Annotated in this window: 47 protein-coding genes and 1 pseudogene (2 of these 48 cut by a window edge); 16 read left to right on the top strand and 32 right to left on the bottom strand. The window is 73.3% G+C overall.

Annotated elements, in window-relative coordinates; all coding sequences use genetic code 11:
• A protein-coding gene (gene metG / locus LZG04_RS09765) for a methionine--tRNA ligase (protein ID WP_233815477.1) crosses the window boundary here: on the top strand, positions 1-719 show its 3' end. It extends 775 nt beyond the left edge of the window; the window shows 719 of its 1,494 coding nt (coding positions 776-1,494); its start codon lies beyond the left edge, outside the window; its stop codon occupies positions 717-719.
• A gap of 3 nt (positions 720-722) precedes the next feature.
• Here metG and LZG04_RS09770 read toward each other — a convergent pair whose 3' ends face one another.
• Both LZG04_RS09770 and LZG04_RS09775 read right to left on the bottom strand, forming a co-directional pair.
• Positions 723-1,523: a hypothetical protein gene (locus LZG04_RS09770; protein ID WP_233815479.1), complete on the bottom strand. Its 801-nt coding sequence runs from the start codon at positions 1,521-1,523 to the stop codon at positions 723-725.
• Positions 1,524-1,615: 92 nt separating this feature from the next.
• Positions 1,616-3,097: a chitinase gene (locus tag LZG04_RS09775; protein WP_233815481.1), complete on the bottom strand. Its 1,482-nt coding sequence runs from the start codon at positions 3,095-3,097 to the stop codon at positions 1,616-1,618.
• Between the two features lie 140 nt (positions 3,098-3,237).
• Here LZG04_RS09775 and LZG04_RS09780 point away from each other — a divergent pair, with 140 nt between their 5' ends.
• The 6 genes from LZG04_RS09780 to LZG04_RS09805 all read left to right on the top strand — a co-directional run bounded on the left by LZG04_RS09780 (position 3,238) and on the right by LZG04_RS09805 (position 9,251).
• Entirely contained in the window at positions 3,238-3,426 is a 189-nt protein-coding gene (locus tag LZG04_RS09780) for a DUF3072 domain-containing protein (protein WP_308199025.1), read from the top strand.
• Between the two features lie 198 nt (positions 3,427-3,624).
• Positions 3,625-6,093, top strand: coding sequence for an ABC transporter permease (locus tag LZG04_RS09785; RefSeq protein ID WP_233815483.1), 2,469 nt, complete (start codon positions 3,625-3,627; stop codon positions 6,091-6,093).
• Complete coding sequence (locus tag LZG04_RS09790; RefSeq protein ID WP_233815485.1) at positions 6,086-6,751, top strand: ABC transporter ATP-binding protein; 666 nt, start codon at positions 6,086-6,088, stop codon at positions 6,749-6,751. The genes LZG04_RS09785 and LZG04_RS09790 overlap by 8 nt, the downstream gene beginning before the upstream one ends.
• Positions 6,748-7,392: an ABC transporter ATP-binding protein gene (locus LZG04_RS09795; protein ID WP_233815487.1), complete on the top strand. Its 645-nt coding sequence runs from the start codon at positions 6,748-6,750 to the stop codon at positions 7,390-7,392. Before LZG04_RS09790 ends, LZG04_RS09795 begins: the two co-directional genes overlap by 4 nt.
• A gap of 6 nt (positions 7,393-7,398) precedes the next feature.
• A complete protein-coding gene (locus LZG04_RS09800; protein WP_233815490.1) occupies positions 7,399-8,442 on the top strand; it encodes a GDSL-type esterase/lipase family protein in 1,044 nt (347 codons plus the stop codon).
• Positions 8,442-9,251 (top strand): GNAT family N-acetyltransferase, encoded by an 810-nt coding sequence (locus tag LZG04_RS09805; RefSeq protein ID WP_233815493.1) that lies wholly within the window; start codon positions 8,442-8,444, stop codon positions 9,249-9,251. Before LZG04_RS09800 ends, LZG04_RS09805 begins: the two co-directional genes overlap by 1 nt.
• On the opposite strand, the gene LZG04_RS09810 is transcribed toward LZG04_RS09805, so the two are convergent.
• Genes LZG04_RS09810 through LZG04_RS09840 form a run of 7 tightly spaced genes read right to left on the bottom strand, consistent with a single transcriptional unit; the run spans position 9,217 to position 14,920 of the window.
• Complete coding sequence (locus LZG04_RS09810) at positions 9,217-9,852, bottom strand: histone deacetylase (RefSeq protein ID WP_233815495.1); 636 nt, start codon at positions 9,850-9,852, stop codon at positions 9,217-9,219. The genes LZG04_RS09805 and LZG04_RS09810 overlap by 35 nt on opposite strands.
• Before the next feature lie 7 nt (positions 9,853-9,859).
• Positions 9,860-10,111, bottom strand: a complete 252-nt coding sequence (locus tag LZG04_RS09815; protein ID WP_233815497.1) for a hypothetical protein — start codon at positions 10,109-10,111, stop codon at positions 9,860-9,862.
• Between the two features lie 7 nt (positions 10,112-10,118).
• Positions 10,119-10,700 (bottom strand): GNAT family N-acetyltransferase, encoded by a 582-nt coding sequence (locus LZG04_RS09820; protein ID WP_233815498.1) that lies wholly within the window; start codon positions 10,698-10,700, stop codon positions 10,119-10,121.
• Positions 10,701-10,710: 10 nt separating this feature from the next.
• A complete protein-coding gene (locus LZG04_RS09825) occupies positions 10,711-11,481 on the bottom strand; it encodes a bifunctional 2-polyprenyl-6-hydroxyphenol methylase/3-demethylubiquinol 3-O-methyltransferase UbiG (protein WP_233815499.1) in 771 nt (256 codons plus the stop codon).
• A gap of 10 nt (positions 11,482-11,491) precedes the next feature.
• A complete protein-coding gene (locus LZG04_RS09830) occupies positions 11,492-12,850 on the bottom strand; it encodes a dihydrolipoamide acetyltransferase family protein (RefSeq protein WP_233815500.1) in 1,359 nt (452 codons plus the stop codon).
• Positions 12,843-13,850, bottom strand: a complete 1,008-nt coding sequence (locus LZG04_RS09835) for an alpha-ketoacid dehydrogenase subunit beta (protein WP_233815501.1) — start codon at positions 13,848-13,850, stop codon at positions 12,843-12,845. The genes LZG04_RS09830 and LZG04_RS09835 overlap by 8 nt, the downstream gene beginning before the upstream one ends.
• Complete coding sequence (locus tag LZG04_RS09840) at positions 13,847-14,920, bottom strand: thiamine pyrophosphate-dependent dehydrogenase E1 component subunit alpha (protein ID WP_233815502.1); 1,074 nt, start codon at positions 14,918-14,920, stop codon at positions 13,847-13,849. Before LZG04_RS09840 ends, LZG04_RS09835 begins: the two co-directional genes overlap by 4 nt.
• A 123-nt stretch (positions 14,921-15,043) precedes the next feature.
• Between LZG04_RS09840 and LZG04_RS09845 the strand changes: the two genes are divergently transcribed.
• On the top strand, positions 15,044-15,535 hold the full coding sequence (locus LZG04_RS09845; RefSeq protein ID WP_233815503.1) for an Lrp/AsnC family transcriptional regulator: 492 nt from the start codon (positions 15,044-15,046) through the stop codon (positions 15,533-15,535).
• Here LZG04_RS09845 and LZG04_RS09850 read toward each other — a convergent pair.
• The 4 genes from LZG04_RS09850 to LZG04_RS09865 form a co-directional block, all read right to left on the bottom strand.
• Complete coding sequence (locus LZG04_RS09850) at positions 15,517-16,230, bottom strand: CAP domain-containing protein (protein ID WP_233815504.1); 714 nt, start codon at positions 16,228-16,230, stop codon at positions 15,517-15,519. The genes LZG04_RS09845 and LZG04_RS09850 overlap by 19 nt on opposite strands.
• Positions 16,231-16,474: 244 nt before the next feature.
• Complete coding sequence (locus LZG04_RS09855) at positions 16,475-17,755, bottom strand: HAMP domain-containing sensor histidine kinase (protein ID WP_233815505.1); 1,281 nt, start codon at positions 17,753-17,755, stop codon at positions 16,475-16,477.
• Positions 17,752-18,432, bottom strand: a complete 681-nt coding sequence (locus LZG04_RS09860; RefSeq protein WP_233815506.1) for a response regulator transcription factor — start codon at positions 18,430-18,432, stop codon at positions 17,752-17,754. Before LZG04_RS09860 ends, LZG04_RS09855 begins: the two co-directional genes overlap by 4 nt.
• Positions 18,433-18,482: 50 nt before the next feature.
• Entirely contained in the window at positions 18,483-19,034 is a 552-nt protein-coding gene (locus tag LZG04_RS09865) for a TetR/AcrR family transcriptional regulator (protein ID WP_233815507.1), read from the bottom strand.
• A 138-nt stretch (positions 19,035-19,172) separates the two neighbouring features.
• On the opposite strand from LZG04_RS09865, the gene LZG04_RS09870 reads away from it, so the two are divergent.
• A complete protein-coding gene (locus LZG04_RS09870) occupies positions 19,173-19,946 on the top strand; it encodes an SGNH/GDSL hydrolase family protein (RefSeq protein ID WP_233815508.1) in 774 nt (257 codons plus the stop codon).
• A gap of 176 nt (positions 19,947-20,122) precedes the next feature.
• On the opposite strand, the gene LZG04_RS09875 is transcribed toward LZG04_RS09870, so the two are convergent.
• Positions 20,123-20,854, bottom strand: coding sequence for an SDR family NAD(P)-dependent oxidoreductase (locus tag LZG04_RS09875; RefSeq protein WP_233815509.1), 732 nt, complete (start codon positions 20,852-20,854; stop codon positions 20,123-20,125).
• A gap of 92 nt (positions 20,855-20,946) precedes the next feature.
• Between LZG04_RS09875 and LZG04_RS09880 the strand changes: the two genes are divergently transcribed.
• From LZG04_RS09880 to LZG04_RS09910, 7 genes are all read left to right on the top strand, one after another.
• Positions 20,947-21,306: a helix-turn-helix transcriptional regulator gene (locus tag LZG04_RS09880; protein ID WP_233815510.1), complete on the top strand. Its 360-nt coding sequence runs from the start codon at positions 20,947-20,949 to the stop codon at positions 21,304-21,306.
• Between the two features lie 37 nt (positions 21,307-21,343).
• A complete protein-coding gene (locus LZG04_RS09885) occupies positions 21,344-21,889 on the top strand; it encodes a hypothetical protein (protein WP_233815511.1) in 546 nt (181 codons plus the stop codon).
• Positions 21,890-22,149: 260 nt separating this feature from the next.
• Entirely contained in the window at positions 22,150-22,854 is a 705-nt protein-coding gene (locus LZG04_RS09890; RefSeq protein WP_233815512.1) for a VIT family protein, read from the top strand.
• A 139-nt stretch (positions 22,855-22,993) separates the two neighbouring features.
• Entirely contained in the window at positions 22,994-23,206 is a 213-nt protein-coding gene (locus LZG04_RS09895) for a hypothetical protein (RefSeq protein WP_233815513.1), read from the top strand.
• A gap of 384 nt (positions 23,207-23,590) precedes the next feature.
• A complete protein-coding gene (gene gltB / locus LZG04_RS09900) occupies positions 23,591-28,084 on the top strand; it encodes a glutamate synthase large subunit (RefSeq protein WP_233815514.1) in 4,494 nt (1,497 codons plus the stop codon).
• Positions 28,077-29,528, top strand: coding sequence for a glutamate synthase subunit beta (locus LZG04_RS09905; RefSeq protein ID WP_233815515.1), 1,452 nt, complete (start codon positions 28,077-28,079; stop codon positions 29,526-29,528). The genes gltB and LZG04_RS09905 overlap by 8 nt, the downstream gene beginning before the upstream one ends.
• A gap of 203 nt (positions 29,529-29,731) precedes the next feature.
• Positions 29,732-30,733 (top strand): hypothetical protein, encoded by a 1,002-nt coding sequence (locus LZG04_RS09910; RefSeq protein ID WP_233815516.1) that lies wholly within the window; start codon positions 29,732-29,734, stop codon positions 30,731-30,733.
• 331 nt (positions 30,734-31,064) lie between these two features.
• Here the strand turns inward: LZG04_RS09910 and LZG04_RS09915 are convergent, their stop codons facing one another.
• The 18 genes and pseudogenes from LZG04_RS09915 to LZG04_RS10000 all read right to left on the bottom strand — a co-directional run.
• Positions 31,065-31,598, bottom strand: coding sequence for a DUF3995 domain-containing protein (locus tag LZG04_RS09915; RefSeq protein WP_233815517.1), 534 nt, complete (start codon positions 31,596-31,598; stop codon positions 31,065-31,067).
• Positions 31,599-31,693: 95 nt separating this feature from the next.
• Positions 31,694-32,248, bottom strand: a complete 555-nt coding sequence (locus LZG04_RS09920) for a hypothetical protein (RefSeq protein ID WP_233815518.1) — start codon at positions 32,246-32,248, stop codon at positions 31,694-31,696.
• Entirely contained in the window at positions 32,245-33,501 is a 1,257-nt protein-coding gene (locus tag LZG04_RS09925) for a methylaspartate mutase (protein ID WP_233815519.1), read from the bottom strand. Before LZG04_RS09925 ends, LZG04_RS09920 begins: the two co-directional genes overlap by 4 nt.
• On the bottom strand, positions 33,498-33,953 hold the full coding sequence (locus tag LZG04_RS09930) for a cobalamin B12-binding domain-containing protein (protein ID WP_233815520.1): 456 nt from the start codon (positions 33,951-33,953) through the stop codon (positions 33,498-33,500). The genes LZG04_RS09925 and LZG04_RS09930 overlap by 4 nt, the downstream gene beginning before the upstream one ends.
• An 85-nt stretch (positions 33,954-34,038) precedes the next feature.
• Positions 34,039-34,335: pseudogene (locus tag LZG04_RS09935) on the bottom strand (carboxyl transferase domain-containing protein); the annotation flags it as partial.
• A 145-nt stretch (positions 34,336-34,480) separates the two neighbouring features.
• Complete coding sequence (locus tag LZG04_RS09940) at positions 34,481-35,203, bottom strand: 2-hydroxychromene-2-carboxylate isomerase (protein WP_233815521.1); 723 nt, start codon at positions 35,201-35,203, stop codon at positions 34,481-34,483.
• Positions 35,200-36,144, bottom strand: coding sequence for a thioesterase family protein (locus LZG04_RS09945; RefSeq protein ID WP_233815522.1), 945 nt, complete (start codon positions 36,142-36,144; stop codon positions 35,200-35,202). The genes LZG04_RS09940 and LZG04_RS09945 overlap by 4 nt, the downstream gene beginning before the upstream one ends.
• 75 nt (positions 36,145-36,219) lie before the next feature.
• The gene (locus LZG04_RS09950; protein ID WP_233815523.1) at positions 36,220-37,059 is read right to left on the bottom strand and encodes an alpha/beta fold hydrolase; all 840 of its coding nucleotides are present in this window, start codon (positions 37,057-37,059) and stop codon (positions 36,220-36,222) included.
• A gap of 2 nt (positions 37,060-37,061) precedes the next feature.
• Positions 37,062-37,907, bottom strand: coding sequence for a beta-ketoacyl synthase N-terminal-like domain-containing protein (locus LZG04_RS09955; protein ID WP_233815524.1), 846 nt, complete (start codon positions 37,905-37,907; stop codon positions 37,062-37,064).
• On the bottom strand, positions 37,904-39,019 hold the full coding sequence (locus LZG04_RS09960) for a beta-ketoacyl synthase N-terminal-like domain-containing protein (protein WP_233815525.1): 1,116 nt from the start codon (positions 39,017-39,019) through the stop codon (positions 37,904-37,906). The genes LZG04_RS09955 and LZG04_RS09960 overlap by 4 nt, the downstream gene beginning before the upstream one ends.
• Entirely contained in the window at positions 39,012-40,121 is a 1,110-nt protein-coding gene (locus LZG04_RS09965; RefSeq protein ID WP_233815526.1) for a beta-ketoacyl synthase N-terminal-like domain-containing protein, read from the bottom strand. The genes LZG04_RS09960 and LZG04_RS09965 overlap by 8 nt, the downstream gene beginning before the upstream one ends.
• Positions 40,118-41,326: a beta-ketoacyl synthase gene (locus LZG04_RS09970; protein WP_233815527.1), complete on the bottom strand. Its 1,209-nt coding sequence runs from the start codon at positions 41,324-41,326 to the stop codon at positions 40,118-40,120. The genes LZG04_RS09965 and LZG04_RS09970 overlap by 4 nt, the downstream gene beginning before the upstream one ends.
• Positions 41,327-41,328: 2 nt before the next feature.
• Positions 41,329-41,595: an acyl carrier protein gene (locus LZG04_RS09975; protein ID WP_233815528.1), complete on the bottom strand. Its 267-nt coding sequence runs from the start codon at positions 41,593-41,595 to the stop codon at positions 41,329-41,331.
• A gap of 69 nt (positions 41,596-41,664) precedes the next feature.
• Entirely contained in the window at positions 41,665-42,159 is a 495-nt protein-coding gene (locus LZG04_RS09980) for a 3-hydroxyacyl-ACP dehydratase FabZ family protein (RefSeq protein ID WP_233815529.1), read from the bottom strand.
• Positions 42,156-42,569: a 3-hydroxyacyl-ACP dehydratase FabZ family protein gene (locus LZG04_RS09985; protein ID WP_233815530.1), complete on the bottom strand. Its 414-nt coding sequence runs from the start codon at positions 42,567-42,569 to the stop codon at positions 42,156-42,158. The genes LZG04_RS09980 and LZG04_RS09985 overlap by 4 nt, the downstream gene beginning before the upstream one ends.
• 30 nt (positions 42,570-42,599) lie before the next feature.
• Positions 42,600-43,340 carry a 3-oxoacyl-[acyl-carrier-protein] reductase gene (gene fabG, locus LZG04_RS09990; RefSeq protein WP_233815531.1) on the bottom strand — a complete coding sequence of 247 codons (741 nt, stop codon included), beginning with the start codon at positions 43,338-43,340 and terminating at the stop codon, positions 42,600-42,602.
• A 185-nt stretch (positions 43,341-43,525) separates the two neighbouring features.
• The gene (locus LZG04_RS09995; protein WP_233815532.1) at positions 43,526-43,744 is read right to left on the bottom strand and encodes an MbtH family protein; all 219 of its coding nucleotides are present in this window, start codon (positions 43,742-43,744) and stop codon (positions 43,526-43,528) included.
• Positions 43,741-57,671: the 3' portion of a non-ribosomal peptide synthetase gene (locus LZG04_RS10000; RefSeq protein ID WP_233815533.1), read on the bottom strand. Its footprint extends 844 nt past the window's final position; 13,931 of the gene's 14,775 nt are visible here — the last part of the coding sequence; the start codon falls outside the window, past its right edge — the gene reads right to left on this strand; the stop codon is at positions 43,741-43,743. Before LZG04_RS10000 ends, LZG04_RS09995 begins: the two co-directional genes overlap by 4 nt.

The following is a 57,671-nucleotide window of genomic DNA, read 5'->3' on the forward strand; positions in this document are numbered from 1 at the left end:
TGATCGGCAAGGGCGTGGTCCGCTTCCACGCCGTGTACTGGCTGGCGATGCTGCTGTCCGCGGGCGAGCCGCTGCCCACCGACATCCTGGTGCACGACTACCTGACCACCGACGGCCGCAAGATCAGCAAGTCGGCCGGGGCCGTGGTCGACCCGGTGGCGTTGAGCGACCGGTACGGCTCGGACGCGGTGCGGTGGTGGCTGCTGCGGGACGTGCCGCGCGTCGGTGACGCGGACTTCACCGAGGCCCGCCTGGTCGCCCGCGCGAACGAGGACCTCGCCAACGGCCTGGGCAACCTGGTCAACCGCGTCACGACCATCGCGCACCGCTACCGCGAGGGCAAGCCGCGGCCGGCCGCGCCGGACGCCGACGCCGAACCGCTGACGGTGGCGTGCCGCGAAGCGCCGGACCTGGTGCACGCCGCCGTGACCGACTTCGACTTCCGGCGCGCGACGGCGGCCGTGTGGCGGATCGTGGAGGAGGCCAACCGGTACGTGGACCGGGTGCGGCCGTGGGAGCTGGCCCGTGCCGAGCGCGACGGGGACACCGCGGCTGCCGCACGCCTGGACGCGGCCATCGGCGCGCTGCTGGCCGCGTGCCGGGTGCTGGCCCGCGAGCTGACGCCGTTCGTGCCGGCGCTGGCCGCGCGGGTGTCCGAGCAGTGCGTCACGCTGTCGGGCGAACTCCCCCGGCCGCGGCCGCTGTTCCCCCGGTTGTGAGGATCAGTCGGGCAGGCCGGCGGCGAGCCCCAGCCACAGCAGGTGGACGACGCCGAGCACCGCGGTGGCGAGGACCGCGACGGCGGCCTGCCCGAGCCGTTCGCGCGGGCGGCCGCCCGCCGGTCCCGCGGCCACGTGCTGCCAGAACGCCATCAGCCCGGCGGGCACCAGCAGGGCGACCGCGACGACGAGCGTGGTGGCCTCGACCCGGGCCGACACCAGCACGGTGCTCACGATCGCGAGGGCCCAGGAGGACACACCGGTGATCACGGTCCGCCGCAACCGGTCGCCGTCCTCCAGCCTCGGTCCTCGGTACAGGGCGAACGCGGCCGACCCGGCGACCAGGGCGAGCACCAGGCCGCCGAGGAGCAGCGCCCGTTCCCACCACAGGTCGAGCGCGTCACGCCACCACGGCGTGCTCGGCGCTTCGCTCGCCGGGACGTCGAGCGAGCTCACCCGGACCCACGGGGACGCGGGGCCGTACTGGGTGACGCGGTCGCAGCGCAGCCGTCGGCCGTCGTAGGTCGCCGAGCAGGAGCCGGAGGTGGGCCCGGCCGCGAGGTCGGCCTCCACGGTCAGCGGCCGGCCGGCGACGGGCACGGTGCAGGTGACCAGGAGGTCGGTCGAGGCGCAGTCGAAACCTTCCACGACCGAGAACAGCGGTGTGTCGACCCGGTGGAGCGTGCCGGTCACCCCGGCCGGCGCGACCGGCGCGAGCACGACGGCGAACAGGAGCAGGACGACCGGCACGGACTGCGGGAGCAGGCGCAGCGGGCCGACGCCGAGCCGGGTGCTGGTGGTCAAGGTCCACCTCCCTCACCCCGCGGATCGGCCGCGCGCCGCCGGCCGTTAGCCGCCGGACCCGTCGGGCGCGCGCCCGACGGGTCCGGCCGCGCTCACCTGGGCAGGTAGGCGCGGTGGGAACGGGAGAACTCGAAGTTGTTGTAACGGTCCCAGTTCACCGACCACGTCATCAGCCCGCGCAGGTTCGGGTACACGCCCCTGGGCTGGTAGCTCCCGCAGTTCGCGCCCTTCATCAGGCAGTCCAGCGCCTTCTGCACCTCGGCGACGGAGGTGAAGCCGTTGCCCGCGTTGACGCTGGCCGGCAGGCCGATGGCCACCTGGTCCGGCCGCAGGCCCGGGAACACCTTCGTCGCGTCACCGCGCACCGGGAACCCGGCCAGCACCATGTCGGCCATGGAGACGTGGAAATCACTGCCGCCCATGAAGTGGTACTGGTTGTCCAGCCCCATGATCGGGCCGGAGTTGTAGTGCTGGACGTGCAGCAGGGTCAGGTCGTCGCGCAACGCGTGGATCACCGGCAGGTACGCGCCCGCGCGCGGGTCCGCGCCGCTGCCGCCGCCGTAGTGCTGGTAGCCCACCTGGACGAAGAACGTCTCCGGGGCCATGGTGAGCACGAACTTCGCGCCGTAACGCGCCTTCAGCGTCTTCAACGCCTGGATCAGGTTGACGATCACCGGCGTGGTCGGCGCGCGGAAGTCGGTGTCGCCCGCGTTGAGCGACAGCGAGTGGCCCTCGAAGTCGACGTCGAGGCCGTCGAGCCCGTACTTGTCGATGATCGCCGAGGCGGAGCGGACGAACGCGTCGCGCGCGGCCGCGGTGGACAGCTGCACCTGGCCGTTCGCGCCGCCGATCGAGATGAGCACCTTCTTGCCCTTGGACTGCTTGTCCCGGATGCCCGCGATGAACTCGGCCTCGGACTCGACGTTCGGGCACTCGGCGACGGGGCACTGGGCGAAGCGGAGGTCGCCGGAGGTGGCGGAGGTGGGTTCGGCGAAGGACAGGTTGATGATGTCCCAGTCGTCGGAGACGTCCTTCATCCGGATGTAGCCCGAGCCGTTGGCGAAGCTCGCGTGCAGGTAGCCGACCAGCACCCGCTTGGGCAACCCGGTGACCGGCGGTGTCGTGGTGGTGGTGGTCGTCGTCGTAGTGGTGGTCGTCGTGGTGGTGGTGATGGGTGAGCCCGCGCACGACGCGCCGTTGATCTTGCAGTTGGCCGGGCTCGCGGTGCCCGAGGCGTTGAAGCCGAACGTCACGGTCGCACCGGGCGCGACGGTGCCGTTGTACTCGCGGTGGGTGAACGAGTGGTGACCTGACGAGTTGGTCTGCAACGCGTCCCAGTAGGCCCCGACGGTCGTCCCGGCGGGCAGGTCGAACTCGACCTTCCACCCCGAGATGGCCGCGCTGGTCTCGTTCTTGATCGAGAACTGCGCCGTGTAGCCGGTGTCCCAGCTCGACGTCTTGGTGAACGTGGCGGTGACCGACGCGGCGTAGGCCGGCGTGAAGCCGACCACCGCCGCTGCCACCACCAGCGCCGCGACCGCCGCCACCCGGGCGAACAGGACTCTTCGCGACATGCGTCTCCTCCCAGCGGTGGCGGCCTCCAGGTGGGAGAATTGGACTAGACCACCACGGGGATGTCAAGACCTCGTCGAAGGTGGTTGACCGAACGGCCCAGCGGGTACCTCGAACGGGCGTTCGAGGGAAGGAGAGGCACGTGGACCGCAATCCGGAGAAGGACCCGCGGGACTGGACGACCGGCGACGAGCCGATGACCGGGCCCCAGGAGTCCTACCTGCGCACGTTGGCGCAGGAGGCGGGTGAAGAGGTGCCGGACGGGCTGACCAAGGTGGAGGCGTCACAGCTGATCGACCGCTTGCAGGAGAAGACCGGGCGCGGCCGGTGACCCCGGCGCGGCACGCCGTCGCGGGCGTGCCGCGCCCGGCCGGGGCCCGAACGGCTCCCCCGACCGGAGCAGGGCCCGGTGTCCGGTTTCGACGGGCGACATCGGACAACGGGACGCGTTGTCCGGACGTTGTCCGGAGGATGAACGGCGTTCACGAAAAGTCTCCTGTGTGGAGTGATCGCCGGTTACCGTTCGCTGGTGCAGATCCCGTGGCGAGCCGCCCCGCGCGCGGCCCTGTCGAGCCCGCTGACGTTGCTGGTCAGCGTGGTCACCGCGTTGTTGCTGAGCTTCGTGGTGGCCGCCGCCGTCCTGCACTCGGCCGCGTCGGGCAGCGCGGCCATCGCCTACCAGCAGGACCAGCTGTGCACGGAGGCGCTGCACCCGTCGCTGGAGTCCACCGTCGGCGTCCCGCACGAGTACGTCGCCCAGGGCGTCCGGGAGCTCACCGACGCGATGCCGGGCGAGCGGATGCTGATCGGCATGTACACCCGGGAGAAGCGGGCGGACTTCGGCGGTGCGCAGACCTACGCGAAGTTCGGCTACCGACCCGGCGCGATGGACCACCTGACCGTGCTCCAAGGCGGCGGCAAGGACGGCCTGTGGGTGCCGCAGAGCATCGCCGTCACCACGGACCTGCGCCTGGGCGAGCGAGGCATGGGCGGTCGGCTGCCACCGGTCACGGCCGTCTACGCCGACGTGATCGACCCGCTGCCCGAGTGGTGGTGCTCGGAACGCCACTTCGTGGTGCCCAACGTGCTCGACCGGGACGAGCTGGCCAGCGCGGTGGTGTGGATGCCCAGCGCCGAGTCGTTCTACGACCTGCCGCCCGAGGTCGCCGGCCCCACCGATGTGACCGTGCGCTTCCCCGCCGACGTGCCGCGCACGGTCGACGAGGCCCAGGCCCTGCTCACCGAGGGCACCGCGCGCATCGCGCCGATCGCGGACGGCTTCAACCGCACGATCTCGCCGCTGGTCCTGCCGGTGGAGAACGCCCGGCAGACCGTGGTCAACGTGCGGTCGGCGGTGCTGCCGCTGACGCTGATCAGCCTGCTCATCGGCCTGGCGGGCGTGGCCACGGTGACCGCGCAGTGGGCCCAGCGCCGCCGGCCGGAGCTGCGGCTGCTGTGGGTGCGCGGCGCGGGACCGCTCGCCCTGGGCGGGCGTGGCGTGCTGGAGCTGGGCCTGCCGCTGGTGGTCGGCGGCGCGCTCGGGCTGGGCGCGGCCCGGCTGCTGCTGCCCGCGTACGCGCCGTCGGAGCTGCTGCCGCCGGGCACCGTGACGACCGCGGCACTGGCGGTGGTCGTGGTGGTGGTGGCGCTGAGCCTCGTGGTCACGTTCGCCACCGCGGCGCTGCGCACGCACCGCGAGTTCCAGGTCGCGGGCCGCGGCAACCGGCTGCGCGCCGTGCTGACCGCGCTGCCGTGGGAGCTGGCCACCGCCGCAATCGCGGTGTGGGCGTGGAACCGGGTGGAGCACAGCGGCCTGGCCACCATGACGAAGATCGGCGGCCTGCCGCGCATCGACGCCGCCGCGCTGGCGTTCCCCCTGCTGGTCGTGCTCACCGCGGCGCTGCTGACGGCCAGGCTCACGAAGTGGGCGCTGGCCGCCTCGCACCGGGTGAGCCTGTGGTCCAAGCCCGCCGCCCAACTGGCGATCCGGCGGCTCGCGGCGGGCGCCGGCCCGGTGACCGGCGTGCTGCTGGTGGGCGTGCTGGCGGTCGGCACGATGGCGGTCGGCACGGCCGTCGCGGGGTCGCAGAAGACCGCGCTGGAGGTGAAGTCCGGCATGTACACGGGCGCGAACACCTACGCCCAGATCGGGCCGGACGTCACCGAGCTGCCGGAGCCGTTGCGCGGCAACTCCACCATCGTGGGCTTCGTCAAGCAGTACGACCGCACGGCGCTGGTGGTGGACCCGAAGACGTTCCGCGACGGCGCGTTCCCGGTCGACATCGACCCGGCGCTGCTGGACGAGCCGCTGCGGGTGGGCTCCGCGCCACGGCGCCAGGTCCAGCTGCCGGGGCTGCCGCCGCTGGAGCCGACCGCGTGGGTGCCGTCGTTCCCGAAGCTGGGCACGTCCGGCTGGGTGGTGCCGGTCGACCGGATCTCCGACCGCGACGACGTCGGCTCCTGGTACGTGTGGTCGAGCAAGCCGTTGCGCGAGGTGACCGAGGCCCTGTCGGCGGCCGGCGTGAAGATGTCGCGCAACGCCGACGAGAAGGAGAAGGCGGTGCAGGGCCTGCCGTTCCTGACGATCCAGTGGACGTTCGGGTTCGTCACGGCGCTGGGCGCGGTGCTCGCGGTGGTGGCGTCGATCGCGCTGCTGCTGGCGGTGGAGGTGCGGCGGCGGCAGAACGCGCTGTCCGGCGCGTTCAGCGCCCGGATGGGCCTGGGGCCAGCCGCGATGCTGCGCAGCCACCTGCTCGAACTGGGCGCCGTGGCGGCCGGTGCGGTGCTCGTCGGCCTGGCCGCGAGCGCGGTGAGCAGCGGCGTCACCGTCCCGAAGCTGGACCCCGCGCCACGCCTGACCCCGACTCCGGAGGTGCCCGACCTGCTGCCGCTGCTGCTGACGACGGCGGTGGGCGGCGTGCTGGTGGTGCTGGGGGCGGCGTGGATCGCGGTGCGCTCGGTGCGCTCGGCGAAGATCGGAGAGCTGATCCGTGGGTGAGCACGTGTTGCGGCTGCGCGAGGTGGGCGTGGACTACCGCACGCCCGCCGGCGTGGTGACCGCGGTGTCGGACGTGAGTTTGGACGTGCCCGCGACGGGCCTGACCGTCCTGGCCGGACCGTCCGGGTCGGGCAAGTCCACGTTGCTGCGGGTGTCGAGCCTGGTGGAACGCCCCACGCGCGGCGGGGTGGAGCTGCGCGGGATGGGCACGGCCCGGTTGTCGTCCGCGGCCCGGCGCGGGCTGCGGCGGCGCGACGTCGCGCTGGTGTTCCAGAACCCGGCGGACAACCTCATCGGTCACCTGGACGTGGGCGACAACCTTCGTGCGGCGGCGCAGGCGGCGGGCCGTGCCGTCGAGGTGGACGAGCTGTTGACGCGGCTCGGGCTGCCCGGCACGGCCTCGTGGAAGGTGTCGGCCATGTCGGGCGGGCAGCAGCAGCGGCTGGCGTTCGGCTGCGCGTTGGCCCGGCAGGCGTCGGTCGTGCTGGCCGACGAGCCGACGTCCCAGTTGGACACCTCGTCGGCGGACCTGGTGCTGGAGACGCTGTCCGAGCTGGCCCGGGCCGGCGTGCCGGTCGTGGTGGCCTCGCACGACCCGAGGCTGATCGCGTTGGCGGACACGAGGTTCGACCTGCGGAACGGGGCGCTGGTGGCATGACGGGGTTGCGGGCGAAGGGCATCGAGCGGACGTTCCGGCACGCGAGCGGGCCCGTGCACGTGCTGCGCGGGGTGGACCTGGAGGTGGCGCCGGGCGAGCTGGTGACGCTGTCCGGGCCGTCCGGGTCGGGCAAGAGCGCGTTGCTGGCCGTGCTGGCGGGGTTCGACCGGGCGGACGCGGGCGCGGTGGAGATGGCGGGCGAGGTGCTGACGTCACCGCCGTCGTGGCAGGTGTGCGCGTTGCTGCCGCAGGCGCTGGGCCTGGCCGGCGAGCTGACGCTGGCGGAGAACGTGGCGCTGCCGCTGCGGCTCGGCCGCACCGGCGGTTCGCTCGACCGGGCGACCGAGCTGCTGGAGGAGCTGGGCATCGGCGAGCTGGCGGGCCGGTACCCGGCCGAGGTGTCGTACGGGCAGCAGCAGCGCGCCGCGCTGGCACGGGCCGTGGTCGGCCGACCGGAGGTGCTGCTGGCCGACGAGCCGACCGCGCACCTGGACCAGCGCAGCGCGCCGGCGGCGGTGCGGGTGCTGCGGCGGGCGGCCGACGCGGGCTGCGCGGTGCTGGTCGCCACCCACCACGACGAGGTGCACCGGGCGGCGGACCGCACGCTGGTGCTCGGCGGTGGGCGGATCTCCGTAGGATAGGTGCCGATGTCGCGCCGATCCGTCTCCGTCGTCCTGGTGTTCCCGCTGCTCGCCCTGTTGCTGCTGGTCAGCGACTCGCCGTACCCGGCGTTGCCGGGCCCGAAGCGCGACGCGCCCCGCGCGATCGTGGCGTTGGGCGACAGCACGATGTCCGGCGAGGGCGCGGGGTCCTACGAGCCGGGCACCAACGGCGAGAACGACAACTGGTGCCACCGGTCGACCAAGGCGTCGGTGCACCACACCCGCGTGCCGGGCGTGGACAAGGTGTTCAACCTGGCGTGCTCGGGCGCGAACTCCGAGCAGGTCGGCATCACCGACCAGGTGCGCAACACCGAGGGGTCGCAGGCCAGGCAGTTGGCCGCGATCGCGCGCGAGTACCGGGTGTCGGTGGTCGTGGTGGCGGTGGGCGCGAACGACGACCCCCGGTTCGCCGACGTGCTGGGCGCGTGCCTGCGGGCGTGGATCGAGCGCCGCACCGACTGCGCCAAGGCCATGGCCGACGAGTGGAAGGCCCGCGTCGAGCGGATGACGCCGAAGGTGGAGCGCGCGCTGCGCGACGTCCGCCGGGTGTTGCAGGACGAGGGCTACACGCCCCGGTCGTACACGCTGGTGCTCCAGTCCTACGCCGCGCCGGTCGCGCCGGGGCTGCCGTTCGACCTGCAGAACCTGGCCGGGTGCCCGTTGCGCACGGGTGACCTGGAGTGGGTGCGGGACCAGGCGGTCGAGCAGCTGTCGGAGGGCCTGCGGACGGCGGCGAAGGCGGTGGAGGCGCGGTTCCTGGACCTGGCGAAGGCCGGTGAGAAGCGCGAGGCGTGCACGGGCGGGGACAAGATGGACCAGGAGTGGTTCACCCGGCTCACGGTCGACTTCGACGGCCTGCGGGACGAGGCGCGGGCCCGGCACGCGTTGCAGGAGTCGTTCCACCCCAACGACCGCGGCTACGAGCAGTTCGGCCGGTGCATGACGGAGTTCCTCGCCACGACGGCGCGTGAGGCGTCGTGCGTGGCCGGCGCGGACGGCAACCTCGACGCCGTGGTGGCGAAGGACTGATGGGCGGGATCGTCCGGGACGCCGACCCGTCGACCGCGACGGCGGCGCTGGCCGCGAGCAAGGCCGCGTTCGCCGAGCTGCTGGGCTCGCTGCCCGGGGCGTCGGCGCACGAGCGGCCGGGCGTGCGCTGGGTGGACACGGGGCTGCCCGACAGCGTGTTCAACGGCGTGCACGACGTGGCCGCCGAGGGGTTCGCCGACTCGGTGGCCCTGGTGCGGGCGCACTTCGCGGCGCGCGGGGTGCCGTTCCACTGGGAGACGGGCCTGCGCCCGGAGCCGCCCGACAGCGACGCGATCCTGACCGGTCACGGTCTGCGGCACGTCGAGGACGAGCCCGGCATGTGGCTGGACCTGACCCGGCCGCGCCCCGCGGCGCCGGCGGTCGCGGGGCTGTCGATCCGGCCGGTGGCGGACGACGAGGCGCTGCGCGACTGGGTGTGGACGTGGGGCTGCGGAGCACCGGACGAGGTGACCGAGCCCTGGTACCGCGCGTACTCGGCGCTGCCGCACGGACCGGGTACGGCGCTGCGCATGTTCGTCGGCTACCTGGGCGGACGTCCCGCCGTCACCGCGTACCTGTTCCTGGCGGCCGGGGTCGCCGCCGTGCACTACGTGGTGACCCGACCGGAGCACCGCCGCCTGGGCCTGGGCACGGCCATGACCGCCACCGTGCTGGACGAGGCCGTCGACGCGGGTCGCCGGGTCGCGGTGCTGACCGCCTCGCCGTCCGGCACCGGGATCTACCGACGCCTGGGCTTCCGCGAGTGCTGCCTGGTCAGGACCTACGAGTGGGGTCCACCGGCGGGCTGATCAGCGCCGCGATCCCGGCGGCGGTCCAGAACGGCGTGCCGCGGGCGAGGTAGTCGGCGATGCGCCCGACCGCCCAGCCGTGCGCCTCGGCGAGGCCCGTGGCGAGCATGGTCAGGTAGGCGGCCGAGGGCTTGGTGTGCTCGACGTCGGCGGCGCTCCACGGCGCGGTGAACGTCAGCGCCGGGTGGCCGTCGTGCTCGCCGAGGCGCAGCAGGGTCTCGTACCGGCCGGGCCCGAGGACGTGCCTGCCGTCGGCCAGGACGGCGGTCAGGTCGAGGTCGGCGCCGGGCTCGCGGTACATCTCCTGCGCGGCCACGTCGGCGAACTGCGCGGCGGTGACGAGGTAGGCGCGGGCGGCCGTCGTGCCGGGCAGGTCGGGGTCGTAGAACGCGCGGCCGCCCAGCCAGACCGGCGACTCGGTCGCGAAGTAGATCCCGCCGGGCACCTCGACCGCCCGTGCGGCCAGGGGCGGGCTGGTGTCGCGGCAGCCCGGGTAGCCCCTGGTCGCGCCGACGGGCGTGCCACCGGCGAGGTAGCAGGCGAACCGGTCGGCGCGCAGGTTCGACCCGTAGCCCACGTACCAGACCAACCGGCTCGTCACGGTCGGCTCACAGGCACAGGCGGCACGGGCGCGCGGTCGGGTGCTCGGCCTGCAACTCGGCGCGGGTGCCGACGAGCTTGACGTAGCTGCCGACCCAGGTGGCACCGCGGGCCGGCGTGCCGTTGATCGTGTGGCAGGAGGCGCGGTGGAGCATGAGGTTGTGCGGGTTCAGGCTGCGTTCGGCGTTGATGACGTACTGGTGCTGGTTGTCCGCCAGCCAGTGCTCGTAAGCGCCGCTGTCCTCCGTGAACCTCTGCATCGGGCCATCATGCGCCGCCGGGCCGCCACCGGCTGTCCGCCATCCGGTGCCACTCGTCCTCCAGGATCGCGTAGATCAACTCCTCGCCCCACGCGCCCTTGAAGACCTCGTTGTGCCGGAAGTGGGCTTCGCGGCGCATCCCGAGCCGTTCCATCACCCGCCACGACGGCTCGTTGAACGCGTCGCAGGACGCGACGATGCGGTGCAGGCCGAGGTGGGTGAAGCCGAGGTCGAGCATGGCGGCGGCGGCCTCGGTGGCGTAGCCGTGCCCGTGGTGGTCGGGGTGGAAGATGTAGCCGACCTCGCCCTGCCGGTGCGCCTCGCTCAGCCACTTGAGCACGGCTTCGCCGATGACCTGCCCGTCCTTCTCGACGGCGAGCGCGAGGTGGTCGCCTTCCTTCTCCGGCCAGGTCACCGACGCCTTGCGGGCGAGGCTCTCGGCGGTCTCCTCGGGGGTGCGGGCCTCGCCGTAGAGGTGGCGCACGACGTCCGGGCGCGACATCCACGAGTGCAGCACGGCGTGGTCGGCCGACGTGAACGGGCGCAGGGTCAGGCGTCGGGTCCGAACGGGGTAGTCGGGCTTGGTCACACCGGTCAATCTACGAAAGTCCCGGCCCGCCGTCGCCCGGGTTTCCGCGCCGGAAGACCAGGTGGAAGAAGCGGGCCGGCATCGGGTGGGGCATCCGGTCGGCCAGGGCGAGCTCCAACCGTTCCAGGTCGGCGAAGAACGCCGGGTCGTGCTTGCGGTCGTTGTCGGCGACGTACCCGGTGACCGCGTTGATGCCGTAGTGGCCCAGGAGCACGCAGCCGTCCAGCCACTCGACCACCTGGTCGGCCGTGTGCAGGGTGAGGGTGGTGTCGAAGGTCCGGGTCCGGGCCTGGTCGGTGTCCAACGCGGCCAGCGCGGCGGCCGGGTCGAGGTCCATGGTCGCCCGTCGCAGCGGCTCGGAGTGCCGGTTGAGCGCGATCACCGACAGCAGACCGCCCGGCGCGACCAGGGTGAGGGCCGTGCGCAGGGCCGACGCCGGGTCGGGCAGGTACTGGATGACGTTGTGCGCCAGCACCACGTCGAACGGGCCGCGCACCGGCAGGTCGGCCAGGTCCGCGTGCACCAGCCGGACCGGCAGGCCGGCCTCGGCGAACGCGTGCTCGGCGTCGGCGAGCATCTCGGCGGACCGGTCGACCACGGTCACCCGGTGGCCGGCGCGGACCGGCCGCAGCGCGTCCGCGCCGTCACCGCCCGCGAGGTCCAGCACGGTGGCCGGCGCGGGCGGCAGGTGGCGGGCCAGGTTGGCGTTCGCCTGGGTGTAGTGCAGCCGTCCCCACGGGGTCCGCTGCCACTCCCGCCACTGCCGCGTCGCGTCGTTCATCGGGCCGACCCTAGAGGTCGGCGAGGGCCTTGATCGGGGACTCGACGCAGTCGGCGACGAACCGCAGGAACCCGCCCGCCGTGCCGCCGTCGCACACCCGGTGGTCGAAGGCCAAGGTCAGCTGGGCCACCTTGCGCACGGCCAGTTGACCGTCCACCGCCCACGGCCGGTCGATGATGCGGCCGATGCCGAGGATCGCGGCCTCCGGGTGGTTGATGATGGCGGCCGAGCCGTCGACGCCGAACACGCCGTAGTTGTTCACCGTGAACGTGCCGCCGGTCATCGCGGCGGGCGTGAGCCTGCCCTCCCGTGCCGACGCGGTGTGCCCGGCGATGGCGGCGGCGAGTTCGGCCGTGGTGAGGTCCTGCGCGTCCCGCACCACCGGCACCACCAGGCCGCGGTCGGTCTGGGCGGCGAAGCCGAGGTGCACCTGGTCGAGGACCACGATCTCGTCGCCCTCGACGCGGGAGTTCAGCTCGGGGAACTTCTTCAGGCCCAGCACGGTGAAGCGGGCCAGCAGCGCGAGCAGGGACACCGACGGCAGCGCGGCGCGCGCGGCGAGGAAGTCGGTGGCGTCGACGTCCACCCAGACGGTCGCTTCGGGGATCTCGCGGCGTGAGGTGGCGAGCTTCTCCGCGACCGCGCCGCGCAGTCCGCGCAGGGGGATGCGACGGCCGGCGGGTGCGGTGGTGGTGGTGGCGCGGGCGGCGAGTTCGCGTTCCACGTCGGCGCGCCGGATGACGCCACCGGGCCCGGTGCCGGTGACCTGGTCGAGCGCCAGGCCGTGCTCCCGCGCGAGTCGCCGCACGAGCGGCGAGATGACGGCGGGTGCCGTGGCGGGACTGGTCGCCGTGGCGGCCGAGCCGTTCACCCCCGAGCCGTTCACCCCCGAGCCGTTCACCCCCGAGCCGTTCACCGCCGAGCCGTTCACCGCCGTCGGAGCCGCCGACCCGGCCGTCCGCGCGGACGGGACCGTGGCCGCTTCCGGTGTTCCGAGCGTTGAACTCAGGTGTTCTGAACGTAGGACACTCGCGTTCTGAGCGTTGGACTCGCGGGTGCGGCGGCGTCGGCGCGGGGTCTGCGAGGTGCCGTAGCCGATGAGGACGTTGCCCGAGTACTCGGAGGACTCCGGCTCCGGCTCGCCCACGGTGAGCAGCACCGAGCCGACGGCCAGCTTCTCCCCCGGCTCACCGAACCGCGCGCTCACCACGCCCTCGTACGGGCACGGCACCTCGACCACGGCCTTGGCCGTCTCCACCTCCACCACGGGCTGGTCCACGGACACCTCGTCGCCCACCGACACCAGCCAGGTGACGATCTCGCCCTCGGTCAGCCCCTCGCCCAGGTCGGGCAGCCGGAAGTCAGGCACGGTAGCTCCCCACGACCTCGTCGTCCCACTGCAACCGCGCGATCGCGTCCAGAATGCGGTCGACGTGGGGCAGGTGGTGCGCCTCCAGCTTCGGCGGCGGGTAGGGGATGTCGAACCCGGTCACCCGCAGCACCGGCGCGTGCAGGTGGTGGAAGCACCGCTCGGTCACCCGCGCCACCACCTCCGCGCCGTACCCGCCGAACCCGGACGCCTCGTGCACGACCACCGCGCGCCCGGTCTTCACCACCGAAGCGCACACCGTCTCGTCGTCGAACGGCGACAACGACCGCAGGTCCACGACCTCGACGTCCCAGCCCTCCTCGGCCGCCGCCTCGGCCGTCTCCAGCGCCGTCGCGACCATCGGCCCGTACGCGATCAGCGTGACGTCACGGCCGGTGCGCCGGACCATCGCCCGGTCGAACGGGATCGGCTCGCCGGCGAGCGCGCCCTTCGCCCAGTACCGCCGCTTCGGCTCCAGGAAGATCACCGGGTCGGGCGAGTCGATCGAGTCGCGCAGCAACCGGTAGGCGTCGTCGGGCGTGCCCGGCGTGACGACCCGCAGGCCCGGCGTGTGCGTGTAGTACGCCTCCGAGGAGTCGCAGTGGTGCTCGACCCCGCCGATGCCGCCGCCGTACGGCACGCGGATCACCACCGGCAACGACACCCGGCCGCGCGTGCGGTTGCGCAGCTTGGCCAGGTGGCTGGTGATCTGCTCGAACGCCGGGTAGGCGAACGCGTCGAACTGCATCTCCACCACGGGCCGCAGGCCGTTCATCGCCATGCCGATCGCGGTGCCGACGATGCCCGACTCGGCCAGCGGCGTGTCGAACACCCGCTCCTCGCCGAACCGGGCGGCCAGCCCGTCGGTCACCCGGAACACGCCGCCGAGCGCGCCGACGTCCTCGCCGAACACCAGCACGGTCGGGTCGGCGGCCAGCGCGTCGCCCAACGCCCGGTTGAGCGCGCCGGCCATCGACACCTGGGACTCGACCGTCGTCATGCCAGCTCCTCCCGCAGCGCTGCGGCCTGGTCGCGCAGGTGGCGGGGCGTGGTGGCGTAGACGTGCTCGAACAGCTCGTCCGGCGAGGGCACGACGTCGACGTTCAGCTTCGCCCGCACGGATGCCGCGAACTCCTCGGCCTCGGCCGCCACCGCCGCGCGGCGCGCGTGGTCCAGCAGGCCCCGCGCGCTCAGGTACGCCTCCAGCCGGTCCACCGGGTCGCGGTCCAGCCACGCCGCGACCTCGTCGGACGTGCGGTACCGGGTGGCGTCGTCGGCGTTGGTGTGCGCCTCGATGCGGTAGGTGATCGCCTCGATCAACGTCGGCCCGCCCGACTCCAGCGCCTCGCGCACGACCGCGTACACGGCGGCCACGTCGTTGCCGTCCACCAGCACGGACGGCACGCCGTACCCGATGCCCTTGTGCGCCAGCGAGGGGGCGGCGTTCTGCTTGGACATCGGCACGCTGATCGCGTAACCGTTGTTCTGCACGAGGAACACCACCGGGGCCTTCCACACGCCGGCGAAGTTGAGCGCCTCGTGCGTGTCGCCCTCGGAGGTCGCGCCGTCACCGAGCAGCACGAGCGCCGCGGTGTCCTCGCCCTTGAGCCGGGCCGCGTGCGCGAAGCCGACGGCGTGCAGCGTGTTGGTGGCCAGCGGGGTGCACTGGGGGCCGACGCGGTGCTCGTAGGGGTCGTAGCCGAGGTGCCAGCCGCCTTGCAGCAGGGTCAGCGTCTCGGCCGGGTCGACGCCCCGGGTGACCAGCGCGACCGAGTCGCGGTAGGTGGGGAACAGCCAGTCGGTGGGGCGCAGCGCGAGCACCGAGCCGACCTCGCACGCCTCCTGGCCGCGTGAGGACGGGTAGACCGCGAGCCTGCCCTGCTTGGTCAGGGCCGTGGCCTGGGTGTCGAAGCGGCGGCCGACGACCATCCGGCGGTGCAGCTCGACGAGCACGTCGTCGTCGGGCATGGACAGCGGCGAGTCGTCCACCGGCGTGCCGTCCTTGCGCAGCAGCGACAGCGGTTCGTCGCTGGGCAGCAACGTCCGCTCGGGCGCGCGGGTGCGGGCCATGGGCTCCTCCGGGTGTCTCAAGGGGCGAGATGGAGGGCATGGTCCAGCTCACACCGGCCAATCTTCCAGATCCGGGCCCGGAATCCGGACGAATGGCCGCGCGGGCGGGTTATGGTCGGCCACATGACGGCACGGGCTGGACATTCGGCACCGCTCGACGCGCTCGACCGGCGCATCGTGGAGGAGTTGCGCGCCGACGGGCGGATGTCGATGCGGTCGCTGGCGGAGAAGCTGCACATCTCGCGGGCCAGTGCGTACTCGCGGGTGGAGCGGCTGCACCGCGACGGCGTCATCACCGGGTACTCGGCGGTGGTCGACCCGGAGCGCTACGGCTTCGGCATCTCCGCCTACGTCTACCTCAAGATCAGCCAGCACTCGTGGAAGGCCGTGCGGCAGCGGGTCATGGAGATCCCCGAGGTGTGGCACGGCGCGCTGGTGTCGGGCGACTACGACCTGGTGCTGCTGGTGCGCGCGCCGGACGCGCACAGCCTGCGCGACCTCGTGCTGTCCCGGTTGCAGACGATGCCGGACGTGACGTCCAGCCACACCGTGCTGGTCCTGGACGAGCTGCCGGCGGGCGGGTCCGACCGCGACGGTCACCAGCCGAAGTTCTGAGTCCAGTAGATGCCGTAGGAACCGCCGCGCGCCATGCCGACGCCCAGCGCCTTGAGCTTGCAGTTGAGGATGTTCGCGCGGTGGCCCGGCGAGTCCATCCAGCCCTTGACCACGGCCTCGGCGGTGCGTTGACCGGCGGCGATGTTCTCCGCGCCGGGCGCGGGGTAGCCGGCGGCCTTGACCCGGTCGACGAAGCTGCGCCCGTCCTGGGAGACGTGGTCGAAGTAGTTGTTGGCGGCCATGTCGGCGCTGTGCGCGCGGGCGGCGGTGGCGAGCCGGTCGTCGGCGGCCAGGGCGGGGCAGCCGTGCGCGGCGCGTTCGCCGTTGGTCAGCTCGACCACCCTGGCCTCGGCCGACTCGACCTCGGTCCTGGTCGGGGTCGTGGACGCCGGTGCGGGTGGCACGGCGCGCGTCTGCGGGGCCTTCGCCGGTTCGGTCCTCGGCGCGGCGGTCGTGGTCGTGGTGGCCGGAGCCGGAGCGGACGTCGTGGCGGCGGGCGTGGCCGGGGTGGTGTCCGGTGTGGTCGTCGCGGTGGTCGGCTCGGCGGTCGGCCCGGCGTCCGGCTGGGGCGTGGTGCGGGCCGCGGCGGTGGCGCTCGCCGCGATCAGGGCCATGCCGTCCGGGTGCTCGCACCCGGCCAGGGCCAGCCCCGCGAGGACGACGGCGACGGGCAGCACACTGCTCTTGCGCGACACGCGGAAAACCTCAATCTGCATTCGGCGGCTTTTCGGGCGCGGCGGCCGCCGTGCGCTTCTTCGCAGGGTAAGCGCACGCGGCCGCCGCACCGGAGGGGGAATCGGGCGGACCGGGCAAGGGGGGAGAGCGCTGCGGTCGACCCCGATTCCGTGGATAACCTTATCCAGGAATGCGAAACTGTCAACGACGAATTATTTAAGGAACATTTAAAGGTCGCATCAGGCGCGGAAAAGGCGGACCCGGTCAGGCCGGCTCCTCCGCGCGGCCCAGCCGGAGCTGGACCCGCGTGCCGCCCAGCGGTCCGCGGTCGACCACGAGCGAGCCGCCGGTGGACTCCGCAGCCCGGCGGGCGATGTCCAGGCCCAGGCCGGTCGAGCCCGCGCCGCTGCTGCCCCGCCGCATCGCCGCCTCCAGGTCGGCGATGCCCGGACCGGCGTCCTCGATCACGATGACCACGCGTTCGGGCTGGTGGAACAGCGCGACGACGAAACCGACGCCCTCGGGGGTGTGCCGGAAGACGTTGCCCAGCACGGCGTCCATCGCCGCGGCGAGGTCGCTGCGGGTGAGCGGGACGAGGGCGCGGCGCTCGGTGCCGCGCAGGTTCCACAGCCGCTGCTGGTCGTCGGCGAGGGCGGACCAGAAGACCAGGCGGTCGTGCACGACCTGGGCGGCGTCGCACCGGCCGCCGTCGGGGTCGTCCAGCTCGCGGCGGGCGGCCCGGATGAGTTCGTTCACCTCGCGTTCGAGCGCGTGCACTGCCTGGCGGACCCGGTTGGCGTTGGGATCCTGGCCGAGCGTTTCGGAATCGAGCCGCAACGCGGTGAGCGGGGTGCGCAGGCGGTGCGAGAGGTCGGCCAGGATTTCGCGTTCGTTCGCCACCAACTGGCCGATGCGATCGGCCATCCGGTTGAACGCGACGCCGGCGTCGAGCAATTCCGGCGGTCCGCTCGGCGCGACCCGCGCGGTGAGATCGCCCTGACCCATTTTGCGCGCGCCGTCGGCGAGCTCGGCGCTGGCCTTGACCACCCGCGCGCCGAGGCGGTCGGCGACCAGCACGGAGCCGAGCACCAGGGCCAGGGCGACACCGCTGAGCGCGAGCCACGCCTCCCGCACGCCGCGCGACAGCTCCGCGCGCGGCACGAACGCCTCCACCACGGCCACCCGGCCCTCGCCCAGCAGCACGGGTTGCAGGTGCACGAGACCGGCCGGGATGAGCTCGGTGAACGCCAGGCCCTGCTCCCGGGCGGTGCGCAGCTGCGCGTCGGTCGCCACGGGCACGCCGACCACCTCGCCGTCGGCCAGGTGCACCGCGACCCGGCCGGCGGTGCTGGTGAGCGCCTGGCCGATCGACGCCGGGTCGGAGGTGATCACCAGGACGGGCGTGAGCGCGCTCGCGAGGCGTTCGGCGTCATTGCGCGCGCTGTCCTCGGCGAGCTGGCGCACCACCAGGGCGAGCGGGATCAGGAACGCGAGCGCGACCATCGAGGTGACGGCCAGCGAGACGAGGGCGAGCGACCTCCTCACTCGGCCGCCGTGAGCTTGAACCCGACACCGCGCACGGTGTGCAGGTAGCGGGGCTGGGCGGCGCGTTCGCCGAGCTTGCGGCGCAGCCACGACAGGTGCACGTCCAGCGTCTGGTCGTCGTGCCTGCCGGGCAGGTTCCACAGGTTGGCCAGCAGCTCGGCGCGCGGCACCACCTTGCCCTCGCGTGCGGCGAGGTAGGCCAGCAGGTCGAACTCCTTGCGGGTCAGGTTGAGCTCGCGGCCGTCCAGGCGGGCCTCGCGGCGGTCGGGGTCGACGGTGAGGCGGCCGATCCGGAACGTCGTCGGCGCGGAGTCCTTGCGCGCGCGGCGCAGCACGGCGGAGAGGCGGGCGGCGAGGTGCTCGCTGGAGAACGGCTTGACCACGTAGTCGTCGGCGCCGGCGTTGAGCAGCCGGACGATCTCGGCCTCGTCGTCGCGGGCGGTGGCGACGATGACCGGTACGTCGCACACGCCGCGCATCATCCGCAACGCGTCCGCGCCGTCCATGTCGGGCAGGCCCAGGTCGAGCACGACGAGGTCGAACCCGCCGCCGGTGATCTCCCGCAACGCCTCCAACGCCGTGCCGACCGGCAGCACCGCGTGCCCCAGACCGGTCAACGCCCGGCTCACCGCCGACCGCACCACCGGGTCGTCCTCGACGAGCAGCACCGACACCATGGCGCGCACCGTAACGCGATCGGGTGAACGGCCGGCCCGCTCCCCCGGCGCTACCGCCGCACCGCGCGCTCCGGTTCCGGGAGGAACAACCCGTCCAGCAGCACGGGGATCGCGCGGTGCGGGTCGGGCGTCAGGTCCACGGCGGCCTGGAGCATGGTCAACACCACGAGCACGTCGTCGAGCACGATGTCGTGGCGCAGGTGGCCCGCCGCCCGCGACCGGTCGAACGGGCCGCGCAACGCGTCCAGCAGCCGGCGCACCTGCCCGCGCCGGTCGGGTTCGGGGAACCGGCGCAGCTCCTCGACCAGGGGCCGCATCCGCACCTGGTAGGCCATCACCGCCCGCAGCAGCGCGCGGAACGCGGCGGGGTCGTCGGCGGTGCGCTCGGCCGCCTCCACCAGCAGCCCCAGGTGCCCGCGCGCCACCGTGAGCAGCAACGCGCGGCGATCGGGGAAGTGCCGGTACACCGTCGCCTGGCCGAGGCCGGTGAGGCGGGCGATCCCGGCCGGTGACGGCGTCGTGCCGCGAACCACCAGCTCCTCGGCCGCGCGCAGGATCGCCGCCCGGTTCCTCAGGGCGTCGCGGCGTCGCGGGACGGTCATGGCGGCACCCCGGCGGAACGGTCGGAGGTTACTCGCAGGTAATGAGAATAGCACCGGCTGTGATCCCTCGGAACGCCTTCGTAACGTCGGCGACCTGCCGCCTTCACCCAGTGATCTCCTCCGAGGAAGGGACCGGACGTGCGCGGACGTCTTCTCCGGGTCTTGAGCGCGGCGCTGCCCGCCGCCCTGGCCGTGATGCTGACCTCGACCCCGGCGCGGGCCGCCGCCGCGGTCGACTACGTCGCCCTCGGCGACTCGTACTCCTCCGGCACGGGCGCGCCGCCGTACCAGAGCGGCTCGTGCTACCGCAGTTCCCGCGGGTACCCGCAGCTGTGGGCGGACGCGCACGACGTGTCGTCGTTCAAGTACGTCGCCTGCGGCGGGGCGACCACGCAGAGCATGACCGACCAGTTCGCCGCGCTCGACGCGGGCACGGACCTGGTGTCGATCACCATCGGCGGCAACGACGTCGGGTTCGCCAACACCATGATCACCTGCGTCACGGGCAGCGACGCGAGCTGCGTCAACGCCGTGAACACCGGCATCGAGGCCGCGCGCACCACGTTGCCCGGACGGCTCGACGCCACCTACGCCACCATCCGCACCCGCGCGCCGAACGCCACCGTGGTGGTGCTGGGCTACCCGCACCTGGTCGAGCCGGACGGCACGTGCATGAGCGCCACCAAGCGCACGGCGCTCAACCGCGGTTCCGACGAGCTGCACGCGGTGATCTCGGCCCGTGCCGCGGCCGCCGGCGTCCGCTACGTCGACGCCCGCGCGGCGTTCGCGGGGCACGGCGCGTGCGGCCGCTCGCCGTGGATCAACCAGTTCTCCCTGTTCCGCCTCGTGGAGTCCTTCCACCCCAACGCCACGGGCTACGCCCAGGGCTACCTCCCCCTCCTAACCCCCTAACGCGAGAGTCCTACGTTCCCGCCGCGAGAGTCCTACGTTCAGAACCACCGTGTCCTACGTTCAGGACCCCTGAATTCAACGTTCAGCCACCTACCGCTCGTCGTGAGCGTTGAATTCGGGGTGCCTGAACGTAGGACTCTCGCGGCCTGAACGTAGGACTCTCGCGGGGGTGTGGGTTAGCCGATGGTGCGGCCGCCGTCGGCTTGGAGCAGTTCGCCGTGGACGTAGGAGGCACGCGGGGAGGCCAGGAACACGATGGCCTCGGCGATCTCACGCGCCGTCGCCGCACGGCCCAGCGGCGACTTGCGGCCCACCTCGGCCACGGAGTCGGCGGCCAGGGCCAGCGCGCCCTCGGTCTGGGTAGCACCGGGCGCGATCGAGTTGAACCGGACCCCGCTGCCCCCGAACTCCACGGCCCACGTCCGCGTCAACGACTCCAACGCCGCCTTGGTCGCCGAGTACGCCGCCCCGCCCGGCAACGCGAACCCGGTCGCGGACGTCGACACGTTCACCACGCTGCCCCGGCCACGCGCCACCATCCCCGGCACGAGCGCCGCGGTCAGGAAGAACGGCGCCCGCACGTTCACGTCGAACAGCCGCTGGAACCCCTCCACGTCCTGCTCCACGGTCGGCGCGAACGGGAAGACGCCCGCGTTGTTCACCAGCACGTCCACCTCGCCGGACGCCTCCGCCAACGCCCGCACGGACCCCAGGTCCGCCAGGTCCGCCGCGACGAACTTCGCCCGACCCCCGTCGGCCTCGATCGCCGCCACGGTCTCCGCACCGCGCGCCGCGTCCCGCCCCGTGACGATCACCGTCGCGCCCCCGAGCGCCAGCAGCCGCGCGGTCTCCCGGCCGATGCCGAGCGTGCTCCCCGTGACCAGCGCGACCTGCCCGTCAAACTCCATGATCCCCACCTCGTTCGATGTTCGCTGAACATCGAACAACCTACTCCTCCCAGTTCGATGTTCGCAAAACTTCGAACGAATAGACTGGACCCGTGCGCCACGCCGACCAGAACCCGGACGTCGACCAGCTGACCCTGACCGACGTCCTCGCGGCGCTCAGCGATCCCCTCCGCGTCGGCCTGGTCCGCCTGCTCGCCGACGGCGAGGAGCACAACTTCGGCGACTTCGCCGTCCCCGTCGCCAAGTCCACGCTCAGCCACCACCTCAAGGTGCTCAACACGGCCGGCCTGACGTGGCGGCGCGAGGAGGGCACCCGCTGCTACATCCGGCTGCGCCGCGACGACGTCGACGCCCGCTTCCCCGACCTGCTCGACACCGTGCTCTCCGCCGCCGACCGCGACGACGTCGGCGGCCACGTCACCACGCCGGGCAAGCCCGCGGCCGAGTGCTGAGGTCCCGCCGGGCCGGTCCCGCCGGCAGGATGTCCGGGTGACCAGGGGCCTGCAGTACTTCGCCGCGTGGTCGGCGTCCACGGCGGTCGCGGTGGCGCTGTCCTGGCTGGGCATCCGGTTCGTGCTGGACGCGGGCGCGCCCGAACGGCCGCTCGTCGTCGCCGGGCCCACGCAGTCGTCCGCGATCGCCCGGACGACCACCACGACCACCACCACCGCCGCGCCCACCACCACGACCACGTTCGCGGTGATCGCGACGGTCGCCCCCACGACGACGGTCGCGCCGACCACCACCACGACAACGACGACCCAACCCCTGCCGTCGGAGAACGGCACGTGGACCGAGCGCGACGGTCGACCGGTCTACCTGCGCAGCTTCCGCCTCCAGGGCGGGGTGGCCGCGGTCAGCTTCTCCGCCGAGGACATGGAGCCCATCTCCGCCACCCCGCGCCAGGGCTTCGCCGCCACGGTGGAGCAGCCCGCGGACGCCGTCGTGGTCGAGTTCACCGGCGCGGGCCACCGGTCCCGGCTGGAGGCCACCTGGGTCGGCGGACCGCAGTGGCGGATCGTCGAAACGGGCTGATCGCACCGAACCGGATCCGCGAGGCGGCCCAACGGGACGGGCCGTTCGACCGGCGGCCGACCCGCCCGCCCGATGCGCCGAACGGCGGCACCGGGGAAGCGACGTCGCCGCCGCACCCCGGTCGACCACCGGCCCCCGATTCGTCAGCCAGGAGTGGATCACCCGCGCCCGCGGCCCCGGCAGCCTCCCGCCTGTCCAGCCCTTCACCCGTTCGCGGCCGGACCTCCACCCGATAGCCGAGTGGTGGTTCGATCACGGTCATGACGCACCCCGGCGAACCCCACCGCGACGACCTCTCCGGCCGGCTCAACTGGCTGCGCGCCGGCGTCCTCGGCGCCAACGACGGCATCGTGTCCACCGCCGGCCTCGTCGTCGGCGTCGCGGGCGCGACGACCGACCGCACCGCGATCCTGGCCGCGGGCGTCGCCGGCCTCGTCGCGGGGTCGCTGTCCATGGCGGGCGGCGAGTACGTCTCGGTCAGCACCCAGCGCGACACCGAGAAGGCCGCGTTGAAGCTGGAGGAGCGCGAGCTGCGCGAGATGCCCGAGGAGGAGGAGCAGGAGCTGGCCGGCATCTACCGGGACAAAGGGCTGTCGGAGGAGCTGGCCGCGCGGGTGGCCCGCGAGCTGACCGAGCAGGACGCCTTGCGCGCGCACGCCGAGGCCGAGCTCCAGATCGACCCGGACAACCTGACCAGCCCGTGGCAGGCCGCTTGGGCGTCGCTGGCGTCGTTCGCGGTCGGGGCGTTGATCCCGCTGGTGGCGATCGTGCTGCCGCCGACCGGGTGGCGGGTGTGGGCGTGCGCGGTGGCCGTGCTGGTCGGGCTGGTGCTCACCGGCGTGATCAGCGCGCGGCTCGGGTCGAGCCGGGTGGGCCGCGCGGTGCGCCGCAACGTGGTCGTGGGGTCGCTCACGATGATCGTCACGTACTACGTCGGTCTCCTGTTCGGCGTAACGATGGGCTGACGTAGTCACGCTCCGTGCACACCCTCGGGGGTCGGCGGAAAAAAGTCCACCCCGACAGGTGTGAAGTACGCAAAGTGCGGGTACCCGCAGCCGACTTGTCGCCGTCGAGCGCGACAGGCCAGGACTGGAGGTGCACACCGTGACCCACCCGCCCACCTCACTGCTCCTCCGCGGCGGACAGAAGGCCGAACGCCGGCTCTGGGCGCTGCTGACCGCACTGTTCGCGCTGGTCGCGGGCGTCAACGTGATCCTCGCCGTGAGCGAGGCCGCGTGGTGGCAGGGTGCCCTCGCGGCGCTGTGCCTCGCCGTCGCCGCGGGCTGCGCGCGGGAGTCCAAGAGAGCCTCCCGCTGACTTCACCTCCGGCTGAAGTCACGAAAGCGGGCGAAACTCTGGTCCGACCGGGTGTACCCCGCTGGTCGGAACGGCGTCAAGTGGGGGTGTGATTCACCACGACGCCCTGTCGGACTAGAGCCATAACCGCGAATTCACACTATCGTCACAAGACCCCGGCAATCCCGGTGCACCGCCAAGCGTGCCCACGCGGCCCCATCCGGCCGCCAAGCGCGCGCACAAGGAAGTGCAGTTCTCCCGCACAACGGAGTGCGGTCCCCACGCCGAAGATCTCTCGGGCGTGGATCCACAGCCAGTACCTGCAGGCCGAGTTGTCCGCGTAAAGCCGCGCGCGGGCGTTCGGCCGTCTCCGTATGCCCGGACGACGCCACGGGAGGGCCCGTTGTGACCCACCACCACCAGCCGCAAGGCGGCCTCTACGACCCGCAGTACGAGCACGACGCCTGTGGCGTCGCGTTCGTCGCCGACCTGGCCGGGCGTAGAAACCACGCGATCGTGAGCCAGGCCCTGGTCGCGCTGCGCAACCTCGAACACCGGGGTGCCCGCGGCGCGGAGCCCGAAACCGGCGACGGCGCGGGAATCCTGATCCAGGTGCCCGACGCGTTCTACCGCGAGGTCGTCGGCTTCCCGCTGCCCGAGCCCGGCAGCTACGCGGTCGGCACCGCGTTCCTCCCCCGCGAGGGTCACGACCAGGTCAAGGCCGAGGTCGAGCGGATCGCCGCCGAGGAGGGTGCCACCGTCCTCGGCTGGCGCGAACTGCCGGTGGACGCCGACCACGTCGGTCCGACCGCGAAGACCACCATGCCCGCGTTCAGCCAGCTCTTCCTCAGCGGAGCGGAGGGGCTGGAGCTGGAACGCCTGGCGTTCGTGGTGCGCAAGCGGGTCGAGCACGCGACCGACGTGTACTTCCCGAGCCTGTCGGGCCGCACGATCGTGTACAAGGGCATGCTCACCGAGCCGCAGGTCGAGAAGTTCTTCCCCGACCTGACCGACGAGCGGGTCACCAGCTCGATCGGCCTGGTGCACTCCCGGTTCTCCACCAACACGTTCCCGTCCTGGCCGCTGGCCCACCCGTACCGGTACGTGGCGCACAACGGCGAGATCAACACGCTGCGCGGCAACCGCAACTGGATGGACGCCCGCGAGTCGGTGCTCGCCACCGACCTCATCCCCGGCGACCTGTCCCGGGTGTTCCCGGTCATCACGCGCGGCGCGAGCGACTCGGCGACGTTCGACGAGGTGCTGGAGCTGCTGCACCTGGGCGGGCGCAGCCTGCCCCACGCGGTGCTGATGATGATCCCCGAGGCGTGGGAGAACCACGCCGAGATGGACGCGCAACGGCGCGCGTTCTACGAGTTCCACTCCACGCTCATGGAGCCGTGGGACGGCCCGGCGCTCGTGGCGTTCACCGACGGCACGCTGATCGGCGCGGTGCTGGACCGCAACGGCCTGCGCCCGGCCCGGTACTGGGTCACCGAGGACGGCCTGGTCGTGCTCGGCAGCGAGGCGGGCGTGCTGGAGTTCGACCCGGCCACCATCGTGCGCAAGGGCCGGCTGGAGCCGGGCCGGATGTTCCTGGTCGACACCGCGCAGGGGCGGATCATCGACGACGAGGAGATCAAGGGTCAGCTCGCGGCCGAGCACCCGTACCAGGAGTGGGTCGCCGACGGCATCCTGCACCTGGCCGACCTCCCGGCGCGCGAGCGCGAGGTGCCGACGCACTCGTCCCTGGTGCGCCGCCAGCAGGCGTTCGGCTACACGGAAGAGGAGCTGGCGCTGCTGCTGGGCCCCATGGCCCGCACCGGCGCGGAACCGATCGGCTCGATGGGCAACGACGCCCCGTTCGCGCCGCTGTCGGACCGGCCGCGGCAGTTGTTCGACTACTTCACGCAGCTGTTCGCGCAGGTGACCAACCCGCCGTTGGACGCCATCCGCGAGGAGCTGGTCACCTCGCTGCACGCCACGCTGGGCGCGGAGCCGAACCTGCTGTCGGCCGACGCCACGTCGTGCCGGCGGATCTCGCTGCCGTTCCCGGTGCTGGACAACGACGAGCTGGCCAAGCTCGTGCACGTCGACGACGACGGCACGCTGCCGGAGTTCCGCACGTTCACCGTGCGCGGCCTGTACGAGGTGGCCGGCGGCGGCGAGGCGCTGGTGCGGCGGCTGGACGAGATCCGCGCCGAGGTGTCCCGGGCCATCGAGGACGGCGCGCGGCTGGTCGTGCTGTCCGACCGGGGCGTCGACCAGGAGCACGCGCCGATCCCGTCGCTGCTGCTGACCGGTGCGGTGCACCACCACCTGGTGCGCGAGAAGACCCGCACCCAGGTTGACCTGATCGTGGAGGCGGGCGATGCCCGCGAGGTGCACCACATCGCGCTGCTCATCGGCTACGGCGCCAAGGCGGTGAACCCCTACCTGGCGATGGCCTCGGTGGAGGAGCTGCCGGACGTCGAGCCGGAGGTGGCCACCCGGAACCTGATCAAGGCGCTGGGCAAGGGCGTGCGCAAGACCATGTCCAAGATGGGCGTCTCGACCGTCGCGTCCTACACCGGCGCGCAGATCTTCGAGGCGATCGGCCTCGGCGAGCAGGTCGTGGACTCCTGCTTCACCGGCACCACGTCCCGGCTGGGCGGCGTCGGGTTCGACGTCATCGCCGAGGAAGTGGCGCGGCGGCACCGGACGGCGTTCCCGCCCGACGGCTTCCGGCCGCACCACCGCGAGCTGGAGGTCGGCGGCGACTACCAGTGGCGCCGCGAGGGCGAGGCGCACCTGTTCAACCCGCAGACGGTGTTCAAGCTCCAGCACTCCACCCGCACCGGGCGCTACGACATCTTCAAGGAGTACACGCGGGCGGTGGACGAGCAGTCCAAGCGGCTGATGACGCTGCGCGGCCTGTTCGCGTTCAAGGAGGGCGTGCGCGAGCCCGTGCCGATCGAGGAGGTCGAGCCGGTCTCGTCGATCGTGAAGCGGTTCGCCACCGGCGCCATGTCCTACGGCTCCATCTCGCAGGAGATGCACGAGGTCCTGGCGATCGCGATGAACCGGTTGGGCGCGCGCTCCAACACCGGTGAGGGCGGCGAGGACGCCGAGCGGTTCACCCCGGACCCCAACGGCGACTCGCGGCGTTCGGCGATCAAGCAGGTGGCGTCGGGCCGGTTCGGCGTGACGAGCGAGTACCTGGTCAACGCCGACGACATCCAGATCAAGATGGCGCAGGGCGCGAAGCCGGGCGAAGGCGGCCAGCTGCCGGGCGCGAAGGTGTACCCGTGGGTCGCCAAGACCCGGCACTCCACGCCGGGTGTCGGCCTGATCTCGCCGCCGCCGCACCACGACATCTACTCGATCGAGGACCTGGCGCAGCTCATCCACGACCTGAAGAACGCCAACCCGGCGGCGCGCATCCACGTGAAGCTCGTCTCCGAGGTCGGCGTCGGCACGGTCGCGGCGGGCGTGTCCAAGGCGCACGCGGACGTCGTGCTGATCTCCGGGCACGACGGCGGCACCGGCGCGTCACCCCTGTCGTCCATCAAGCACGCGGGCGGCCCGTGGGAGCTGGGCCTGGCCGAGACGCAGCAGACGCTGCTGGCCAACCGGCTGCGCGACCGGATCGTGGTGCAGGCCGACGGCCAGCTCAAGACCGGTCGGGACGTGGTGATCGCGGCCCTGCTCGGCGCGGAGGAGTTCGGCTTCGCCACCGCGCCCATGGTGGTGTCGGGCTGCGTCATGATGCGGGTCTGCCACCTCGACACGTGCCCGGTGGGCGTGGCCACGCAGAACCCGGCGCTGCGGGCGAAGTTCGCCGGCAAGGCCGAGTACGTGGTGAACTTCTTCGAGTTCGTCGCGCAGGAGGTCCGGGAGCTGTTGGCGCAGCTCGGTTTCCGGACCCTGGCCGAGGCCGTCGGGCACGCGGACCTGCTGGACACGCGGGCGGCCGTGGACCACTGGAAGGCGGCCGGGCTCGACCTGTCGCCGATCTTCCACGTGCCCGAGCTGCCCGACGGCGCGGCCCGGCACCAGGTCGTGGCGCAGGACCACGGCCTGGACAAGGCGTTGGACAACACGCTGATCCAGCTCGCCGAGGGCGCGATCGCCTCCGGTGACCGGGTGCGGCTGGAACTGCCGGTGCGCAACGTCAACCGCACCGTCGGCACCATGCTCGGCTCCGAGGTGACCAAGCGGTGGGGCGGCGAGGGGCTGCCCGACGACACGATCGACATCACGTTCACCGGCACGGCCGGGCAGTCGTTCGGCGCGTTCGTGCCGCGCGGCATCACGTTGCGGCTCATCGGCGACGCGAACGACTACGTGGGCAAGGGCTTGTCGGGTGGGCGGATCGTCGTCCGGCCGGTGCCCGACGCGCAGTTCGCCGCCGAGCAGCACATCATCGCCGGCAACGTGATCGGCTACGGCGCGACCGGCGGCGAGATCTTCCTGCGCGGCAAGGTCGGCGAGCGGTTCTGCGTGCGCAACTCGGGCGCGCTGGCCGTGGTCGAGGGCGTGGGCGACCACGGGTGCGAGTACATGACCGGCGGCCGGGTGGTCGTGCTCGGCCCGACCGGGCGCAACTTCGCGGCGGGCATGTCCGGCGGCATCGCCTACGTGCTCGACGCCGCCGAGCCGCGGGTCAACCCGGAGATGGTGGATCTGGACCCGCTGGACCCCGCCGACCGCGAGTTCCTGCGCGGCGCGGTGGAGAAGCACTACCTGGAGACCGACTCGGCGGTGGCGCACGCGCTGCTGGCCGACTGGGACCTGGCGGTGGACCGGTTCACCAAGGTCATGCCGAAGGACTACAAGCGGGTGCTGGCGGCACAGGCCCGGGCCGTGCTCGAGGGCCGGGACGTCAACGAAGCGATCATGGAGGCGTCTCATGGCTGACCCCCGTGGGTTCCTCACCACCGAGCGTGAGACCCCGCGCAGCCGTCCTGTTTTCCTGCGCCTGCGCGACTGGCGCGAGGTCTACGAGGAGTTCGAGCGGCCCAAGCTGGAGAAGCAGGCCGGTCGGTGCATGGACTGCGGCGTGCCGTTCTGCCACCAGGGCTGTCCGCTGGGGAACCTGATCCCCGAGTGGAACAACCTGGTGTGGGGCGACGACTGGCGCAAGGCGGCGGAACGGCTGCACGCCACCAACAACTTCCCGGAGTTCACCGGGACGTTGTGCCCGGCGCCGTGCGAGGCCGCGTGCGTGGTGGGGATCAACGGCGATCCCGTCACCATCAAGCGGGTCGAGATCTCCATCATCGACCGGGCGTGGGACGAGGGCTGGGTCACGCCCCAGCTCCCGCCGACGCGCACCGGCCGCAAGGTGGCCGTGGTGGGCTCCGGGCCCGCGGGCCTGGCCGCCGCGCAGCAACTGACCCGCGCCGGGCACGACGTGACCGTGCTGGAGCGGGCTGACGCCATCGGCGGGTTGCTGCGCTACGGCATCCCCGAGTTCAAGATGGAGAAGTGGCGGCTGGACCGCCGGCTGGAGCAGATGCGCGCCGAGGGCACGCGGTTCGAGACGAACGTGAACGTCGGCGTGGACGTCACGGTCGAGCGGCTGCGCGAGTCCTACGACGCGGTGGTGCTGGCCGGTGGCGCGACGGCGTGGCGCGACCTGCCCGTGCCTGGCCGGGAGCTGTCCGGGGTGCACCAGGCGATGGAGTACCTGCCGGGGGCGAACAAGGTGGCGCGCGGCGAGCTGGACGTGCCGCCGATCACCGCGCAGGGCAAGCACGTCGTCGTCATCGGCGGCGGCGACACCGGCGCGGACTGCGTGGGCACGGCCCACCGGCAGGGCGCGTTGTCGGTGACGCAGCTGGAGATCATGCCCCGGCCGCCGGAGAAGCGCGCCGAGGCCCACCCGTGGCCGACCTACCCGATGCTGTACCGGGTCACGTCGGCGCACGAGGAGGGCGGCGAGCGGCTGTACTCGGTGTCCACCGTGGAGTTCCTGGGCGACGACCAGGGTGCGGTGCGGGCGTTGAAGCTGGTCGAGGTGGAGGCGTCCGGTGGGCGGTTCGAGCCGGTGCCCGGCACCGAGCGGGAGATCCCGGCGCAGCTGGTGACGTTGGCGATGGGCTTCGTCGGCCCGGAGAGGGACGGCCTGCTCACCGAGCTGGGCGTCGACCTCGACGCGCGCGGCAACGTGGCCCGCGACGAGTCGTTCGCGACCTCGGTCGACGGCGTCTTCGTGGCGGGCGACATGGGCCGCGGCCAGTCGCTGATCGTGTGGGCCATCGCCGAGGGCCGCTCGGCCGCCGCCGGCGTGGACGCCTACCTGACCGGGCGCGCGGTGCTGCCCAGGCCGATCGACCCCACCGACCGGCCGCTCGTGTGACTCGTCGTGGCGGGCGGCCGGTGCTGTCCGCCCGCCACGACGTCCCCCTCGGGGCCCTGTCGCGCCCCCGGCCGGCCGGGGTTTCGTCGCCACGGGGAATCCTTGAATCCCACCGTCATCCCCCTTTGGTGGTGCTATCCAGGTGAGGCACGCCGCACGAGCGTGCCTCACCCAGGGGGATTGTGATGTTGAGAAGAAGAGACGTGCTCCGGTTACCGGCCGTGGCGGCGCTGACGACGGCGGCGCTGAGCGACGCCGCACCGGCCCACGCCGAGCCCGGCACGCTGCACGTCCCGGGGGAAGTGCACCTGGCCACCATGGGGACCGCCGGCGCCACCGGCGTGGCCCACACGACTCGCCGCGCTGACGGCACGTGGACCGGGTTCAGCTACACCGGCACGCAGCACTCGCCGCACGCGCTGGTGTCGGCCGTCGTGAACGACGAGCAGCACCTGCTGTTCGAGGACGCCTCCGGTCTGCCCAACCGGCCGTGGCTGCACCACAGGATCGGCCGCTCGGACGGCTCGTGGTCGGAGGTGTCCGGCCCTCCCGACTCCTCGGGGTGGACCGCCTACCTCGCGGTGGCCGGTGTCGCCGGCGAGTTGCACCGGATTCGGCGCAGCATCGACGACGCCCGCCTGACGCACCACGTGCGGCACGCCGACGGCACGTGGTCGAGCGCGACCATCGTCCCGGCCGCGAGCACGGCGAACACCGACGTGGGGCTCGCCGGGGTGGGCGGCAACCTGCGCCTGGTGATCAACGACACGGCCGGCGGGCGGGTCCTGCCCTCCTACCTCCGCTACCCCGACGGGCAGTGGGTGCAGACCTCCGACGTGCCGTTCACCCCGGCGGCGGCCGAGGTGACCGCGGTCGGGGTGCGGCTCGCGCAGGTCGGGTCGGAGTTGCACGCCGTGGTGTACGGCAGCGACCGGAAGGTCTACCACGCGGTGCAGCGCTCGACCGGGGAGTGGACCACCTTCCACGACGTCGCCTCGCAGACGGGTGCGCCGGGGAGCCCGGTGAGCGGCGTCTCGATCACCGCGTCGCTCGGCGCGCTGCACCTGGCGGTCTCCACCCAGGACAACAGGCTGCTGCACACGATCCGCTTCGCCGACGGGCGCTGGCTGCCGTTCGGGGACGTGCTGGCGGTGACCGGATCACCGGCGAGCGGCCCGTTCGGGGTTGTCATCACCGGTAGCTGAAGGGTGTCCCGATCGGCGTGGGAGTGCTCGTCACCACTGCGACAGGTCACCGCAGGAATTGTCTACACCGTTGCTTAATGTGTGATTCACCTGGTCCGACAACGACCTGGGGCCGGGTACGCCGAAATACTCGGCGTGACCCGGCCCCAGGGCTCGACCTGCGGTTTCAACAGGGCCCGAGGATCCACGGCCAGTCCAGCACATCACTGGACGGGCGCGGGGTGAGAGGGGTTTGCAGGGGCGCGGCGTGCGGTGCGGACAGCATGTGACCATCCTGTGTCGACACGCGCGTCCCGCACAACGGGTCTGCCCAAAGCGGCAAATGCGCGTCTCAACCTTGATTTGCCGAATGCGATCCGGGATCTTGCCGTCGGCGTGCGAAACGCAGGGTCGCCACCCCTAGAAGGACACCCCACAGCAGGAACCAGGGGTCCCACACGAACAGGTGCCAGTAGAACGCCACCGGGTCGAACGACGACGCCCGCGGCACCACGCCCACGGCGATCAGGGACTGCGCGACGACCAGCACGCCCCCGTAGAGCACGAGCACGACGGTCGCACCCCACGACGCGGTGAGCAGCAACCACCGCGGCACGCGCCGGCCCCACGGTTGGACCAGCGCCAATCCCAGTACCGCGCCCACGAGCTTGAGCACCACGGTCGACCACACGATCACGATCAGCTGCGGGTCGCGGGCCCTGGCCATCTCCGCGAGCGCGCCGCCGAGCGTGTCGAGGCCGGCCGTGCCGCCGACGGCCCAGTAGGCGCTCACCACCGCGTACAGCGCTCCCACGACGAACACGGCCCAACCGAGCCACCGTCCCCCCTTGGTCGTGCGCGGTGACGCCTGCGCGGACCTCGTCATGCTGTTGTGCCTCTCCCCCGGGCCGGTCGGACGACACCAGTCGTATCGGTTCAGCCGCGGAGCCGTCAAACGGCCCCACGGGAAGCGGAACAGCGTCACACCCGCTCCGCTCGACGCGCGGTGGCGCCCAGCAGGTCGTGCCGGATCAGCCCGCTGCCCGCCCGCACCAGCAGCCAGTACGGCCGGAACGAGCGCCGCGCGGCGTCGTCGGTGCCGTGCACCCGGGTCTCGGTGGACAGCAGGGTGCCCGTGCCGTCGGCGTCGAGGCGGAAGTTCATCACGACCTTCGACCAGCCGGGCTCGGTGAAGCCGGTGAACGCGTCCCGGTCGCCCCGCGGCAGATCCGGGCGCGCGGGCACCAGGGAGGTGTAGCGGGCGATGTCGGCGAGGACGACCTCACTCGGCGGGTCCTGGGCGACGGGCTTGGGTGCGAACGAGTCCAGCACGAGCGTCCCCGGCGGCGCTTGCACACCCCGCAGCCACGCGAGAGGGCCGCCGCGCAGGCGGAGCAACAGCATCGTCCAGCTCAGGTCGCAGACCCGGAGTGCGGTCAAGGCGGCCCAGACGCGCTCGGGCGGGGCGTCGACGTGGCGGGCGTGGTGCTCGCGGTGCTGCCACTCGGGCAGCAGGTCGTCGATCAGGGTGGTCACGACAGCACCGCCGCGGGGGTGCCGTCGGTGAGGACCGGGTGGTCGTAGCGCTGCTCGACGCGGTGCAGGTAGCCCAGCAGCGCGCCGCTGGTGACCGGCCGGAGGTCCTGGTCGGACCGCGCGATGGGCATGGAGCCCACCGCCGACCAGCGCAGCCGGCCGCTGCCGTCCACGTGCGCGCGGGACCGCCCGGCGTTGTCGGCGTGCAGGCAGTAGGGCACGTCCAGGACACCGGCGGAGAACGCGCGGACGAGTGCCTCCCCGACGTCCTCGTGCAGGTCGAGCACGGCGGCGATGAGCGTGCGCGCCTCGGCCTCGACACCGCTGTCCTCGACCGCGGGCTCCTCGGGGCCGACCGTGCGGGCGACGGCGGCGGCGTGCTCCAGCGACGACACGTTCTCCGCGATGGTCGGGATGCGGTGCGCCTCGGCCGGGGTCTTCACGATCAGCCGGGCCGCTCCCCCGCGCACCGCGAGCCGCGCCGCGTCGGCCAGCAGCGCCAGCGAACCCGCCTCCGTGCGCGGGTGCACGCCCATGTAGGCGTAGACCACGATGTGGTGGTCGACGTCGTGCAGCAGGTCCGCGGCGATGCGCCGCAACGCGTGCAGCGCCTCGGCGTCCTGCTCGGCGCTGGTCTGCTGGGTGAAGCTCAACGACAGGCTGGCGATGCCGCGCCGGCGGAAGAACAGCCCCTCCAGGATCGTCAGCGCGATCAGCAGGCTCGGCGGGCAGAGCTGGCCCAGCATGCAGCCGCCGAAGCTCTCCAGGTGCGGCTCGCCGGGCGCGGCGGCGAACGCCTCCACGGACCGCGACCACGCCGTGACCGACTCGCGCAGGGGCACCCGGCTGTAGGGCAGGCAGTACGACACCGGACCGCCCTCGGTGGCGTCCAGGCCGAGCGCGACGAGCGCGTCCACGATGTCGCCGGGCAGCGGCGAGCCGTGCCGGACCTGGACGGGGAAGCCGTGCCGGGCGGAGTCGGAGAGGACGTGCCGCGTGGTGGCGTCGTCGGTGGTGACGATCGGGTAGCCGTTGAGCGGTGTCCCCTCGGCGGCGGCTGCCAGCACGGCCGCGTAGTCGCCCACCCGGGTGTAGCTGTCGAGCGTGACCGTGCCGACGGTGGTGGCGTGCGCGCGGCGCGTGGCGACCAGGCCGGCGCGCATCAGGGCGGGGTCGCTGAAGCCCATGCGGGGCTGCACGACCAGGTGACCCGCGGCGTGCGCGGCGCGGACGAACGTCGCGAACCCGGTCACGGCGCAGCGCCTTCGAGCGAGCGCCGCTCGCGCGCGGTGGACACGAAGCGGTTGAACCCGGACAGGTCCGCGCCCTCCGCGAACACCGCGTCGAACCCGGCCTCCACGAGCTCGCCCGCCCGGTCGACGTCCGCCGCGCCCGCGATGCCGAGCTTGCCGCCGATCACGACCGGCAGCGTGCGCAGGGCGGGCTCGCGGCGCAGCTTCGTGATCAGCCGCTTGCCGTCGGCGTGGCCGTGACCGTTGACCGTGCTGATGACGAGCAGGTCCGGCCGGTCACTCAGGCACCGGGCGACGACGAGGTCGTCCGGTGTGCACGAGCCGAGGTTGGTCACGTCGTGGCCGTGTTCCTCCAGCAGCAGTTGCAGGAACACGAGGTTCCAGGTGTGCGAGTCGGAGGACACGGTGCACAGCAGCACGCGCCGTCCCTCGTCACGCAGGTGGTTGAGCACGAGCCCTCCTCTTTCGACAGCGGAATGACTGCTACTGCGGGATCTTGTCGTGCGCGCCACGGCCCGTCGGCGCCGCTGTACGCGTCACCAACGTCACCCGCGGCACCACGGCCTCACCGAACGCGTCGCACATCCGCACCAACCGCGCCGCCTTCTCCGCCGACAGCGAGTCCGGACACCCGCCCTTGCGGATCGGGACGTTCGCGGCCACGCCAACCAACGGCCCGACGTCGTAGGCCCGCCGCGGCCGCTCCGGCAGCAACGCCCGCAGATCCTCGCCGTCGGGCACCGAGTGCAGGTCGAACACACCGGGCCGCGCGAACAGCCCGGTGATCCGCCGCGCCCGCCGGCAGGCGTCCGGCTCGTCGTCCGCGATCACGTGCACCGGAGTGCCAGACGCCGATCACGGGTGTGCGCTCACGCACCGCCGGACCCCAGGTCGAGCAGCTGCGCCAGCCGGGCCTCCGGGTCGCGCGGATCGGTGTCGACCGCCTCGGGAGCGGTGACAGGACGCTCCCGCAGCAGGGTCACCCGCAACCACCCGCCGTGTCGTGGTCGGCCCCGCCCACACGTTCCAGCACGGGCACGGGCACGTCGTCCAACGTCGTCGCCGCGGGCACGGGCAGTTCCTGCAACGTCGGCAGCAGCACGTCGAGGTAGGCGTCGAGCCGGTCCAAGCCCCAGAAGCGGTGCCGGCCGACCTTGAAGTAGGGGATGCCGAAGATGTCGTCGTGCCACGCCTGCACCAGCGCGTCGAGGCCCTCCTCGCGGATAGCCGGGTCGTCCACCGCGGATACCAGCGGCTCCGGGTCCAGCCCCGCCTGCTCCAAGGCCGCGCTCAGCACGTCGACCTCGCAGATGTCCTCGCCGCGCTCCCACCGCGCCCGGGTGACCGCGTCGTAGAACACGCGGTCCTGACCCAGGTGGCGGGCCTTGATCCAGGCGAGGTGCGGCAGCTCCCACCACGGGTCCACGTCGATGGGCCACGCCATGCGGTGACCGTGCTCGGCGACCAGGCGCTTGGTGTCCTGGAGGATGTAGAGGTGCTTCGCCTTGCTCATCTGGGTGTAGTGGAACCCGGCGTCGCGCTCCTCCAGGCCGGCCGCCGTGATCGGGTCCGGATCCCAGTAGGGCACGAACTCGATGATCTCCCGCGCCTGCGGGAGGCGTTCCTCCAAGCGCCGCAGGGCCAGCCAGCTGAACGGGCTGCGGAACGAGAAGTACAGGCGTGGCGGCTTCTTCACCCTCATTCGGCACCCCCGAGCAGCGCGGCGCGGGTGTCGGCGTCGAACTCGGCCAGCGATCCGGACTTCTCGCCGCGGCTGACCGCGTAGCCGTGGACGATCGACGCGGTCGCGGTGTGCACGAGCACGTCGCCGCGGCGGACGTAGGTGTCCATGCGGGCCGTGTACATGACGTCCTTGATGACCTCGCCGACGGTGAAGACGGTGTGCAGCGTCTCCTCCATGTGCGCGTCCGCGAGGAGCTGCACGCGGGCGCGGGACACGACGGGGATCCAGCCACGCTCCTCCAGCAGCTTGCCGATGCCCAGGCCGCGCTCGTGCAGGAACCGGTCCACGACCTCCTCCAACGCGCGGGTGTAGCCCGAGTGCTGGAGCCGGTGCGAGTAGTGGCAGTAGAAGTACGGGATGCGCCAGGACCACAGGAACGCGTTCGAGCCGGACGGGGTCAGCACCTCGGTGACCTCGCCCGGGCACGCGAGGTCGACGCGCGCCTTGCTCTCCAGCTCCGCGACACCGCCGACGACGAACGGCACCAGTTCCACCGGTACCGGCTCGTGCCCCGGTGCGTCCCGCTCGGCCACCAGGGCGACGCGGACCTTGCCGGTCAGGATGGTGACCTGCGCGCCGTCGCGCCGCACGGTCAGGCGGACGGTGAAGGCCGCGCCGTGGCCGGGTTTCGCGGGCGCGGTGGTGACGACGGCGGTGACCTCGTCGTCCACCAGCAGGGTCGCGGGGAGCTGGATGGAGGTCTCCACGAACTCGATGCCCAGGCCGTGGACGTGGTAGAGCACGTCGGGGCCGGCGCCGCGGTCGCGGAAGTGCTGGAGCACGGCTTCCTCGAGCAGGTACGTGAAGTGCTTGAAGCCGATCCACGTGCGGATGTTCGCGCCCTCGTACCGGGGACGTCCCACGTACGTCGTGGGGCTCGCGTCGAGCGTGGTGGTCATGGCGGTTGTCGCTCCTTCAGGCACGCGCACCGGGTAGGCGGTGCGGCTTCGTTTCGGCAACGGCGGGGCCGGTGCTCACCGGATCGGGTGCAGCGCGGTCAGGGGGGTGGCATTCGTCTCGAAGCCGACGCGGTCCAGGAACTCGCCCAGGTCGGCCGCCACGTCGTCGGCCTGCTCCACGTGGCAGAAGTGGGAGTAGTGGGGGCGGATGCGGAAGCGGGCGATCGGCAGGGCGGTGGCCAGGGCGGTGGCGCGTTCGCCGCTCAGCGCCTCGTCGTCCCGTCCCGCGACGACCAGGACCGGTATGTCCACATCGGACAGCCACAGGGTGGTGGAGGCCGCGAAGCTCTGGAAGAACGCGCCGAAGCCCACCGGGCCGATGCGGTCGACGACCGTGGCGGCCATCGCGGACAGCAGGTCGTCGTCCAGGTCCGCCGCGCGGGAACCCAGGCGCAGGCGCAGACCGGCGGTCATGATCCGGCGGACGCCGGCCAGGGCCGCCGTGTGCAGCGCCCAGTCCACCTCCAGCGCCGGGGGGCGGAAGAACGGGGCCACGAGCACCACCGCCTCGACGCTCGCGGGCAGCCCGCGTTCGGCGAGCAGGTGCAGCACGGCGTTCGCGCCGAACGAGTGGCCGATCACCACCCGCGGCGCCTCGGGCACCAGGGCCAGGCCCCGGCTCAGCCAGTCGGCGGGTGTGCCGCGGTGGCACCAGGTGTCGGTGCTGCCCGCGCGCCACGGCAGGTCCAGCGCGTAGCACGCGCGGTCGCCGAGTTCGGCCGCCAGCGGCAGCCAGCCCGCCCAGCCGTCCTGGAGGCCGTGCGCGAGCACGACGGGCGGGCCCGTGCCGGAACGGCCCCACAGCACGGCGGCGTCCCCGCGGGCGACGACCCGCCACCTCTCGCGCTCGCCCACGGTCAGATCCCCCGCACGCTCAGGTGGACGGCCGCGTGGCCGTCCGCCGGGCCGCCGCACACGACGCCGGCGCCCGCACCCGGCTGCCCGCCGGCCCGCAGCCACGCGGCGGCCAGCGCGACCTGGAGCACGCCGCGCGCGCCGGACGTGGGCCCGACGTGGTCGTCGATCTCGGCGGTGTCGAGCAGCAGGTCGTCCACGTGCTCGGACCGGTGCACCCGACCCAGCAGCACGCCCGCGCGCCCCGGTTCCGAACGTTCGAGCACGACGCACGCCGCGAGCGCGCGCAACGGGCCCGCGATGGACGTGGCGGTGTCGTCGTCGGGTTCGACGCCGACCACGACGACCCGGTCCGCGCGCCCGGCGCGCAACGCCAGCGCGCCCAGGCCGACCGCGTCCAGACCGGACGTCTCACCCGAGCACACCGTCAGGTTGGGCCCGGTGAAGCCCCAGCGGATGGCGATGGTGCTGGCCACGACGTTGCTGGAGGCGTTGGGGCTGTTGAGCGGGCTCACGTCGCGGCCGGAGCCCGCGCGTTCCTCGCGCACGACGTCGGCGACCGTGGCGACGTTGCCGTAGTTGGAGCTGACGACCACGGCCGTGCGGTCCGCTCCCGGTAGCGGGAGGGTCGGCTTGCCCTCGGGCAGCCCGAGCGCGCGGTGCACGGCGCACAGCGCGAGCCGGGTGGACGGCTCCTTGTAGAGCAGGCCCTTGCGCCCCAGCAGGAGGTGCGCCTGGTCCGGTCCGACGGCCGGTCCGGCCGCCAGCAGCGCGAGCAGGGGATCCTCCGGCGAACCGGGACCGGGCAGGTGCACCGCCTGGGCGGTCACCAGCACCCCGGCGGTCACGGGTTCACCTCGATCACGCACACCGCGTTCACGCCGCCGAAGCCGAACGCGTCGACCTGCACGACCGCGTGCCCGCTGATCGGCGCGGGCTCGTCCACGACCAGGCGCAGGCCGGCGGCCTCGTCGATCGCGGTCCGCAGCCCCGCGTTCGGCGGGACCCACCCGGCGCGCACCGACTCGACGGCGAGCACCAGGCTGGTCAGCGCCGCCGCGCCGGAGGTGTGGCCGATGGCGCCCTTCACGCCGGTGACGAGCGGCTGCTCGGCGACGTCGGCGAACACCTCGGACAAGGCGGAGGCCTCGGTCGGGTCGTTCAGGGCGGTGCCGGTGCCGTGGGCGAGCACGAGGTCCACCTCGTCGGGGGTGATCCCGGCGCGTTCGTGGGCGTCGCGCATCGCCGCCACGATGCCGCGCACGTCCGGCGCGGTCTCGTGGTGGGCGTCGCAGGACAGGCCGACACCGAGCACCAGGGGCCCGTCGCCGCGGGGCTGGACCACGACCGCCGCCGCGCCCTCGCCGAGCAGGACGCCGGTGCGGTCCCGGTCGAACGGGCGCACGGAGGTCGTGGGCTCCTCGCCGACGCGGCCGATCATCGTCAGCATGCTCTCGGTGGTGGCGTCGCAGCCCGCGACGACGACCGCGTCCGCCTCGTCGGCGGCGAGCAGGTCGGCGGCGATGGCCAGCGCGTGCCCGGAGGCCGAGCACGCGTTGGACACCGTGATCACGTCCGCGACTCCGGGCAGCGCGGCCCGCACCGCCGCCGCGAAGTGCAGCTCCTCGGGGAGCACCGGGACACCGTCTGCGGTGAACCGCTCCACCGACCGCAGCTCCCGCAGACCGGTGCCGACGATCGCCGTGACCCGCTGGGTCGTGGCGTCGAGCCCGGCCTGCGCCGCGGCGGCGGCCACGCACTCGGTGAGCCAGCCGGCGGCGCGGCGCGGGCGTTCCACGTCGCCGTCGTCGATCTGGTAGCCGTGGGTGACGTTGAGCTTGGCGGTGTCGTGGAAGCGCAGGGGCGACACCCCGCTGACGCCCTCGACGAGCGCCTTGAACGTCGTCGTCGTGTCGCCCAGGCAGGTGCGGATCTCGGCCCCGGTGATGACGCTAGGCACGGGCGTACCCCCGGATCACGGCCGCGCCGACCGCGCCGTCGGCCGAGACCGACGTGACGACGCCGACCCGCCCGTCCAACGCCTTGTCGCCGCGGTGGTGCGCGAGCAGCGCGGACACCTGGAGCGCACCGGAGGCCGCGTGGCACTCCCCGGTCAGCTCCTTGACGCGCACGCGTCGCGGGCCCGTGCCCAACGACAGCGCGACGCCCAGGGACTCCAGCCGGTCCAGCCGGTCGTCCCCCGTCTCGCCGGTCGCGACGGCCCACACGTCGTCCACGTGGACGCCGGCCCGTTCCAGGGCCCGGCCCACGCAGCCGGCGAGGCCGTCCGCGGTGTCGCCGGTCGGGCTGGAGCCGATCTCCACGGACAGCACCTCCGCGTCGACCGCGCGCCCGGCGGACCGCGCCACGTCGGGGTTCTCCGCGACGAACACCGCGGATCCCTCCCCCAGCGGGACGTGCGCGCCGATCCGCTCGTGCACGTTGTGCGTGCCCCAGGCGGTGTGCGGGCTGAACTCCTCGACCGCGCCGACCAGGGCGCCGTCGACGTAGCCCCGGCGGACCGCGTTGCGGGTGTAGCGCAGCGCGTTGAGGCCGGCGAGCTGGCCGCCCGCCACGGTCGCGTTGACGCCCTTGAGCTTGTGCCAGATCGCGGCCTGCCCCGCGGCGCAGTTCATCACGGTGTTGGGGAACAGCACCGGGTTCACCAGGTACGGCTTGTCCTGCACGAGGGTCTCGCGGCTGTAGTCGCTGGTGGACTTGAAGCTGCCCGCGGTGGTGCCCAGGACGATGCCCAGCCGGTCGCGGTTGGTGTCGTCCACGACCAGGCCGGTGTCGGCCAGCGCGAGGTGGCAGCCGACGAGGGCCAGCGCCGTGCTGCGGTCGAGGAACGCTGTTCCCTTGCGCCCCACGTAGTCCCGGGCGTGGAAGCCGACCAGCGCGCACGCCTTGGACTCGGGCAGCTCGTCGTCGAACGCGCCCTCGACGTCGACCAGGCCGCCCCGGCCCTCGCGGACCGCGGCGCTGAAGTCGTCGGCGCCGATGCCCGTGGAGGTCAGCACTCCCCAGCCGGTGATGGCCAGCGTGTCCGGTGCGGTGCTCATGCCACCCGTCCCAGGATCGTGATGGCGTTGTTGCCACCGAAGGCGAAACCGTTGTTCTGCACCACGTCCAGGCGTGCCTCGCGGGCCGCGTTGGGCACCGGGTCGATGCCGACCAGCTCGGGGTCGGGCGTGGTGTGGTTGGTCGTGGGCGGCAGGAAGCCCTGGTCGATGCCCAGCGCCGAGGCGATCGCGCCGAAGCCGCTGGCCGCGCCCATCGTGTGGCCCAGCATCGACTTGATGGAGCTGATCGGCGGCGGGGTGGGGCCGAAGACGTCCAGCACCGCCTTGGACTCCACCGCGTCGTTGGCGGGGGTGCCCGTGCCGTGGGCGCAGATGTAGTCCACGTCGGACGCCTCGATGCCCGCGTTGCGGTGGGCGCGGCGCATGCACTCGGCGATGCTGTCCTTGTCCGGGGCGACCATGTGGTTGGCGTCGCAGTTGAGGCCGTAACCCAGCACCTCGGCGTAGACGTGCGCGCCCCGCTGCTCGGCGGACTCCAGGGTCTCCAGGAACAGCGCCGCGCCGCCCTCGCCGGTCAGGATGCCCGACCGGTTGGCGTCGAACGGCGAGCACACGTGCTCGGTGAGCGCCCCGAGGCGGAAGAACCCCGCGTGCGCCCAGCGGCACACCGAGTCCGCCCCGCCGGCGACCATGTAGTCCGCGTCGCCGGTGGCGATCTGGTCGTAGGCGTAGCCCAGCGCGTAGTTGCTGGCCGAGCACGCGGTGGACAGGGTCATGGCCTCGCCGGTCAGGCCCAGCTCCCGGTTGACGGCGACCGCCAGCCGGGAGGCCGGGGCCTGTCGGACGAGGTCCGGGGTGATCGACGGCATCCCGTCCTCCACCCACTGGGCGGTGAGCTGCTCGACGACCTGGGACTCGCCGCTCGTGGTCCCGATGCTGGACCCGGCGCGGGAGCGCGCCAGGAGCGCCGGGTCGATGCCCGAGTCCTCCACGGCGAGCCGGCCCGCCGCGGCGGCGAACAGGCTCGTGCGCCCCCACTCGTCCGGGGACAGCGAGCGCACCAGGGCCTTCGGGTCGAAGTCGTGCACCTCCCCCGCCTTGAAGTGGGGGAAGCCCGAGGCGTCGAAGCTCGCGATCGGCGAGATGCCGCTGCGGCCCGCGCGCAGGGCGGCGCCGAAGTCCTCGGCGCCGATCCCCACGCTCGACACGGGGCCGAGGCCCGTGATCACGACACGGCGGTCCACGGTCAGTCCTGCCAGTCGGCGTACTGCGCGAGCACGGTGTAGACGGCGCGCAGGTTCACCATGTTCGGCAGCTCGGCCTGCGGGATGGACACCTTGTACTTCTTCTCGATGCGGGCGAGGATCTCGATGGCCCGCAGCGAGTCCGCGTCGTGCTCCTCGGCGAAGTCGCTGGTCTCGGTGATCTCCTCGGGCTCGATCTCCAGCACCTCGGCGACGATCTCGCGCAGGTCGTCGAGCCGCTGCGGCTCGGTGGTCAGGGCCTTGGTCATCGTTGCTCCTCAGGGTGTGCGCCATCGCCCGGCGTGCGCCGGTGGCGGGGGTGGTGCGAGGGGGGTGGGTCAGTTGCCGTCGAGGGCGTCGGTCTCGCGGATCACGGCCAGCACCTGGCCGATCGTGGCGACCAGCCGGTCGCCCGCGTGCACCTCGCCGGACATGAACGCGTTGGGGCCCGTGATGGTCTCGATCCTCACCCGGTGGGTGAGGACGTCGCCGGGGTACGCGCGGTCGTGCACGACGACGCCGCGGGCGGCGCCGAAGATCAGGGTGCCGACGGGCCGCTCGTCGTCGGGCGTGCCGACCAGCCACAGCACCGCGCCCGCCTGCCCGAACGACTCCACGATCAGCGAGACCGGGTAGGCGTAGGCGGAGTCGGGCAGGCCGTCGGCCAGGCCCGCGTAGCACGGCTCGGAGCCGGTGACGGCCTTGGTGGCGGTGATGGCGACGCCCGGCTCCAGCTCCAGCACGCTGTCCACGAGCAGGACGGGGTGCCGGTGCGGCAGCACGCGGGTGATGTCGGCGTGGCTGAGCAGGGGACGCGTCAACTGCGCGGTCACGGTGCCTCCTCCGGGTGGACGCGCAGTACCAGGGTCATCTTCGCCGCGACGACGTCGTCGGAGCGGCGGCACAGGGCCTTCACCCGCACCAGGTCCTCTTCCGCGGTCGGCACCCGGTCGGCCTGCACGCGCAGGACGTCACCGGGCAGCAGCGGCGCGCTCAGCGACACCGACACGATGGTGTCGATCTCGGTGCGCACCCAGTCGCCGCGCTCGGCGGCCACCATCCGGCGGACCGCCTGGTGCACCGACTCGATGGTGAAGACACCGGGGTAGATCGTGAAGTGCGGGTAGTGCCCGGCCAGGTAGGGGTCGTGCGCGACGACGTCCTTCTCGGCGCGGACGCCCTTTCCGGGCAACACCTCGGCGCGGTCGACCGCGGTCAGCGGTGCGGCGTACGTGCGTTTCACGGGAATTCTCCTGGATCGCCGGACATGGCCCTAGATGACGATTCCGCCGTCGACCTGGAGCACCTGGCCGGTGATGTATCCGGCTTTCTCCGAGACCAGGAACGACACGAGGTCCGCCACGTCCGAAGCCTCGCCGAAACGACGCATCGGAATCGTCTTCTTCGCCTTGTCCCGCACCTTGTCGGGCAGTTCGGCGGTCATGTCGGTCTCGATGAAACCGGGTGCGACGACGTTGACCCGCACGCCGTAGGGGGCGAGTTCCTTGGCCAGCGCCCGGCTCATGCCGTTGATGCCGGCCTTGGCCGCGGAGTAGTTCGTCTGGCTCGCGGTGCCGTAGACGCCCGCCACCGAGGACAGGTTGACGATCGCGCCGGACCGCCGCTTCATGAACCCGAACGCGACCGTGCGGCAGAAGTTGAACGTGCCGGTCAGGTTGGTGTCGATGACCGCGTTCCAGTCCGCGTGCGGCATCAGCACCATCGGGTTGTCGCGGACGATCCCGGCGGAGTTGACCAGCGCGTCGACCTCGCCCAGCTCCTCCTCGGCGGCCTTGACGAACGCCTCGACCGCCTCGGCGTCGGCGACGTCGCACGGCGCCTGGTACACCGCGACGCCGCGTTCGCGCAGCGCCGCCTCGGTCTCCGCCGCGGCGGCGACACCGCCGCGGTAGCAGAAGGCGATGTCGAACCCGTCGTCGGCCAGCGCGAGGGCGGTGGCCCGGCCGATGCCCCGGGAACCCCCGGTGACGATGGCGCTTCGTTTCGCAGACATGGCACTTCCCGTCGCGGTGACCTGATTAACGGTGAATTTCCTCGGGAATCCGGAGCCCGGCTTCGCCGGACTTCTTCAGATTTTTGATTCCCTGCCGTGCGACCAACATAGTCGGCGCCCGGCGGCGCGCTCAACGGTCCGCGCCCCGATTGCCTGAACTTGCAGGCGCCCCGCGCGGGGGGCGCTCACGCGCCGGATTCGGCCATCGCCGCGACGAGGCTCTTGGGCCGCATGTCGGTCCAGTTCTCCTCGACGTGGCGCAGGCAGGCCTCGCGGCTGTCCGGGCCCAGGGTGGTGGTCCAGCCGTCGGGGACCCGGGCGAACGCGGGCCACAGGGAGTGCTGGCCCTCGTCGTTGACCAGCACGAGGTAGCTCAGGTCGTCGTTCTCGAAGGGGTTCGTCACGGTCGTGTTCCTTCCGGGGTGGGGTCGCCCTCGGCGGCGCCGAGGGCTCGGGCGAGCACGCGGCCGATCTCGGCGAGCGGCGCCGGCTGCGTCATGTCGTTGTGGTGGGCCGCGACGTCGTGGCGGACGACGCGGTCGACGTGGCCGTCCCAGCGGTCCGGGCTCGGCCCGTCGGGGCCCTGGTCGTGGGCGGCGACGAACAGCAGGACCTCGCCCGCGACGCGGCCGTTCACGTGCTCCCTGGCCAGCCGGGTGTTGTTGGCGAACACCTCGTGGATGCCGGTCAGGTGCTGCTCGGTCAGCTCGCCGAACACGCCGTCCTGCTCGCTGAGCAGCCGCGCGACCCGTGCCCGGTCCAGCGGGCCCTCCCCCAGAGACGCGCGGTCGTAGCCCGAGACGTCCAGCAGGGCGGCGAACAGCTCGTCGGCGTCGATCGGCGCGCCGGGCAGGCGCTCGGCGTCGGTCTTGGGGAACGAGTCCAGCAGCGCCAGCACTGCCACCTCCTCGCCCCGCTCCTGGAGCCGGGCGGTGATCTCGTGCGCGACGTGCCCGCCGAACGACCAGCCCAGCAGGTGGTAGGGCCCTTCCGGCTGCACCGCGCGGATGTGGGCGAGGTACTCGTCGGCGACCTCGCGCACGGTCGTGGGCAACGCGCCGCCCGCAGCGTCCATGCCGCGCGACTGCAACGCGTACACGGGCCGGTCGGGCCCGAGGTGGCGCAGCAGGCCCGCGTACGACCAGCCGAAGCCGCTGGCCGGGTGCACGCAGAACAGCGGCGGCAGCGAACCGCCCCGGCGCAGCGGGAGCAGCACGTCGAACGCGCCGCCGTCGTCGTCGGCACCCAGGTGGGCGGCCAGCTCGGCGACCGTCGGCGCCTGGAACAGGCTGCGGATCGCCAGGTCGACGCCGAAGCAGGCCCGCACCCGGCTGATCAGCTTGGTGGCCAGCAGCGAGTGGCCGCCGAGGTCGAAGAAACCGTCGTCGATGCCGACCGCGGGCAACCCGAGCACCTCGGCGAACAGCTCGCACAGCACGCGCTCGCGCTGGTCGCGGGGCGCCCGGCCGGCGGCGGTCGCGTCCGGGGCGGGCAGGCCGCGGCGGTCGAGCTTGCCGTTGGGCGTCAACGGCACCTCGTCCAGCAGCACGAACGCCGAGGGCACCATGTACTCCGGCAGCGCCGCCGCCGCGTGGGCACGCAGGTCCGCCGTCGCGACCTGCCGGTCGGCCTCGGCGACCACGTAGGCCACGAGGCGCTGGTCGCCGGGCCGGTCCTCGCGGACGATCACCGCGGCGCGGTGCACGTCCACGTGGCCGGTGAGCACGGTCTCGATCTCGCCCAGCTCGACCCGGAAGCCGCGCAGCTTCACCTGGTCGTCCACCCGGCGCACGAAGTGCAACGTGCCATCGTTGTTCCAGCGGACCACGTCACCCGTGCGGTACATGCGGGTGCCGCCGCCGTCGAACGGGTTGGCGACGAACTTCGCCGCTGTCGCCCCGGGCCGCGCGTGGTAGCCGCGGGCCAGGCCCTCGCCGGCGACGTACAGCTCACCGGGCACGCCGACCGGGACCGGCCGCAGGTGCTCGTCCAGGACGTAGAGCCGGGTGTTGTCCAGCGGGCCGCCGATGGGCAGGGGGCCGGGAGGGATGGCCGCGCCGGGCTCCACCCGGTACTCGGTGCAGTTCACCGTGGTCTCGGTGGGGCCGTACATGTTGTAGACGGCCGTGCCGGGGTGGTCGCGCCGCCACTCGTCCACCAGTTCGCCGAGCAGGAGTTCGCCGCCCAGCAGCAGTTCGGTGCGCGGGGAGAACTCCGGCGGCAGCGCGTGCAGCAGCGGCAGGTGGCTGGGTGTGGCCTTGAGGAACGTGGCGGGCCGCCGGCGCAGTTCGGCCAGCACGGCCGGGTCGGCGTCGTCCAGGGTCGTGGTCAGCACGGTGCCGCCCATGACCAGCGGCACGTACAGGCCGGTCACGGTGAGGTCGAAGGAGATCGGTGAGTGCAGCACCGCGACGCCGCCGGTGCCCCGGTAGTCGCGACGGGCGAAGACCACGTAGTCGGTCAGCGAGCGGTGCTCGACCACGACGCCCTTGGGCTTGCCGGTGGAGCCGGAGGTGTAGATGACGTACGCGGGGTTGCGCAGCGACGGCGGGTCGCCGAGGGCCGTGCCGGGCAGCGCCGCCAAGCGCCGCCGCACGTCCGGGTCGTCCACGAGCAGCCGCGGGCAGTCCGCGGCTGCCGGCCGGGGCTCCAGCTCCGCGTCCGTGACCAGCAGCACGGGCTCGGTGTCGTCGAGCATGTGCGCGATGCGGTCCGCCGGGTAGTCGGGGTCCACCGGCACGTACGCCGCGCCGGCCCGCAACACGCCGAGCAGCGCCACGACCATGTCCGCCGACCGCGGCAGCGACACCGCGACGAACCGCTCCGGTCCCGCGCCGTGCTCGCGCAGCAGCCGGGCGAACCGGTTCACGCGGACGTCGAGCTGCGCGTAGGTCAGCTCCAGCCCGCGGTCCCACACGGCGGGCGCGTCGGGGGTGCGGGCCACCTGTTCGGCGAACAGCTCCGGCAACGTCAGCGCGGGCACCTCGGTCGCGGTGTCGTTCCACGTCACGAGCATCCGGTGCCGCTCGACGTCGTCGAGCAGGTCGACCGAGCCGATCGTGGCGTCCGGGTCCGCGGCCAGCGCGGTCAGCAGCCGCACCAGCCGGGTGGCGATGGCGGCGACGGTGCCCGCGTCGAACACGTCCGTGGCGAAGGAGATCCGGCCGGACATCCCGGTCGCCTCACCGCCCGCGCCCCGGTGTTCGGCGAGGTTGACCGTCAGGTCGAACTTCGCCGCGCCGGTGTCCGGCGCCGCGGCGGTGATGTGCAGGCCGGGCAGCTCGAAGTCCACGTCGAGGTGGTTCTGGAAGGACAGCACGACCTGGAACAGCGGGTGCCGCGACAGCGACCGCTCCGGGTTGAGCACCTCCACGAGCCGCTCGAACGGCACCTCCTGGTGGGCGAACGCCGACAGGTCGGCGTCGCGCACCCGGTCCAGCAGCTCGCGGAACGTCGGGTCGCCGGAGGTGTCGGTGCGCAGCACGACGGTGTTGACGAAGAAACCGACCAGGTCGTCCAGCGCCTCGTCCGCCCGGCCCGCGACCGGGGAGCCCAGCGGCACGTCGGTGCCGCCGCCCAGCCGCGTCAGCAGGGCCGCGAGACCGGCCTGCACGACCATGAACAGGCTGGTGTGGCTCCTGCGGGCCAGCTCGGCCAGCGCGCGGTGCACGTCGGCGTCCACGCTCAACGGCACGGAGTCGCCGCGGTGGCTCGCGACGGCCGGGCGCGGCCGGTCCAGCGGCAGGTCGATCTGGTCGGGCAGGCCGGCCAGCGCGTCGCGCCAGAAGTGCACCTGGCGGGCCAGCGGCGACGTCGGGTCGTCCGGGTCGCCGAGCACCTCCCGCTGCCACAGCGCGTAGTCGGCGTACTGCACGGGCAGCACGGGCAGTTCGGGCTCCAGGCCCGCGCACCGGGCCGAGTAGGCGCGGGCGAGGTCGCGGGCCAGCGGAGCGGCGGACGCGCCGTCGCCCGCGATGTGGTGCAGCACCAGGACCAGCACGTGCCGGTGCTCCTCCACCGTGAACAGCGTGGACCGCAGCGGGAACTGCGTGGTGAGGTCGAACCCGCCGCGGCTCTCCGCGCGGACCCGCTCGTCCAGCTCGGCCGCGGTCACGTCGACCTCGGTCAGGGTGGGCGCGGCGGCGTCCGGGACGAGCTGGAACGGCTCGCCGTCGACCTCCGGGAACAGCGTGCGCAGGCTCTCGTGGCGGGCCACGACGTCGTTCAGCCCGGTGCGCAGGGCGTCCCGGTCGAGGTCGCCGTCGAGGTTGAGCACCAGCGGGATGTTGTACGTGCCCGCGTCGCCCTCGAACCGGTTGAGGAACCACAGCCGCCGCTGCGCGTGCGACAGCGGGACGCGCGCCGGGCGCGGTCGGGGCTCCAGCGGCGGGCGGATGTCGTCGCCGGTCTCCAGCGCCGCGCCCAGCCCGGCGACGGTCGGGGCCTCGAACACCCGGCGGACCGGCAGCTCCACGCCGAACACCGAGCGGATGCGGTTGACCAGCCTGGTCGCCAGCAGCGAGTGGCCGCCCAGGGCGAAGAAGTCGTCGTCCACACCGACCGCGGGCACGCCGAGCACCTCGGCGAACACGGTGCACAGCACCTCTTCGCGCGGGGTGCGCGGGGTGCGGCCCTCGGCGCCGCCGAAGTCGGGCTCCGGCAGCGCGCGGCGGTCGACCTTGCCGTTGGGGGTCAGCGGCAGCTCGTCCAGGACGACCACCGCGGAGGGCACCATCGCCTCCGGCAACGAGCCCGCCAGCGCCTCGCGCAGGCCGCCCGCCGGGACCGACGCGCCGACCGCGTAGCCGACGAGCCGGGTCTGCCCCGCCGCGTCCGGGCTGGTGGTGACCACGGCGTCGGTGACGCCGGGCAGCCGCCGCAGCGCCGCCTCGACCTCGCCCAGCTCGATGCGCTGGCCGCGGATCTTGACCTGGTGGTCGCGGCGGCCCAGGAACTCCAGCTGGCCGTCCCGGCGGCGGCGCACGACGTCACCGGTGCGGTAGAGCCGCGCGCCCGCCGTGGTGGCGAACGGGTCGGGGACGAACGCGGTCGCGGTCTTCACCGGGTCGCCCAGGTAGCCGTGGCCGACACCGACCCCGCCGACGTACAGCTCGCCCGGCACGCCGGCGGGCACCGGTGTGCCGTGCTCGTCCATCACGTACAGGCGGGTGTTGCGCACGGCATGGCCGATGGGCACGCCGGTCACCGCGACCGGGGTGTCGGCGGTCAGCACGGCGTGCGTGACGTCGTCGGAGCACTCGGTCGGGCCGTAGGCGTTGACCAGCGGGATGCCGGGCTCGCGGGCGAACCACCGCTCGCAGGTCCGGGCGGGCAGCGCCTCGCCGGTGACCATCAGCCACCGCAGGTCCGGCAACCCGGCCAGCTCCGCGCCCGCGTCGGCCGCGTCCAGCGCGGTGCGCAGCAGCGACGGCACGACCTCCAGCACGGAGATCCGCTCGGCCGAGGTCAACCCGAACAGCGCGACCGGGTCCAGCGCGTCGTCGTCGCCGACCACGCGGGTGGTGCCGCCGGCGACGAGCGCGGCGAGCATCTGCCACACCGAGATGTCGAACGTCAGCGGCGCGTTCTGCACCACCGAGTCCAGTTCGGACAGACCCAGATCCTCGACCTTGGCGAGCAGGTGGTTGACCATGCCGGCGCGGTGCACCATCGCGCCCTTGGGTCGACCGGTGGAGCCGGAGGTGAAGATGACGTAGGCGAGGTCGTCGCCGTCGCCGCGCACGGGCAGCAGGTCGGGGTCCTCGGCGTCGTCCAGGACGATCACCTCGACGTCCGTGCCGTCCGCCAGGGCGTGGGCCTGGGCGGTCCGCTCGGGGGTGACCAGCAGCCACCGCGCACCGCTGTCGGCGAGCAGGGCGGCACTGCGGTCGTGCGGGGCGCGCGGGTCCAGCGGCACCCACGCCGCGCCCGCGCCCAGCACGCCGAGCACGGCCGTCGGGACGCGGGAGTCGCGGTCGGCCAGCAGGGCGGCCAGCGACCCGGCCTCCGCGCCGCGCTCCACCAGGGCGCGGGACAGGGCGTTCGCCCGGAGCACCAGTTCGCGGTAGGTCGTGACCCCGGTGTCGTCCACCAGCGCGTCACCACCGGGCCGCAGCGCGGCGTGCATCCGGACCTGCTCCACGACGCCCGCCACGTCGTCGTCGCGCCAGGTCGCGTTCCACTCCACGAGCACGCGGTGGCGTTCGTCGTCGTCGAACAGGTCCACGTCGCCCAGCGGCGTGGTCGGGTCGGCGACGGCGGCGGTCAGGAAGCGGGTGAACCGCTCGGCCAGCGCGCGGGCCGTGGAGTCGTCGAACAGGTCCAGCGCGTAGTCCAACCGGCCGGTGATGCCCCCGGACGGGCGCTCGGTGAGGTCCAGCGACAGGTCGAACTGGGCGGCGTGCGCCCCGACCTGCTCCACCGCGACGTCCAGGCCGGGCAGCGCGAGGTCCGCGTCGGTGTTGTTCTGGAGCACCAGCAGCACCTGGAACAACGGGTTGTGCGCCATCGACCGGGTCGGGTTGAGCACCTCCACGAGCCGTTCGAACGGCAGCTCCTGGTGGGCGTAGGCGGCGAGGTCGGCGTCACGGACGCGGGACAGCAGCTCCTCGAACGCCGGGTTGCCCGACGTGTCGGCGCGCAGCACCAGCGTGTTGACGAAGAACCCGACCAGGTCGTCCAGCGCGTCGTCGGTGCGGCCCGCGATCGGCGAGCCGATCGGGATGTCGGTGCCCGCGCCCAGTCGGGTGAGCAGGGCCGACAGGCCGGCCTGCAACACCATGAACAGGCTGGCGCGGTGCCGGCGCGCCAGCTCGGTCAGGCCGTGGTGCAGCTCGGCGGGGAGGTCGAAGAACAGCGTGCCGCCGCGCAGGCTCGCGACCGGCGGGCGCGGGCGGTCGCCCGGCAGCTCCAGCGCCTCGGGCAACCCGTCCAGGGCCGCCTGCCAGAACCGGACCTGCTGGGCGATCGCGCTCTCCGGGTCGTCCTCGCGGCCCATGACCTCGTGCTGCCACAGGCTGTAGTCGGCGTACTGGACGGGCAGCGGCGCGAACCGCGGATCGGCACCCGCCAGCCGGGCGGTGTAGGCCTCGGAGAAGTCCCGGGCCAGCGGGGCCATCGACCAGCCGTCACCCGCGATGTGGTGCAGCACCAGCAGGAGCAGGTGCTCGTCGGGGGCCACTCGCAGCAGGTGGGCGCGCAGCGGCGGGTCGGTGTCCAGGTCGAAGCCCTCGGCGACGGCGGCGCGGGCGTAGGGCAGCACCTCGTCCTCGGTCACGTCGGCGCGGACGAGGGCGGGCGCGGCCGCGGTGGTGTCGAGGACCACCTGGTGCGGGTGGCCGTCGTGCTCGGGGAACACCGTGCGCAGGCTCTCGTGCCGCTCCACGACGTCGTGCAGGGCGGCGGTCAGCGCGTCCACGTCGAGCGAGCCGCGCAGCCGCAGGGCGACGGGGATCTTGTACGGCGAGTCCGCGCCCTCCAGCCGGTTGAGGAACCACAGCCGGCGCTGGCCGTAGGACATCGGGATCCGCTCGGGCCGGTCGAACGGCCGCAGCGCCTGGCGGGCCACGCGGGCGTAAGACAGCGCCCGCACCAGCCCGGCGGGCGTGGGCGACTCGAACAGCGCGCGGACCGCGATCTCGACGCCGAACGCCGACCGGATGCGGCTGACCAGCCTGGTCGCCAGCAGCGAGTGCCCGCCCAGCGCGAAGAACCCGTCGTCCAGCGTCACCTCCGCGACGCCGAGCACTTCGGCGAACAGGCCGCAGAGGATCTCCTCCTCCGGGGTGCGCGGCGCGCGTCCGCCGGTACCCGCGCCGAGGTCGGGCGCGGGCAGGGCGCGTCGGTCGAGCTTGGCGTTGGCCGTCAGCGGCAACGTACCCAGCACCACGAACGCCGACGGGACCATGTACTCGGGCAGCTCGGCGGCGGCTCGCGCGCGCAGGGCGGCCGTGTCCGGGTCGGCACCGGTGCCGGGTGCGGCCTCGGGCACCAGGTACGCCACGATCCGCTTGTCGCCCGGCCGGTCCTCGCGGACCACCACCGCGACCTGCGCCAGGCCCGGGAACCGCGCCAGCACCGCCTCGATCTCGCCCAGCTCGATCCGGAAGCCGCGGATCTTGACCTGCTCGTCGGCGCGGCCCAGGAACTCCAGGTCGCCCGCGTCGTTCCAGCGCACGAGGTCGCCCGTGCGGTACATCCGCTCGCCGGGCGTGCCGAACGGGTCGGCGACGAACCTCCCGGCGGTCAGGTCCGGCCGGTCCAGGTAGCCGCGCGCGAGGCCGGAGCCCGCGATGTACAGCTCGCCGGGCGCACCGGGAGGCACTCGCCGCAGGTACGCGTCCAGCACGTGGACGTCCATGTTGTCCAGCGGACGGCCGATCGGCACGGTCACCCCGATCGCGTCACCTGGTCGCACGAGGTGGTGCGTCGCGAACGTGGTGGTCTCGGTCGGGCCGTAGCCGTCGCCGAAGACGATGCCCGGCGCGGCCTCCCGCACGCGGCGGACGGTGGCGGGCGGCACGACGTCGCCGCCGGACCACACCTCCGCCACGCCCGCGAAGCACTCCGGGTGCTCCTCGGCCAGCAGCCGGAACAGCCCGGCCGTCAGCCACAGCCCCGTCACGCCCTCGCCGGCGATGACCGCGGCCAGCTCGCGCACGTCCAGCTCCCCGGCCGGGGCGACGACCAGCTCGCGGCCGGACAGCAGCGGCACCCAGAGCTCGTACGTGGACGCGTCGAACGCGTGCGGCGAGTGCAGCAGCACCCGGTCGTGGTTGGCGCCCTCGAAGGCCCGGTCGGCGGCCAGGCTCAGCACGTCGTGGTGCGTCACGGCGATGCCCTTGGGCGTGCCGGTCGACCCGGACGTGTACATCACGTAGGCGAGGGCGCGCGGGTGCGACCGGACAGCGGGGTCGGTGGCGGGCAGCCCGGACCGGTCCTCGTGCACGTCCACGACCACCGCGTCGTGCGCCAAGCCGCGGTCGCCCGCGTCGACCAGCAGGGCACGGGCCCGGGTCTGCGCGAGCACCGCCTCCAGGCGGGCCGCGGGGCTGCGGCCGTCCAGCGGCACGTACGCACCGCCCGCCTTGAGCACCGCCAGGGTGGACACGACCAGTTCGACCGACCTCTCCTGGAGCACGGCCACGCGGTCCTCCGGCCGCACACCCGCCGCGACGAGCCGGTGCGCGAGGCGGTTGGCCCGCTCGTCCAGCTCGCGGTAGGTGATCCGCGTGCCGCCGGCGATGAGCGCGGTCCGGTCCGGGTAGGTGGCGACGACGTCGGCGAACGCGCGCTGCACGCTCCCCCGGGGCTCCGGCCGCACGTGCCCGCGCCGCGACGCGAGCAGGGCCCGTTCGTCGTGGGTGAGGACCTCGACGGCGCCGACGAGGCGGTCGGGTTCGGTGACGACGAGGTCGAGCAGCGCGGTCAGGCGGCCGGCGAGGACGTCGGCGGCGTCGGGGCCCAGCAGGTCGGGTCGGTGGTTGAGGTCCAGCCGCAACCGCTCCCCCGGCACGACGACCAGCGACAACGGGTAGTGCGTGGCGTCACGCGCCTGCACGGCCGTGGCGCGCAGGTCGCCCGGCAGCGCCACCGCGTCGGTGTCCAACGGGTAGTTCTCGAAGACGGTCAGCGTGTCGAACAGCTCTCCCAGGCCGACCAGCTCCTGCAGGTCGGTGAGGCCGACGTGCTGGTGCGCCATCAGGTCGGTGGCCCGTGACTGGAGCCGGACCAGCAGGTCGGACACGGTCTCCGCCGGGTCGAGCGCGACCCTCACCGGGAGCGTGTTGATGAACAGGCCGATCATCGACTCCACGCCGGCGACCTCCGGCGGGCGGCCAGAGGTCGTCGCGCCGAACAGCACGTCGGTGCGGCCGGTGATCCCCGCCAGCAGCAGGCCCCAGACACCCTGCACGACCGTGTTGACGGTGACGCCCGCGGTGCGGGCACGCGCGGTCAGCGCCGCCGTGGCCCGCGCGGACAGCTCCAGCTCCAGCGTCTCGGGCAGGGCCGGGCGACGGCCGCCGCCGGCCAGCAGCGTCGGCTCGGTGACGCCGTCCAACGCCGTGCGCCACGCGGCGTGCGCGGCGTCGCGGTCGGCCCGCACGAGCCACTCCAGGTAGTCCCGGTAAGGGGTGACCGGCGGCACGGGCCCGTCGCCCGCCAACGCGAACAGCTCGCGCATCAGCAGCGGCGCCGACCAGCCGTCGAGCAGGATGTGGTGGTTGGTCAGCACGAGCCGGTGCCGGCGGGCGCCCAGCCGCAGCGCGGTGAAGCGCAGCAGCGGCGGCCGGGCCGGGTCGAACCGCCGGCCGCGGTCCGCGGCCAGCACGGCCTCGGCACGCGTGTCGGCGTCGTCCTCTTCGGACAGGTCGATCTCGGTCCACGGCAGGTCGACCGCGCGCGGCACGAACTGCACGGGTGTGGACAGTCCCTCCTGGAGGAACCCGGCGCGCAGGTTGTCGTGGCGGCGCAGCAGCTCCTCGGCCGCGCGGCGCAGGACGGCCGTGTCGAGCGCGCCGTCGAGGTCGAGCACGAGTTGCACGGTGTAGACGTCAGCGCCGTCCTCGTCGTAGGAGGCGTGGAACAGCAGGCCCTTCTGCAACGACGACAGCGGCAGCACGTCGACCAAGTCGCCGTGCGCCTCGACCCGGTCCACCTCGTCCTGCGACAGGCGCACGAGCGGCAGGTCCGACGGCGTGCGACCACCGGTGCGCAGCCCGGACAGCAGCTCCAGCGCCCGGGTCCACGCCGCCGCGAGGTCGCGCACGTCGGCCTCGGCCAGCAGGTCGCCGGGCCACGCGAAGGAGGCGGTCAGCTCCGGGCCGTCCGCACCGTCGCGCGTCATCGCGTCCACGGACAACACGTGCGGCACGGGCGCGGCGGCGTCGACACCGCCGCCCAGGACGCCCGCCTCGGGTGCGGGCGCCCAGTCCGCCGCGCCGGGTGCGGTGAACCGGCCCAGGTAGTTGAAGCCGACCTGCGGCACGGGCAGCGCGGCCAGCACCGGCGCGGTGGCCGCGTTGAGCCGGCGCAGCAGGCCGTGGCCGAGACCGCTGCCGGGCACCGCCCGCAGCTGCTCCTTGACGCGCTTGAGCACGGGTGCGGCGTCGCCTGCCCACAGGGCGTCCCAGTCGGTGACGCCGGGGTCGAGCCGCACGGGGTGCGCGGCGGTGAACCAGCCGACCGTGCGGGACAGGTCGACGCCGGTCAGGCCGTACGCGTCGTCCTGGCGGCCGTGGCCCTCCAGCTCGACCAGCAGGCCCGGCGCGCCGCCGCGGTCACGCCGCCAGTCCGCGACGGCCAGCGCCAGCGCGGTCAGCAGCACGTCGTCCACCCCCGCGTGGAACGCGGCGGGCACGGTCGTCAGCAGCGGCTCGGTCACCGCCGCGGGAAGCGCGACCTCGACCCGGCGGCCGGTGGCCACGGTGTCGCGGGTCGGGTCCAGGGGGCGGGCCGAGAGCGGCTCGTCGCCGCCGTCGAGCAGCGCCGCCCAGGCGTCGAGCTCGGCGACGACCTCGGGCTGTCCGGCGAGGGCGGTCAGGTGCTCGGACCACCGGCGCAGGGACGTGCCGACAGGGGGGAGGGCGTCCCCGCGCCACGCGGCGGCGAGGTCGTCCACGAGCACGCGCCACGACACGCCGTCCACGGCGAGGTGGTGCACCACCAGCAGCAGCCGACCGGGCCGGTCCCCCGCGTCGAACCACACCGCGCGCACCAGCACGGGTGCGGTGGGGTCGAGGGCGTCCCGCGCGGCGGCGGCCTGCTCGGCGACCGCGGCGCGCAGCGCCCGCTCGTCCATCCCGGACGCGTCGACCCGGGTCGGTGTGACGGGCGCCGAGCCGCGCGGCCCGACTTCGAGGCTCCACGACCCGTCGGCGCGGGTGAGCTTGAGCCGCAACGCGTCGTGGTGGTCGACCAGTGCGCCCAGGGCGCGCGTGAGGCGGTCGGCGTCGTCCGCGTTCGGGGGTACCTGGAGCAGCATGGACTGGTGGAACCCGTCCACCGGCCCGCCGCGCTCGCGCAGCCAGTGCGCGATGGGCGTCAGCGGCACCGGTCCGACGCCCGCGTCCGGGGCTTCGGCGGGCGCGGCACCGACCTCGCGGGCGACGGCGGCCAGGCGTTGCACCGTCCGGTGCTCGAAGACCTGCTTGGGGGTGAGCACGAGCCCGTCGCGGCGGGCGCGGCTGACGAGCTGGATCGACACGATGCTGTCGCCGCCCAGCTCGAAGAACGAGTCGTCCACCCCCACCGACGGCACGCCGAGCACCTCGGCGAACAGTCCGCGCAGCACCTCTTCGGCGCGGTTGAGCGGCTCTCGGCCGACCGCGCGGGAGGTGTGCACGGGTGCGGGCAGCGCGGTCCGGTCCACCTTGATGCCGTTGGCGGTGAGCGGGAACGCGTCCAGCGGCACGATCGCGGCGGGCACCAGGTGCTCGGGCAGCCGGCTCGCCAGGTGCTCGCGCAGCAGCGCCGGGTCGGCGGTGCCGGGCGTGACGTAGGCGACGAGCCGCTTCACGCCCGGCTGGTCCTCGCGGGCCACGACGACCGCCCGCGCGACGGACGCGTGCTCACCGAGCACGGCCTCGATCTCGCCCAGCTCCACCCGGAAGCCGCGGATCTTGACCTGGTCGTCGACGCGGCCCAGGTAGTCCAGCGCGCCGTCCGGGCGCCACCGCACGACGTCGCCGGTGCGGTACATCCGCTCCCCCGGCGCCCCGTGCGGGTTGGCCACGAACCGGTGCGAGGTCAGCGCGGGCCGGTTCAGGTAGCCGCGCGCCAGACCGGCGCCAGCGACGTACAGCTCGCCGGGCTGCCCGACCGGAACGGGCTGGAGGTTCGCGTCCAGCACCAGCGTCCGGGTGTTCCACAGCGGCGTGCCGATCGGCGGCGTCGTGCCGGCGACGAGGTCTTCGCTGAACGTGGCGGCGACCGTGGTCTCGGTCGGGCCGTAGGCGTTGATCATCGTGCGGCCGGGTGCCCAGGTGGCGACCAGGTCCGGGGCGCACGCGTCGCCGCCGACGACCAGCGTGCGCAGGTCGGGCAGCGGGGTCGGCGGCACGGTGGCCAGCGCGGCCGGCGGGATCAGGGTGTGCGTGATGCGCCGGGTGGCCAGCACGTCGGCGAGCTCGTCGCCGACCAGCGGGCCGGGCGGCGGGACGACGAGCGCCGCACCGCCGTGCAGGGCCATGCACAGCTCCAGCACCGACGCGTCGAAGCTGGGTGAGGAGAACTGGAGGACCCGGTCGCCGGGTCGCACGTCGAACCGCTCGACCTCGCTGCGGGCGAAGCTCGCGATGCCCGCGTGCGGCACCAGGACGCCCTTCGGCGTGCCGGTGGAGCCGGAGGTGTAGATCAGGTACGCGGGGTGCTCGGGCCGCAGCGGTGCGACGCGGTCGAGGTCGGTGGGCCGGCGCGGTGACTGGTCGGCGGTGAGCCCCGGCTCGTCCAGCAGCACGGTGTCCGACCCGGCGGGCACCCGGTCGGCGAGGTCGGTGGCGGTCAGCACGGCGGTCGGTCGCGCGTCGTCCAGCAGGAACGCGATGCGCTCCGCCGGGTACGCGGGGTCGACCGGCAGGTACGCCCCGCCTGCCTTGACCACGGCGAGCGCGGCGACGATCAGTTCGGCGGAGCGGGGCAGGACCAGCGCGACGATCCGCTCGGGGCCGACGCCGCGGCCGATGAGCAGGTGCGCGAGGCGGTTGGCGCGTTCGTCGAGCTGGGCGTAGGTCAGCTCCAGCCCGTCGGCGACCAGCGCGACCGCGTCCGGGACGGCGTCGGCGGTGGCCTCCAGCAGCTGCGGCAGGGTGCGGGTCGGGATGTCGCGCGCGGTGTCGTTCCAGACGCGCAGCACCTGGTCGCGCTCGTCCGCGTCGAGCACGTCCAGGCGGCCCAGCGGGCGGTCCGGTGCGGCGATCACGGCGTCGAGCAGCCGGCGCAGCCGTTGCAGCACCCGCGCGGCGGCGCCGGCGTCGACCAGGTCGGAGCGGTGGTCCAGGCGCAGCGTCAGCTCGGAGCCGGGGATCACGACCAGCGTCAACGGGTAGTGGGTGGAGTCCCGGCCGCGCACGTCGGCCATCCGCAGGCCGGTGCCGGGCAGTTCCAGCGCCGCCGGGTCCAGCGGGTAGTTCTCGAACACCACGAGCGTGTCGAACAGCTCGCCCGCGCCGGCCAGGCCCCGCACCTCGGTGAGCCCGAGGTGCTGGTGCCCCAGCAGGGCCGCCTGCTCGGCCTGCACGTCCTCCAGCAGGTCGCCCAACGCGCGCTCGGGGTGGATGCGCACGCGCACCGGCACGGTGTTGATGAACAAGCCGATCATCGACTCCACGCCGG

Source organism: Saccharothrix sp. S26 (assembly GCF_021390395.1).
Lineage (GTDB): Bacteria > Actinomycetota > Actinomycetes > Mycobacteriales > Pseudonocardiaceae > Actinosynnema.

What these genes read in the sequence shown, in the direction of transcription:
- LZG04_RS09840 (WP_233815502.1), bottom strand. Translation starts at nt 14,920, where the DNA reads ATGGCCCGCACCCGCGCGCCCGAGCGGACGTTGCTGCCCAGCGACGAA.
- fabG (WP_233815531.1), bottom strand. Translation starts at nt 43,340, where the DNA reads ATGTCTGCGAAACGAAGCGCCATCGTCACCGGGGGTTCCCGGGGCATC.
- LZG04_RS09905 (WP_233815515.1), top strand. Translation starts at nt 28,077, where the DNA reads ATGGCTGACCCCCGTGGGTTCCTCACCACCGAGCGTGAGACCCCGCGC.
- LZG04_RS09865 (WP_233815507.1), bottom strand. Translation starts at nt 19,034, where the DNA reads ATGACCGTCCCGCGACGCCGCGACGCCCTGAGGAACCGGGCGGCGATC.
- LZG04_RS09940 (WP_233815521.1), bottom strand. Translation starts at nt 35,203, where the DNA reads ATGAGGGTGAAGAAGCCGCCACGCCTGTACTTCTCGTTCCGCAGCCCG.
- LZG04_RS09945 (WP_233815522.1), bottom strand. Translation starts at nt 36,144, where the DNA reads ATGACCACCACGCTCGACGCGAGCCCCACGACGTACGTGGGACGTCCC.
- LZG04_RS09835 (WP_233815501.1), bottom strand. Translation starts at nt 13,850, where the DNA reads ATGACGACGGTCGAGTCCCAGGTGTCGATGGCCGGCGCGCTCAACCGG.
- LZG04_RS09975 (WP_233815528.1), bottom strand. Translation starts at nt 41,595, where the DNA reads ATGACCAAGGCCCTGACCACCGAGCCGCAGCGGCTCGACGACCTGCGC.
- LZG04_RS09915 (WP_233815517.1), bottom strand. Translation starts at nt 31,598, where the DNA reads ATGACGAGGTCCGCGCAGGCGTCACCGCGCACGACCAAGGGGGGACGG.
- LZG04_RS09800 (WP_233815490.1), top strand. Translation starts at nt 7,399, where the DNA reads ATGTCGCGCCGATCCGTCTCCGTCGTCCTGGTGTTCCCGCTGCTCGCC.
- LZG04_RS09775 (WP_233815481.1), bottom strand. Translation starts at nt 3,097, where the DNA reads ATGTCGCGAAGAGTCCTGTTCGCCCGGGTGGCGGCGGTCGCGGCGCTG.
- LZG04_RS09860 (WP_233815506.1), bottom strand. Translation starts at nt 18,432, where the DNA reads ATGGTGTCGGTGCTGCTCGTCGAGGACGACCCGGTGGTGCGGTCGGCG.
- LZG04_RS09845 (WP_233815503.1), top strand. Translation starts at nt 15,044, where the DNA reads ATGACGGCACGGGCTGGACATTCGGCACCGCTCGACGCGCTCGACCGG.
- LZG04_RS09805 (WP_233815493.1), top strand. Translation starts at nt 8,442, where the DNA reads ATGGGCGGGATCGTCCGGGACGCCGACCCGTCGACCGCGACGGCGGCG.
- LZG04_RS09825 (WP_233815499.1), bottom strand. Translation starts at nt 11,481, where the DNA reads ATGAACGACGCGACGCGGCAGTGGCGGGAGTGGCAGCGGACCCCGTGG.
- LZG04_RS09875 (WP_233815509.1), bottom strand. Translation starts at nt 20,854, where the DNA reads ATGGAGTTTGACGGGCAGGTCGCGCTGGTCACGGGGAGCACGCTCGGC.
- LZG04_RS09965 (WP_233815526.1), bottom strand. Translation starts at nt 40,121, where the DNA reads ATGAGCACCGCACCGGACACGCTGGCCATCACCGGCTGGGGAGTGCTG.
- LZG04_RS09890 (WP_233815512.1), top strand. Translation starts at nt 22,150, where the DNA reads ATGACGCACCCCGGCGAACCCCACCGCGACGACCTCTCCGGCCGGCTC.
- LZG04_RS09795 (WP_233815487.1), top strand. Translation starts at nt 6,748, where the DNA reads ATGACGGGGTTGCGGGCGAAGGGCATCGAGCGGACGTTCCGGCACGCG.
- LZG04_RS09815 (WP_233815497.1), bottom strand. Translation starts at nt 10,111, where the DNA reads ATGCAGAGGTTCACGGAGGACAGCGGCGCTTACGAGCACTGGCTGGCG.